This window comes from Acinetobacter beijerinckii CIP 110307 (assembly GCF_000369005.1).
Classification (GTDB): Bacteria; Pseudomonadota; Gammaproteobacteria; order Pseudomonadales; family Moraxellaceae; genus Acinetobacter; species Acinetobacter beijerinckii.
Map to the genome: position 1 here is coordinate 776,458 of NZ_KB849764.1, position 57,628 is coordinate 834,085.

General features: G+C 36.9%; 60 protein-coding genes and 1 riboswitch (1 of these 61 cut by a window edge). Of the genes, 28 read left to right on the forward strand and 32 right to left on the reverse strand.

Features of this window, described 5'->3' with window-relative positions; all coding sequences use genetic code 11:
* The 3 genes from F933_RS05240 to F933_RS05250 all read right to left on the reverse strand — a co-directional run.
* Window positions 1–408: the beginning of a phospholipase A gene (locus F933_RS05240; protein WP_005059062.1), read on the reverse strand. The gene continues 762 nt to the left of window position 1, outside the view; only the first 408 of its 1,170 coding nucleotides appear in the window; the start codon lies at window positions 406–408; the stop codon falls past the left edge of the window.
* A gap of 21 nt (window positions 409–429) precedes the next feature.
* Window positions 430–3,369 (reverse strand): insulinase family protein, encoded by a 2,940-nt coding sequence (locus tag F933_RS05245; protein ID WP_005059063.1) that lies wholly within the window; start codon window positions 3,367–3,369, stop codon window positions 430–432.
* Between the two features lie 127 nt (window positions 3,370–3,496).
* Complete coding sequence (locus F933_RS05250; RefSeq protein ID WP_005059064.1) at window positions 3,497–4,015, reverse strand: GNAT family N-acetyltransferase; 519 nt, start codon at window positions 4,013–4,015, stop codon at window positions 3,497–3,499.
* A 41-nt stretch (window positions 4,016–4,056) separates the two neighbouring features.
* Between F933_RS05250 and F933_RS05255 the strand changes: the two genes are divergently transcribed.
* The 8 genes from F933_RS05255 (at window position 4,057) to F933_RS05290 (ending at window position 9,910) form a co-directional block, all read left to right on the forward strand.
* A complete protein-coding gene (locus tag F933_RS05255; protein WP_005059065.1) occupies window positions 4,057–5,070 on the forward strand; it encodes an adenosine kinase in 1,014 nt (337 codons plus the stop codon).
* A 16-nt stretch (window positions 5,071–5,086) separates the two neighbouring features.
* Entirely contained in the window at window positions 5,087–5,392 is a 306-nt protein-coding gene (locus F933_RS05260; RefSeq protein WP_155757850.1) for a Rieske (2Fe-2S) protein, read from the forward strand.
* A 22-nt stretch (window positions 5,393–5,414) separates the two neighbouring features.
* Window positions 5,415–6,026, forward strand: a complete 612-nt coding sequence (locus F933_RS05265; protein ID WP_167539072.1) for an OB-fold-containig protein — start codon at window positions 5,415–5,417, stop codon at window positions 6,024–6,026.
* Window positions 6,027–6,583: 557 nt separating this feature from the next.
* Window positions 6,584–6,775 (forward strand): cytochrome oxidase putative small subunit CydP, encoded by a 192-nt coding sequence (gene cydP / locus F933_RS05270; RefSeq protein ID WP_005054167.1) that lies wholly within the window; start codon window positions 6,584–6,586, stop codon window positions 6,773–6,775.
* A complete protein-coding gene (locus F933_RS05275; protein WP_005059068.1) occupies window positions 6,775–8,352 on the forward strand; it encodes a cytochrome ubiquinol oxidase subunit I in 1,578 nt (525 codons plus the stop codon). The genes cydP and F933_RS05275 overlap by 1 nt, the downstream gene beginning before the upstream one ends.
* Complete coding sequence (cydB, locus tag F933_RS05280) at window positions 8,349–9,494, forward strand: cytochrome d ubiquinol oxidase subunit II (RefSeq protein ID WP_005059070.1); 1,146 nt, start codon at window positions 8,349–8,351, stop codon at window positions 9,492–9,494. Before F933_RS05275 ends, cydB begins: the two co-directional genes overlap by 4 nt.
* A gap of 14 nt (window positions 9,495–9,508) precedes the next feature.
* Window positions 9,509–9,610 (forward strand): cytochrome bd-I oxidase subunit CydX, encoded by a 102-nt coding sequence (cydX, locus tag F933_RS16985; RefSeq protein WP_004653762.1) that lies wholly within the window; start codon window positions 9,509–9,511, stop codon window positions 9,608–9,610.
* A 3-nt stretch (window positions 9,611–9,613) separates the two neighbouring features.
* The gene (locus tag F933_RS05290) at window positions 9,614–9,910 is read left to right on the forward strand and encodes a cyd operon YbgE family protein (RefSeq protein ID WP_005059072.1); all 297 of its coding nucleotides are present in this window, start codon (window positions 9,614–9,616) and stop codon (window positions 9,908–9,910) included.
* Between the two features lie 328 nt (window positions 9,911–10,238).
* On the opposite strand, the gene F933_RS05295 is transcribed toward F933_RS05290, so the two are convergent.
* The 6 genes from F933_RS05295 to F933_RS05320 form a co-directional block, all read right to left on the reverse strand.
* Window positions 10,239–10,760 (reverse strand): GNAT family N-acetyltransferase, encoded by a 522-nt coding sequence (locus tag F933_RS05295; protein WP_005059074.1) that lies wholly within the window; start codon window positions 10,758–10,760, stop codon window positions 10,239–10,241.
* A 64-nt stretch (window positions 10,761–10,824) separates the two neighbouring features.
* Complete coding sequence (locus F933_RS05300; RefSeq protein WP_005059076.1) at window positions 10,825–11,508, reverse strand: YccT family protein; 684 nt, start codon at window positions 11,506–11,508, stop codon at window positions 10,825–10,827.
* Window positions 11,509–11,728: 220 nt separating this feature from the next.
* A complete protein-coding gene (locus F933_RS05305; protein WP_005059077.1) occupies window positions 11,729–12,325 on the reverse strand; it encodes a nitroreductase family protein in 597 nt (198 codons plus the stop codon).
* A gap of 174 nt (window positions 12,326–12,499) precedes the next feature.
* Window positions 12,500–13,621, reverse strand: coding sequence for a signal recognition particle-docking protein FtsY (gene ftsY, locus F933_RS05310; RefSeq protein ID WP_005059079.1), 1,122 nt, complete (start codon window positions 13,619–13,621; stop codon window positions 12,500–12,502).
* A gap of 117 nt (window positions 13,622–13,738) precedes the next feature.
* Window positions 13,739–14,068: a hypothetical protein gene (locus tag F933_RS05315; RefSeq protein WP_005059080.1), complete on the reverse strand. Its 330-nt coding sequence runs from the start codon at window positions 14,066–14,068 to the stop codon at window positions 13,739–13,741.
* A gap of 108 nt (window positions 14,069–14,176) precedes the next feature.
* Entirely contained in the window at window positions 14,177–14,536 is a 360-nt protein-coding gene (locus tag F933_RS05320) for a hypothetical protein (RefSeq protein ID WP_005054177.1), read from the reverse strand.
* Between the two features lie 226 nt (window positions 14,537–14,762).
* On the opposite strand from F933_RS05320, the gene F933_RS05325 reads away from it, so the two are divergent.
* The 3 genes from F933_RS05325 (at window position 14,763) to F933_RS05335 (ending at window position 16,335) form a co-directional block, all read left to right on the forward strand.
* A complete protein-coding gene (locus F933_RS05325) occupies window positions 14,763–14,996 on the forward strand; it encodes an SEL1-like repeat protein (protein WP_005054178.1) in 234 nt (77 codons plus the stop codon).
* A 389-nt stretch (window positions 14,997–15,385) separates the two neighbouring features.
* Entirely contained in the window at window positions 15,386–15,766 is a 381-nt protein-coding gene (locus tag F933_RS05330; protein WP_005059082.1) for a DUF2750 domain-containing protein, read from the forward strand.
* A 137-nt stretch (window positions 15,767–15,903) separates the two neighbouring features.
* Entirely contained in the window at window positions 15,904–16,335 is a 432-nt protein-coding gene (locus tag F933_RS05335; protein ID WP_005054180.1) for a CBS domain-containing protein, read from the forward strand.
* Between the two features lie 58 nt (window positions 16,336–16,393).
* Here F933_RS05335 and F933_RS05340 read toward each other — a convergent pair whose 3' ends face one another.
* Window positions 16,394–17,608, reverse strand: a complete 1,215-nt coding sequence (locus F933_RS05340; RefSeq protein WP_005059083.1) for an aspartate aminotransferase family protein — start codon at window positions 17,606–17,608, stop codon at window positions 16,394–16,396.
* Between the two features lie 163 nt (window positions 17,609–17,771).
* On the opposite strand from F933_RS05340, the gene grxD reads away from it, so the two are divergent.
* Window positions 17,772–18,113, forward strand: a complete 342-nt coding sequence (grxD, locus tag F933_RS05345; RefSeq protein ID WP_005054182.1) for a Grx4 family monothiol glutaredoxin — start codon at window positions 17,772–17,774, stop codon at window positions 18,111–18,113.
* A 49-nt stretch (window positions 18,114–18,162) separates the two neighbouring features.
* On the opposite strand, the gene F933_RS05350 is transcribed toward grxD, so the two are convergent.
* Window positions 18,163–18,486: a hypothetical protein gene (locus tag F933_RS05350; protein ID WP_005059084.1), complete on the reverse strand. Its 324-nt coding sequence runs from the start codon at window positions 18,484–18,486 to the stop codon at window positions 18,163–18,165.
* A 79-nt stretch (window positions 18,487–18,565) separates the two neighbouring features.
* Between F933_RS05350 and F933_RS05355 the strand changes: the two genes are divergently transcribed.
* Window positions 18,566–18,997: an HD domain-containing protein gene (locus F933_RS05355; RefSeq protein ID WP_005059086.1), complete on the forward strand. Its 432-nt coding sequence runs from the start codon at window positions 18,566–18,568 to the stop codon at window positions 18,995–18,997.
* Window positions 18,998–19,048: 51 nt separating this feature from the next.
* On the forward strand, window positions 19,049–19,972 hold the full coding sequence (locus F933_RS05360; RefSeq protein WP_005054185.1) for a LysR family transcriptional regulator: 924 nt from the start codon (window positions 19,049–19,051) through the stop codon (window positions 19,970–19,972).
* 23 nt (window positions 19,973–19,995) lie between these two features.
* Here the strand turns inward: F933_RS05360 and map are convergent, their stop codons facing one another.
* Window positions 19,996–20,790 carry a type I methionyl aminopeptidase gene (map, locus tag F933_RS05365; protein ID WP_005059088.1) on the reverse strand — a complete coding sequence of 265 codons (795 nt, stop codon included), beginning with the start codon at window positions 20,788–20,790 and terminating at the stop codon, window positions 19,996–19,998.
* Window positions 20,791–21,145: 355 nt separating this feature from the next.
* On the opposite strand from map, the gene brnQ reads away from it, so the two are divergent.
* Window positions 21,146–22,447, forward strand: a complete 1,302-nt coding sequence (gene brnQ / locus F933_RS05370) for a branched-chain amino acid transport system II carrier protein (protein ID WP_034710483.1) — start codon at window positions 21,146–21,148, stop codon at window positions 22,445–22,447.
* Window positions 22,448–22,808: 361 nt separating this feature from the next.
* Entirely contained in the window at window positions 22,809–23,051 is a 243-nt protein-coding gene (locus tag F933_RS05375; protein WP_005054188.1) for a hypothetical protein, read from the forward strand.
* Window positions 23,052–23,080: 29 nt separating this feature from the next.
* Here F933_RS05375 and F933_RS05380 read toward each other — a convergent pair whose 3' ends face one another.
* Window positions 23,081–23,536, reverse strand: coding sequence for a hypothetical protein (locus F933_RS05380; RefSeq protein WP_005059090.1), 456 nt, complete (start codon window positions 23,534–23,536; stop codon window positions 23,081–23,083).
* 131 nt (window positions 23,537–23,667) lie between these two features.
* On the opposite strand from F933_RS05380, the gene F933_RS05385 reads away from it, so the two are divergent.
* Together F933_RS05385 and F933_RS05390 are read left to right on the forward strand one after the other, a co-directional pair.
* On the forward strand, window positions 23,668–24,528 hold the full coding sequence (locus F933_RS05385) for an alpha/beta hydrolase family protein (protein ID WP_005059091.1): 861 nt from the start codon (window positions 23,668–23,670) through the stop codon (window positions 24,526–24,528).
* A gap of 705 nt (window positions 24,529–25,233) precedes the next feature.
* Window positions 25,234–25,698, forward strand: coding sequence for a MarR family winged helix-turn-helix transcriptional regulator (locus F933_RS05390; protein WP_005054191.1), 465 nt, complete (start codon window positions 25,234–25,236; stop codon window positions 25,696–25,698).
* A gap of 47 nt (window positions 25,699–25,745) precedes the next feature.
* On the opposite strand, the gene F933_RS05395 is transcribed toward F933_RS05390, so the two are convergent.
* A complete protein-coding gene (locus tag F933_RS05395; protein ID WP_005059092.1) occupies window positions 25,746–26,414 on the reverse strand; it encodes an SOS response-associated peptidase family protein in 669 nt (222 codons plus the stop codon).
* 170 nt (window positions 26,415–26,584) lie between these two features.
* Here F933_RS05395 and F933_RS05400 point away from each other — a divergent pair, with 170 nt between their 5' ends.
* The 3 genes from F933_RS05400 (at window position 26,585) to F933_RS05410 (ending at window position 28,926) form a co-directional block, all read left to right on the forward strand.
* Window positions 26,585–27,226, forward strand: coding sequence for a TetR/AcrR family transcriptional regulator (locus tag F933_RS05400; RefSeq protein WP_005059093.1), 642 nt, complete (start codon window positions 26,585–26,587; stop codon window positions 27,224–27,226).
* Window positions 27,227–27,339: 113 nt separating this feature from the next.
* On the forward strand, window positions 27,340–28,260 hold the full coding sequence (gene argF / locus F933_RS05405) for an ornithine carbamoyltransferase (RefSeq protein ID WP_005054194.1): 921 nt from the start codon (window positions 27,340–27,342) through the stop codon (window positions 28,258–28,260).
* Between the two features lie 141 nt (window positions 28,261–28,401).
* The gene (locus tag F933_RS05410) at window positions 28,402–28,926 is read left to right on the forward strand and encodes a protein tyrosine phosphatase family protein (RefSeq protein ID WP_005059094.1); all 525 of its coding nucleotides are present in this window, start codon (window positions 28,402–28,404) and stop codon (window positions 28,924–28,926) included.
* On the opposite strand, the gene ispF is transcribed toward F933_RS05410, so the two are convergent.
* Complete coding sequence (gene ispF / locus F933_RS05415) at window positions 28,914–29,405, reverse strand: 2-C-methyl-D-erythritol 2,4-cyclodiphosphate synthase (protein WP_005059095.1); 492 nt, start codon at window positions 29,403–29,405, stop codon at window positions 28,914–28,916. The genes F933_RS05410 and ispF overlap by 13 nt on opposite strands.
* A 99-nt stretch (window positions 29,406–29,504) precedes the next feature.
* Between ispF and F933_RS05420 the strand changes: the two genes are divergently transcribed.
* Window positions 29,505–30,152 (forward strand): A1S_1983 family putative colistin resistance protein, encoded by a 648-nt coding sequence (locus tag F933_RS05420; RefSeq protein ID WP_005059096.1) that lies wholly within the window; start codon window positions 29,505–29,507, stop codon window positions 30,150–30,152.
* A 41-nt stretch (window positions 30,153–30,193) separates the two neighbouring features.
* On the opposite strand, the gene F933_RS05425 is transcribed toward F933_RS05420, so the two are convergent.
* The 4 genes from F933_RS05425 to galE all read right to left on the reverse strand — a co-directional run bounded on the left by F933_RS05425 (window position 30,194) and on the right by galE (window position 34,993).
* The gene (locus F933_RS05425; RefSeq protein ID WP_005059097.1) at window positions 30,194–31,438 is read right to left on the reverse strand and encodes a D-amino acid dehydrogenase; all 1,245 of its coding nucleotides are present in this window, start codon (window positions 31,436–31,438) and stop codon (window positions 30,194–30,196) included.
* 175 nt (window positions 31,439–31,613) lie between these two features.
* A riboswitch (glycine riboswitch) is annotated at window positions 31,614–31,703 on the reverse strand.
* A 136-nt stretch (window positions 31,704–31,839) separates the two neighbouring features.
* A complete protein-coding gene (locus tag F933_RS05430; RefSeq protein WP_034710429.1) occupies window positions 31,840–32,331 on the reverse strand; it encodes a hypothetical protein in 492 nt (163 codons plus the stop codon).
* Window positions 32,332–32,436: 105 nt separating this feature from the next.
* Entirely contained in the window at window positions 32,437–33,831 is a 1,395-nt protein-coding gene (gene fumC / locus F933_RS05435) for a class II fumarate hydratase (RefSeq protein ID WP_005059099.1), read from the reverse strand.
* A gap of 154 nt (window positions 33,832–33,985) precedes the next feature.
* Window positions 33,986–34,993 (reverse strand): UDP-glucose 4-epimerase GalE, encoded by a 1,008-nt coding sequence (galE, locus tag F933_RS05440; RefSeq protein WP_005059100.1) that lies wholly within the window; start codon window positions 34,991–34,993, stop codon window positions 33,986–33,988.
* 67 nt (window positions 34,994–35,060) lie between these two features.
* On the opposite strand from galE, the gene tusD reads away from it, so the two are divergent.
* From tusD to F933_RS05460, 4 genes are read left to right on the forward strand one after another with little or no spacing between them, the layout of a single operon-like run.
* The gene (gene tusD, locus F933_RS05445; protein ID WP_005059101.1) at window positions 35,061–35,429 is read left to right on the forward strand and encodes a sulfurtransferase complex subunit TusD; all 369 of its coding nucleotides are present in this window, start codon (window positions 35,061–35,063) and stop codon (window positions 35,427–35,429) included.
* Window positions 35,430–35,472: 43 nt separating this feature from the next.
* Complete coding sequence (locus F933_RS05450; RefSeq protein WP_005059102.1) at window positions 35,473–35,823, forward strand: hypothetical protein; 351 nt, start codon at window positions 35,473–35,475, stop codon at window positions 35,821–35,823.
* Window positions 35,824–35,873: 50 nt separating this feature from the next.
* Complete coding sequence (locus tag F933_RS05455) at window positions 35,874–36,119, forward strand: hypothetical protein (RefSeq protein ID WP_005059104.1); 246 nt, start codon at window positions 35,874–35,876, stop codon at window positions 36,117–36,119.
* A 29-nt stretch (window positions 36,120–36,148) separates the two neighbouring features.
* The gene (locus F933_RS05460) at window positions 36,149–36,460 is read left to right on the forward strand and encodes a TusE/DsrC/DsvC family sulfur relay protein (RefSeq protein WP_005059106.1); all 312 of its coding nucleotides are present in this window, start codon (window positions 36,149–36,151) and stop codon (window positions 36,458–36,460) included.
* A 10-nt stretch (window positions 36,461–36,470) separates the two neighbouring features.
* Here F933_RS05460 and F933_RS05465 read toward each other — a convergent pair whose 3' ends face one another.
* Window positions 36,471–37,334: a DMT family transporter gene (locus F933_RS05465; RefSeq protein ID WP_005059107.1), complete on the reverse strand. Its 864-nt coding sequence runs from the start codon at window positions 37,332–37,334 to the stop codon at window positions 36,471–36,473.
* 122 nt (window positions 37,335–37,456) lie between these two features.
* Here F933_RS05465 and F933_RS05470 point away from each other — a divergent pair, with 122 nt between their 5' ends.
* Window positions 37,457–38,854, forward strand: coding sequence for an aminotransferase-like domain-containing protein (locus F933_RS05470; protein WP_005059108.1), 1,398 nt, complete (start codon window positions 37,457–37,459; stop codon window positions 38,852–38,854).
* Between the two features lies 1 nt (window position 38,855).
* Here the strand turns inward: F933_RS05470 and F933_RS05475 are convergent, their stop codons facing one another.
* From F933_RS05475 to F933_RS05505, 7 genes are all read right to left on the reverse strand, one after another.
* Entirely contained in the window at window positions 38,856–39,338 is a 483-nt protein-coding gene (locus F933_RS05475; protein WP_005059109.1) for a winged helix-turn-helix transcriptional regulator, read from the reverse strand.
* Window positions 39,339–39,514: 176 nt separating this feature from the next.
* Entirely contained in the window at window positions 39,515–40,747 is a 1,233-nt protein-coding gene (locus tag F933_RS05480; protein ID WP_005059110.1) for a molybdopterin molybdotransferase MoeA, read from the reverse strand.
* On the reverse strand, window positions 40,747–41,670 hold the full coding sequence (gene moaCB / locus F933_RS05485; RefSeq protein WP_005059111.1) for a bifunctional molybdenum cofactor biosynthesis protein MoaC/MoaB: 924 nt from the start codon (window positions 41,668–41,670) through the stop codon (window positions 40,747–40,749). Before moaCB ends, F933_RS05480 begins: the two co-directional genes overlap by 1 nt.
* Before the next feature lie 15 nt (window positions 41,671–41,685).
* Window positions 41,686–42,228, reverse strand: coding sequence for a molybdenum cofactor biosynthesis protein MoaE (locus F933_RS05490; protein WP_005059112.1), 543 nt, complete (start codon window positions 42,226–42,228; stop codon window positions 41,686–41,688).
* A 2-nt stretch (window positions 42,229–42,230) separates the two neighbouring features.
* On the reverse strand, window positions 42,231–42,482 hold the full coding sequence (locus F933_RS05495; RefSeq protein ID WP_005059114.1) for a MoaD/ThiS family protein: 252 nt from the start codon (window positions 42,480–42,482) through the stop codon (window positions 42,231–42,233).
* 21 nt (window positions 42,483–42,503) lie between these two features.
* Window positions 42,504–43,535 carry a GTP 3',8-cyclase MoaA gene (gene moaA, locus F933_RS05500; RefSeq protein ID WP_005059115.1) on the reverse strand — a complete coding sequence of 344 codons (1,032 nt, stop codon included), beginning with the start codon at window positions 43,533–43,535 and terminating at the stop codon, window positions 42,504–42,506.
* A 277-nt stretch (window positions 43,536–43,812) separates the two neighbouring features.
* Entirely contained in the window at window positions 43,813–46,095 is a 2,283-nt protein-coding gene (locus F933_RS05505; RefSeq protein ID WP_005059117.1) for a molybdopterin-dependent oxidoreductase, read from the reverse strand.
* A gap of 409 nt (window positions 46,096–46,504) precedes the next feature.
* Between F933_RS05505 and F933_RS05510 the strand changes: the two genes are divergently transcribed.
* Window positions 46,505–47,836 (forward strand): D-serine ammonia-lyase, encoded by a 1,332-nt coding sequence (locus tag F933_RS05510; protein WP_005059119.1) that lies wholly within the window; start codon window positions 46,505–46,507, stop codon window positions 47,834–47,836.
* Between the two features lie 41 nt (window positions 47,837–47,877).
* On the opposite strand, the gene mobA is transcribed toward F933_RS05510, so the two are convergent.
* The 5 genes from mobA to F933_RS05535 form a co-directional block, all read right to left on the reverse strand.
* Complete coding sequence (gene mobA / locus F933_RS05515) at window positions 47,878–48,507, reverse strand: molybdenum cofactor guanylyltransferase (RefSeq protein WP_005059120.1); 630 nt, start codon at window positions 48,505–48,507, stop codon at window positions 47,878–47,880.
* Complete coding sequence (locus tag F933_RS05520) at window positions 48,504–51,284, reverse strand: nitrate reductase (protein ID WP_005059121.1); 2,781 nt, start codon at window positions 51,282–51,284, stop codon at window positions 48,504–48,506. The genes mobA and F933_RS05520 overlap by 4 nt, the downstream gene beginning before the upstream one ends.
* Window positions 51,285–51,370: 86 nt before the next feature.
* Entirely contained in the window at window positions 51,371–52,990 is a 1,620-nt protein-coding gene (gene nirD / locus F933_RS05525; RefSeq protein ID WP_005059123.1) for a nitrite reductase small subunit NirD, read from the reverse strand.
* 11 nt (window positions 52,991–53,001) lie between these two features.
* On the reverse strand, window positions 53,002–55,548 hold the full coding sequence (gene nirB / locus F933_RS05530) for a nitrite reductase large subunit NirB (protein WP_005059124.1): 2,547 nt from the start codon (window positions 55,546–55,548) through the stop codon (window positions 53,002–53,004).
* A gap of 28 nt (window positions 55,549–55,576) precedes the next feature.
* Entirely contained in the window at window positions 55,577–56,929 is a 1,353-nt protein-coding gene (locus tag F933_RS05535; protein ID WP_005059125.1) for an MFS transporter, read from the reverse strand.
* Between the last annotated feature and the right edge of the window lie 699 nt (window positions 56,930–57,628).

The window sequence follows — 57,628 nt, forward strand, 5'->3', positions numbered from 1 at the left end:
CCCTAATTTACTTTCTTCCGACAGTTCCCAACGTCGATCAAGTAATGAAACATTCGGATCAAACTTAGGCGCGGCACTGAACAAATGCAAATCACTCACCTTTTGAACAACTTTTTCTTTTAAGCTTTCAGGCTGTGATTGCTGATTTTCAATTTTAGCAACTGCTGGAGATGCTGCGATAACGGGTTCAGATACCTGAGGTTGAGCTTGAATAACCGTTGGGGCTTTAAACAGACTGTCATAACAAGCCAAACGATCAGCACTAGATGCTAATGCAACACAAGCTTCAGCAGTTGCAGGGCTTGCAGGTTCAGTAACTTGAGCACTTGCATATGAAGTAGTTAAAGAGCTAAGTATGGCAAGCACACTTAACTCCAAATGACTACGTTCAAAAGATTTGAACGCCATAAATTTCTCCGATGCTTTATTTTAATTCACTTGTTGAATTTTAAATCCAAGTTTTTGCAATTCATCTCGTTTTGCAAATGGTGCTACAACAGCTTTTACTGGTGTTTGCTCCAGCAAATATTGTTTTGCTACACGTTTTAAATCATCTAAATTTACATTTAATAATCTTTCACGCAAAGTTTTTCTGAACTTTGGTGTGCGCGCATGTAACAAAGCATAACAAGCCGTAATGGCTTCACCAGCAGGCGAACCTGGTTTATCCATGCTTGCCACTAATCCTAAAATCGCTTCTTCAAGTTGATGTGCTTGTTGCTCTGTATTTAATAACCATTGAACACTCGCCTCAAAGTCACTAAAAGTCTCTGCTAAACGTGGATCTCGATAACTATAGAAACGGAATGAACAAGCATTTCCATCATAACTTGCCCCACCGCCATAAGCGCCACCTTTTTCACGGATTGCACTATGCAAGAACCCGTTACGCAAATAAGCAGCTAAGACCATAAGCGAAGCAGCATCAGGGTGAGCAACATCTACTGCTTGATATGCCGCACAGCAAAATTGAACATTTGTTTGAATCAACCAAGCTTCATCATGATTTGTGTTGATTTGCTCTAGTTGAGTTAAAGCAACCGCTGTTTTATCAACTGCTAATTTATCCCAAACATTCTGAACCTCTTCAACCAAACGATCAGATTGATGCTCTTCACAAACCAATAAGAATTGTTTAGGTGCTTGCATAAGTTTTCGATGAATCGATTGCAACTCAGCAATCAACGCGTCATAAGCTGCTTCATCTTGATCGATCTTAGCCACAAGCTCACTCAACCAATTTAATGCACCTAAACCAGTATTATGATAATCACGGCGAGCTAATGCACTCATTTGACGAGAAGCTGCCTGCATAGCATAGCTATGACCGGAACCAGATAAACGCGAATGCCAACGTGTTTTCCGTTGCTGTAACAACTCAATAATTCGATCTTTTTCATCAAAACGAAGCTGTTCAAATGCAAGTTTTAACAACTGAATTGCATCGAGTTTTTGTGTAAGCGATTTTGTGGTCAAGGTTAACCAAGCGCTAATTCGATCTTTATCATCAACCTTACTACGTAAAGATGCTCCCATTCCCAAACCACCGCTAACAGCTGTTTGGATTTGCTGAAACTCGAGATAATCATATTCATCTGCACCAACCTCTCCCATTAAAATTGAGAGTAAATTGAAGTAAGGCGATTGTACGATCTCATCAGGAATTTGAATCAAAACTTGTTGATAATAAATACCATTGGTACCTGCATGATATAGGTTTAGAGGTGTGTCTAATCCATTGCAGATAATCTCACGCAGTTGACCTTGTACAATTTGCAATTCAGCGGGTATATCTTCTAAACCTACTTTAGGCAACAATTCTAGGTTGTCAGGTGTGTCTTGACGTTGCTTTAGCGCTTCCGTCTTTTCTCTGATCTCAACTTTTTCAGCATCAGTTAGATTCGCAGTAATTTCTGCAAGTCGATCTTTTTCTTCTTGCTGCTCATTTATAGATTTCGTCGCGTCAGGTATAAGTGTCATTTGCACTCGGTGCTGATTATCTAATAAATGAGTTTGAATTAAATTGGATAACCACATCGGGTCTTTTAATTCTTCTTTGACCTGCTCAATTGCACCATCAACATCCCAAACATGAATTGGGTCATTATGATGAATTGCACTGCCTAAACCATTTAAAATCAAGCTCAAACCATACGGTGTGCCATCACCATTAATTTCACGTTGATGTAATTCAATTTGATGAAGAATTGCTTCAACTAAATCAGTATCAATGGGTTTAGAAGCAACTTCATTTAAAATATTTAACACGCCATTTTTAAATGTTTCAGCATGTTCGGCATCTGAACCTTGTACACCACAATAGAAAGTCATTTCAAAGTTACTATCATCTACACCCATCAAAGGGCCAGTAGACTGCGCATAACCGCATGTTTCTAAATAATGACGTAATGGCGAAGCAGAATTTTCTAATAAAATTCCTTCAACTAAGCGCATACCTAAGCGAAGTTTAATATCACTGGTTTCTGGCAATAGCCATGACATAACATGATACGTTTTATCTTTTAAATCTTCGCTATCGACCGCATAACTTTCAGTCACTTCAATTGGTGCAGTTAGGCGTTGCTCTGGTTGAGAATATAATGTTGTCCCTTTTGAAAATTTGTGCAAAGCCAATTTTTCAAACTGCTCTTGCAACTCATAAGCACTTTGATTACCAAAAGTCATAAATACTGCATTACTTGGATGATAATGCGTTTTATAAAATTCAACCAACTGTTCGTAGCTTAAATCGGGAATGTCTTTAGGATCACCGCCGGAGTTGTAGTGATACGTTGTTTTAGGGAATAAATGATAAGCAAGCTGATGATAGAGTTGATCTGTAGGGGAACTCATTGCTCCTTTCATTTCATTAAAAACAACACCTTTATAAACGGCTTGATCATTTTCAAGCTCGATACGAATACCTTCTTGAGCAAAATCCAATGGATTTAAATTCGCAGCGAAAGCAGCATCTAAATATACAGACAATAAGTTTTGAAAATCTTTTTTATTTTGAGTTGCAAAAGGATAAGCTGTCCAATCTGCAGCAGTGAATGCGTTCATAAAAGTATTAAGCGAACGACGAATCATCAAAAAGAATGGATCTCGTACAGGAAATTTCTCAGAACCACATAAAGCAGTATGTTCTAAGATGTGCGCTGTACCTTTTGAATCCATAGGTTGCGTTCTAAATGCAACCAAAAATACATTTTCATCATTCGTAGTTGCCAAGTGGTAATGTGCCGCACCTGTCACTTTATGCTTATATTCTGAAACTTGAATATCCAGTGCTTCTACATGATGTTGACGTAATAGCTGAAACGCAGGGTGAATCGTTTGAGTTATGCTTTCAGAAACATCGACCGTCATGTGATCTCCAATTTATCTATCTAAGTAATTACAATTGATAATAAAGAGTCTACCTAAGAATAGATATCGATATCCATGTAAATTACTATGTTTTTGTAGAAAAAATCAGCGAGTGCGCTTAATCATATCAGTTGATGATTTTCCTAAAAGTTGTTTTATATAAGGCAACGTATTCATATCCATTCTTAAGATAAAACTGCGCTGCGTCACCTGTATCAGTATATAAATGCAGCTCCAAAAAGTATTTTTGGGCAAAATTTTCGATTTCTTTTAATAAATGACTTCCAATTCCATATTTTCGAAAATTCGGATGAACATAAAAACGACGCAAACGACCGATCATAGTTGAATGATTGTATGGATCTTGATTTAACCCACCTACTGCGACGAGTTCATTGTTCATATAAGCAAAAAATAATCCTTCACCCTGTTTATTAAAACAATTATCTTTGGAAATAAACTCTTGTTTTAATCTTTTGAGAAATCGAAACCCCTCTTGTTCAGAAAAATCAATGAGAATATCAATTTCTTTCAACAGATCTAAAACTCTACAGATAGTGACTTGATTCGACACTTCCAACTTTTTCTCCTTTTTATAAATAATCTCACCTGATTTTTCGCTACAAACTACAGTAAATCTGAGCATTAGTGTAAACTTTGGTTTTTGTTTTTACTGTGATGACTAACATGGCAACTGTTGATCTTTTTGCAATTGGAAATGCACTCATTGACCAAGAATTTAAAGTCTCTAATGAGTTTTTAACACAGCAAGCATTGCAAAAAGGCACAATGCAGTTAACCGATGGTGATACTCAAGCAACCTTATATCAACAATTACAACAAACCCAAGTCTACAAAGGACAAGCCAGTGGCGGTTCTGCTGCAAATACTACTGTGGCATTTAGTGCATTAGGTGGATCAGCTTTTTATGGTTGCCGAGTGGGTAATGATGAACTCGGATCGATTTACCTCAATGGATTAAATGAAGCAGGAATTAAGACTGCTCAACAATCTATTAGTGAGGGTGTTACGGGTACGTGTATGGTACTGATTAGCCCTGACTCAGAACGCACGATGCATACCTACCTTGGCATTACGGCAGAACTTAGTGATGAGCAAATTGATTTTGAACCACTTAAAACAGCTAAATGGCTCTATATTGAAGGATATTTATCGACCAGTGATACTGCACGTACCGCGGTAAAGCAAGCTCGTGAAATTGCAAAAGCAAATGGGGTTAAAATTGCGCTTTCATTATCAGATCCAGCGATGGTGCAATATGCTCGCCAAGGATTAGAAGAGTTAATGGATGATGGTGTTGATCTACTCTTCTGTAATGAACAAGAAGCTTTAATGTTTACCAATACAGAAAGTCTGACTGCTGCAATTGAAGCTTTAAAAATCAATAATCAACATATCGTGATTACTCAAGGTGCAAATGGAGCGACAATTGTTGATCCAACACAACAATTCCATGTTGCTGGTCGTGAAGTAAATGCTGTAGATACCAATGGTGCTGGTGATGCATTTGCGGGTGCTTTTCTCTATGCAATTAATACAGGTTTAAACTTAGTTGCTGCCGCACAGCTAGCTATTCTTATTTCAAGTGAAGTCGTCGCTCAGTTCGGTCCGCGTTTAGAAGTAACGAACTATGCCAAACTTTTTGAACAATTTAAAAATGCTCAACAGGAATGTGCTTAAAATGGAAAAAATTTGCATGACTGAAGAAGTACCTGAGCGTGAGTCTCGTACATACGACACCATGAAAGGTACAACAATTTTCATTACCCAAAAAGATGGCAGTTTTTATGCCTATCAGAATGTTTGTCCGCATTTACAAACAGAACTTGAGTATCTTGAGAATCAATTTTTAGACCAAGACCGTGAATATATTCAATGCTCTACTCATGGGGCTTTATTTTCTGTAGAAACAGGTGAATGTATATCTGGACCATGTCTCGGTGACTTCCTAGAAAAAGTTAAGTTGGAAGTTCATTCTGATGGTGGTATTTATATTGATTAATGTTCAGTAAATGAATTCTGCAATGACTGAGTTTTTTCTTAATTACTATCTAATGCCATTTCATATGAGCGTAGTCGCTTTGATTATGCTGAGCATTGCAGAAACCATTGGAATATTTATCGGCTTACGTCCGAGCCATCTTGTCAAAAGGCTGACTCCCGACTGGCTATTGAACTCTCCGTTGTTAGATGTAAAATTTTCTAAATACCTCATTTTTGTTTTTTTACTGATTAATTTTAGCTTTGCAGGCTATTTTTTAGAATTATCATTTTTTGCTCTACAGCACTATTTCATTTCACCTTATTATCTTTTTATTCCTGCATTAATTATTGATATTTTCTTTACTGTATTTATGATCCACTGTTTAGATCAGGTCATAAAACCTAAAGTCACACATACTCATACCAATCTAGTGGGGCGATTAGCTACGATCTCTACAGGAAATGCTCGCCCTGGGTTTTCAGCACAAGCTAGAGTTAGGAATGAATTCGGACAATTGTATTATGTTCAAGTAGAACCCGAGTACGGAGAACTTGAACTCCAATCACAAGTACTTTTAATTAGTCAAAAGTCAAATTCACATTATTTGGCAAAAAAAATATCCACATCTAATAAATTATTTACTGCAGATTAAGTCATTTAGACAATACAAATAAGAAAAATTCCTATTCAAAAACCAAAATTTACAAATTTTTACAAAAATCCATCTCTATCATTAAGTTTTATTATTCTTTTTTTTAACAACACTTTTTGAAAGCTTTCATAGCAATTACTCGCCTTCATCAAATTCAAATTTTAGGTGAAAACTTTACTAATATAGTAGGAATTCATCACCTAATGCAGTGTAAATGATGGCTTTATGTAATTAAAATATTAACCTATTGTAAATATTGATATTTTTATAATCAGACTATTTTAATAGGTTTTAATTAAAATTAATTATTTTTAAATCCAAGCTTTTTAATCAACTTAAATAGAATAAATACAAGTGTTTTAATCAGAATTAATAATGATACCCTATCATTTTAGTTGGATAAAAATAAAAACACTTTAAATAATAATATATTAAAAATATGATATTGTTTTTAATTGATTTTTAATTTAAATAATCAAATAATGCTGTAAAAGTTTATTTTTATTCAATTATATTTAATAATGTTTCACATGATTTTAAAATATGAGATCGGTTCTATGAGCACAAGTTCTCAAGATCCAAATCGGCGATTAATTCGAGAGATTACAATTATTCTTATTATTAAAATTGTATTACTCCTCGTAATTAAAAATATCTGGTTTGATGCTCCCACCATTCCAAAAGATTTTAATAATGAAGTTGCCGAGCGTATTGCTGGTGACATGTCCAAAACTCAGGAGACACGTTGATGATTTCTGAAAGCGTGGTCGATCTCTCGCGGTTTCAATTTGCTATGACCGCGATGTATCACTTTCTTTTCGTCCCTTTAACTTTAGGTTTAGCTTTTATTCTTGCCATTATGGAAACCACTTATGTGATTTCTGGTAAAGAAATTTATAAAGATATGACCAAATTTTGGGGGAAACTCTTTGGGATTAACTTTGCCTTAGGTGTTACCACTGGTCTAACAATGGAATTCCAGTTTGGTACGAATTGGGCTTATTACTCTCACTATGTAGGCGATATCTTTGGAGCTCCGCTTGCTATTGAAGGCTTAATGGCTTTCTTCCTTGAATCGACTTTTATTGGTCTATTCTTCTTTGGTTGGGATCGCCTATCCAAAGTTCAACATTTAGGGGTCACGTGGTTAGTTGCAATTGGTTCTAACATGTCCGCATTATGGATCTTGATCGCTAATGGCTGGATGCAAAATCCTGTCGGTGCAGCATTTAACTACGAAACGATGCGTATGGAATTGGTAGATTTCGGTGCATTGATTTTTAACCCTGTTGCGCAAGTCAAATTTGTTCATACAGTTTCTGCTGGTTATGTAACAGGTGCAATCTTCGTCCTCGCTATTTCAAGCTATTACCTATTAAAGAAACGTGATTTACCGTTTGCACGCCGCTCTTTTGCAATTGCTGCGATTTTTGGTTTAGCTTCAACATTATCTGTGATTCTACTTGGCGATGAATCAGGCTATGAGTTAGGTGATGTTCAAAAAACCAAACTCGCTGCAATTGAGGCTGAATGGCACACAGAGCCTGCACCCGCTGCATTTACTTTATTTGGTCTCCCGAATCAAAAAGAAATGCGCACTGATTATGCAATCAAAATTCCTTATGTGATGGGAATTATTGCAACGCGCTCGACAGATACTCAAGTCACGGGTATCAGAGACTTAATGAAAGAGCATGAAGTTCGTATTCGTAATGGTATGGTTGCATATAGTGAATTAGAAAAACTTCGTGCTGGAGATCGTTCACCTGAGTTACTTGCTTCATTTGAGAAAAATCAAAAAGACTTAGGTTATGGTCTGTTATTGAAAAAATATTCTCCAAATGTGGTTGATGCCACTGAAGCGCATATCCAAGCTGCGACCAAAGATACCATTCCAAATGTAGCCGCATTATTCTTCTCTTTCCGTGCAATGGTCGCTTCTGGCTTTCTTATGCTCTTGTTATTCCTGTTAGCGACATGGGCTGTAGCAAAACGCAATGCCGAAGATAAACCTTGGTTACTCAAGTTTGCTTTGTTTGCCCTTCCACTTCCTTGGATCGCAGCACAAACAGGCTGGTATGTCGCAGAAGGTGGACGTCAACCTTGGTCTATCGGTGAAATTCTACCAACACATTTATCGGCTTCAAGTATTAGTAGCGCTGATGTATGGGGATCAATCATCGCGTTAGCAGCATTCTATACCGTACTTCTTATTATTGAGATGTACTTGATGATCAAATTTGCTCGTTTAGGTCCAAGTTCTTTGCATACTGGTAAATATCATTTTGAAAAACTAGAAGCAAAAACTGGGGAGGCTCAATCATGATCGAATATGAACTCCTAAAAATTATCTGGTGGGTCTTAGTTGGTGTTTTACTGATAGGTTTTGCCCTCACCGATGGTTTCGATATGGGATCAATGGCTCTCATGCCATTTGTAGGTAAAACGGATTCAGAACGCCGAGCAGCAATCAATACGATTGCTCCTCACTGGGACGGCAATCAGGTTTGGTTCATTACTGCTGGCGGTGCGCTCTTTGCAGCATGGCCTATGGTTTACGCTGTTGCCTTTTCAGGTATGTATTGGGCGCTCTTATTAGTCTTATTCGCCCTATTCCTTCGCCCTGTCGGTTTTGACTATCGCTCGAAGTTAGAAAATACACAGTGGCGTACATCTTGGGACTGGGGATTATGTATCGGTGGTGCAGTGCCAGCATTGGTCTTCGGTGTAGCCTTTGGCAACCTGTTTTTAGGTGTACCCTTTAGTTTAGATGACACACTACGTTCACAATATACGGGTAGTTTCTTCGCATTGTTAAATCCATTTGCGCTGATTTGCGGTATCGTTAGCTTATCCATGTTGTGTGCTCATGGTGGAGCATGGTTAATGCTTCGTACTGATGGAAACTTGCATAACCGTTCTGCCAAAGCAACACAAATTATGGCAATTGTATTTCTTGTGTGCTTTTTAGCTGCTGGTGCATGGTTATTGTTTGGCAATATTTCTGGTTATAGCTATGCTACTACTGTAAATACTAATGCTGCATTAAATCCACTTGCTAAAGACGTTGTGACCAATGCAAATCATGGTTGGTTAAATAACTATGCAACGTACCCAATCACTATGGCTGCACCAATCTTTGCGATCATGGGTGCGTTATTGGTGATTATCAGTGCAGCGAAATATAAAGCAGCTTTGAGTTTCACGGGCACTAGCCTGATGATTGTTGGAGCAATTTTAACAGCTGGCTTCTCCTTGTTCCCGTTCTTATTGCCTTCAAGTATTGATCCAACATCTAGCCTAACAATGTGGGATGCTGTTTCTAGTCATAAAACACTTGGCGTGATGACCGTTGCTGCCTGTATTTTTGTTCCACTCATTTTGATTTATACCTCTTGGTCGTATTACAAAATGTGGGGAATCATCTCAAACAAGCACATTGAAGAAAACTCTCATAGTTTGTACTAATCAGGAGATGTGGTATGTGGTATTTTGCATGGATTCTAGGTGTTTTGATGGCATGTTTCGCTGGAGTGCTTAGTGCACTTTATATCGAGCACCACCAAGACTTAGATGAGGAATAATAAATGGCTGAAGTCGTGTCAACATCGAAGAATAGTAAAGCGCAAGTCATTGCAATGATCATCTCGTTTTTGTTGGCATTGCCTCTCGCAGCGATTTTATTAGTACATCCTGCACTGATGCTAGATGAAAATGGTCACTACAATCATAGTTTGCTTATGTTGGTGATGATTGGAATTTCAGGTGGTTTCATTCATGGTGTTGGATTTATAGCAAGGTTTTGGTTATGGAAATGGTTATTTAGCCCATATATTGCGTGGCCTTTAATGATCTTAGGTTATTACACTTGGTTAGGTAATTAATTTCAATCCGAACAAAAAAGAGGAAGTCTTACTTCCTCTTTTTATTTGAACTACGCCATTTCAATGTCATTACAAATCAATTGCGTGAAATCAAATATAACAAATACTTAAACTCTTTATCAATTTGAATTTTCAGTTTTTTTGATATAAAGCCTTAAAAACTCCATATGGTCTTCCACTTATCCCAATCTAATTTTTGTAATTGATGTGCCCAACAAACCTATTCATTAAATGACAAAAAGTCCTAGACTGTGATTACATTATCAAAAAACTTGTCGAATACGATCAAAGCCACCACAAAAGAAAAACAGCATTAAAACAATTTGTTTTATGCAATCAATTTCTTCATTTCAATCAGTTGAATCGGAACTAATGGTTGACCAACATCAGCATCTATAGGATAAGGCTCTGTATGACCAGTAATCTCATAACCACGACGTTGATAATATGCAATTAACTCAGAACGAACATCTAATACATACATAATTAAATGTCGAATTTTCGAATAATTCTGTGCAATATAAGCTTCAACATAATCAAGTAGTTCTCTGCCGTAACCTAAATTTTGAATTGTTGGATCAATCGCAAAAGTCCCTATTTCAATGGTACGATGATCAAAAGTTAGCCCTATACAACCAACCAAAGAACCTTGTTGATTTTCACCAACAAGTAATTCAAAATTTGATTGATTTAGGTCTCTACTTAATTGTTCTGCGCTAATCCGTTTTCCTTCTACAAATGATTTTTCTGTAGTCCAACTTCGATCAGACTGAGCCCGATAAGCCAAATTAATTAACTTAACTAATTGCTCTATATCATCAACTTTTGCAGTTCTAATATTTAAAGACATTTCTATTTTATACGGTCAATAAAAAACCGATGATAACATCGGCTTTTATTAAATAGAGTATTTATTAATTCGTTTCACCAGCCAACCAAGCCATAAATTTTTGACGCTCTGATTTAGACGCTTTTTGCCATAAATCAACCAATTGCTGATCAGTTGTTTTAATAGTACCTGTTGGCGCAGCTGTTGTAACTGCAACAGGCGCTGTAGTGACAACTTGAGAAGTATTGCCAGCATAAACAGGCGCAGGCTGATTAACTGTGTTATTTTTATTTTTTTGTGTCAAATCTAATGTACGACTCAATAAATTACTGCCTGTGAACCAAGGTTGGGCTTCGTTATTTGCGCCTGTTTGTTGCACTACAAGTTTTTTATTTTGATCATATAAAGCCACTGTGGGTTGATCAGCATATTTTTTTGCAGAATCAAAATCTTTTGGAGCATTCACAAGCGCTAAATTATAAGCTTGATTATCCTTTAAATCAGTTGCTTGAATCGTGACTACACTAGATTTAACGATATCATGCTCACCGTTTAAATGTTCAAAATATTCACGATAGCGTACATTGACTGTTAAATTACCAGCATCAACTTGATAGTTATTTTTTTTTGAAGGAATCAAACCATTATTCACTTCTTGACCATTTACAGCAAGAATCACGATTTCTTCAGGTGCAGTGATTGTGACAGCTGAAAAAACAGAACTACTTAATAATAACCCGAAAGCAGCAACACCAACTCTTAAAGACATTAGACTCTTCTCGATAAAAACAATTTATGAAACCGTATGCACTATGCTATGCGATTGTGACCATTTTATGACATAAAACCAAACTGTCTATTCCATCGATTTGGCTTTTTTTAGATATATACATCATTTCTTATGCTAAGCACTATAGTTCTTTTGGCGAATATTCTGTGCAAATAAAAAAAAGAGCACTTGATAGTGCCCTTTTAAATATTGAATTAACTTAGTTAAAAGTTTTAAAACGTGCAGCATCATCCATATAGGTTTTTTCACCAGCTGGAGCTTCAATAGAACCAAATACTAGCTGAGCACGTAGTTTCCAATTTGATGGAATACCAAATGTTTCAGCCACTTCAGCGTCAACGATTGGATTATAATGCTGTAAAGAAGCACCTATACCAATTTCAGATAATGCAGTCCAAGTTGCAAACTGTGCTATTGCAGTCGAATGTTCAGACCAAACTGGGAAATTATCAGCATATAATGCAAATTGCTCTTGTAAAGCTTTTACGACATCTTGATCTTCATAGAATAATGCTGTACCAAAACCTGCTGAGAAACTATCAATTTTTGCATTTGTACCTTCAAAGGCTTCAGCAGGTACAATTTTACGCAAAGTTTCACGTACAATATTCCAAAAATTGGTGTGAGATTCACCAAATAAAGTCACAACACGTGATGTTTGAGAGTTAAATGATGATGGGCTTTGTTTAACCGCCTCACGAATCGTTTCTTCGATTATTGCCTGATCAACCGATACATTTTTACCAATTGCATAAATTGTACGACGTGCTTTGATGCTATTTAGAAAGTTACTCATCTTGTTATGCCTCTTTTACCCTTAGGGTGTTATCTTGGATTGAATGTAGTTTATAACGGCTCATTTTAATGAAACAGCCCAATAAATATGACAGATCGTTTTATTTTTGAAACAATACAATTTTTCTAGTCATAAAAAAACCCACACGATGTGGGTTTTTTTAATATATATTAATCACTTATCAGTTTCAAACAATGCAGCGACAAATGATTTTGCTGAGAATGGACGTAAATCATCAATCTTTTCACCGACACCAATATAACGAATTGGCACATGGGTACGGCTTGCAATATTGAATAACACACCACCTTTGGCAGTGCCATCCAACTTCGTAATCGTAATCCCCGTTAAGCCAACAGCTTCGTCGAATAATTGCACTTGGTTAATTGCATTTTGACCTGTACCCGCATCTACAATCAGCATAATTTCATGCGGAGCAGTTGCATCAATTTTTTGCATAACACGCTTAACTTTTTTGAGTTCTTCCATTAAGTTAGCTTTATTTTGTAAACGACCTGCTGTATCTGCGATTAATACATCAATTCCTTTCGCTCTAGCACTTTCAAAAGCATCAAAAATCACAGATGCGCTATCAGCACCATGCCCTTGAGCAACCACAGGAATATCATTACGGTCTCCCCAAATTTGAAGTTGTTCGGTCGCTGCTGCACGGAAAGTATCGCCCGCTGCAAGCATGACTTTTTTACCTTCACCTTGTAAGCGTTTTGCTAATTTACCAATGGTAGTGGTTTTACCGACACCATTTACACCGACCATCAAAATCACATATGGCGATTTGTTTGGATCTATATGCAAAGGTTTTACACGTGGAGCAAGCAAGGCAACCAGCTCTTCTTGCAAAGCTTTATAAAGTGCATGTGAATAAATTAAATCGCCACGTGCAGTTCGTTCGGTCAAATTGGTGATGATTGTTTTTGTCGCGTCCACACCAATATCAGCAATAAGTAATTGCTCTTCAACCTCTTCTAGAAGCTCATCATCAATTTCTTTACCGCCAATCAAAATATTGACCATACCATCAGTGAAGCTACGACGCGTTTTAGTCAAACCATCTTTCATTCGACCAAAAAAACCACCTGTTTTAGCTTCTTCAGTAACTTGTGTTTCAACTGGCTCACTAACTGGAGTCGTAATTGGCGTCTCAGTTGAGCTTTTTACCGCTGGTTCATCAATAATTGGAACATCGACTGCAGGTAAATTCGGTAATGTGACATCGTCATCACCGATGTCAGCATCTATCAAGAATTTGTTTTGCATATTCGATTGCTGTTGCATGTCGATTCCTTGAAAAAAGCAGCTTTATAAAAAGATCGCTAGTCTAGCACAATTCGATTTCTTTTTCCCGACCGAGGCAAACCATTCATTTATAAATAAAAATAAACTGACTAAAACTCACTCATCTTCTTGTGCCATTGCTGGATATTGCTTAATACCATTTGATTCAAATTGATAAGCATTGAGAAGTTTCAGATAATCCATGCGATGCAACTGCGTCTGCTCCAGTATATCTTTTGCCATTTTTTGTGTTTTAGGATGACTTGCTTGAGCAGAAAACTGAACAATTTGTTTATATTGAACTTTGCTAATAGGACGTTGCAACGCGGAGTAAGCAAGTATAAAAATGGACAAAATAATAATGGCGACCAAAATATTATAAAATTGGTCTAATCTGAATCCTAATTTGGATTGCATTAGTTTCTGTTTAGAAAGTATTGAAAACATGAGCTACCTCGAATTAGAAGTAGTGTATGTTTCTGATTCGCCAAGAACAAGTCCAACGTCCAATAAGTCACAATTACACAACTTATTGAACGTGAAGCTTATCTCTGATTAACTCATTATTGTGCGAACAAAAGCAAAATACAAAATGAACGCAATGATAACGAGAGTTAAAAAAATAGCGAACATCCCGACGCCACTTTCCGCATCAGCAGGATGTAAATCATCCTCATCCGCAATTCGCTGCAATTCACCATTATAAATTTCATAAAAGCGATCTTTTTGATCCGCTGGAAGATGACTTGCGAAATCGTATACCCTTTTACGTTGGGCTAGACAATAATCACCTAGGTGAATTTCTTGATGAAATATTGCTTCATCAAGTAACTTACGATGATGGTGAGCTAAAGCAATGATTTGATTTTCTGATGGTGGAACATCAAAGTTTACTCCATCGATTACATTTGACATGTTATTCTCCTTTTCTATTATTCTCATTTTGATTCTACTTAAAAATATTTGCTGTAAATGTTTAATCGTGTAAGATTTTAATTACACAACGCTACGTAATATATTTGACAATTCAAGCATTATTGTCATAATAAGTTCATAATTCGAAGTTAAAGTAGCTTAAATTCAAAGAAAAGTATCTTTGAATAGAATTTGAAGTAATCATAATTAAAATAAGGAGTTATATATGATTCAGCATTTTACACAGCATGAACTAGAGCATGTATATGCAAACGCAGTAAATACAATTCAATCTCAAAAAAACTTCCAAGATGCAGTGAAAGAATTGGAAGAAGTTGCACAAGCAGGTCACGGTAAAGCAGCATTATTTTTAGCAGAATTGTATTATCAAGGTTTTCGAGTTGAACGCGATTCACTCAAAGCACAATATTGGCAAAAGATGGCAACAATGCAAGCATAATGAAACGTCACTTAGGTGGCGTTTTTTTATACCTACTTAAAATGAATTAACATGGTTCACTTACGCTGCATCACAGCTTTAGTCGCTTTGGCTTGCTCAGGTGGTTTTTATAGCTATCAATTATTTCCTAGATTAAAAAGAAGATTAATCCTCCTTTACCACACCCTATGTATATTATTTAAATTTATAACCTTTACTTAACTTAGAGGCTTTTTTCATATCTTGATCAATTAAACATGTAATTTCTTATATGAATGTTTTTTTAGTAAAATTGCCAATTTAATCACACATACAATATTTGCTTACGATTTAGATCAATTGTTTAAACATTAATGACATCTAAAGTTCTTATAATAAATCATAATTTTTAATAATATCAGTTAACTCACATGTATCGGTTTAACGATTTTCAGCCAGTATCAAAAGAATTGATGATTAAAATCTCAATTTTAAAAACGATGATGTATTGCGGCGTACTTTGGGGTCTTTATGATCAAGGTTGGGCTATTAAGTCTGATGTTGATGGGCCAGTATTCCCTTTTTGGTTAAATGGTGTTCAAGCACATCGCTATGCAAAATCAAATTGGAAAAACTACAAACCTCGTAAAATCACACCTAAAGACTTTCACGAGTCGTTGCTACCGACTTTAACTCGATTACAAGTTCAACCTGCTTTGTTCAATTCTTCACATCGCAAATTTAAACTTTCTACTCAGCAAATGCAGCATTTCTTTTTTATGCAGCATCAGCAGTTAGCAATCCCTGCTTAAATAGATATTTATAACAATGATGACTTTTTAGACAATCATTAAAGAAAGTTATCATTGTTCGTAAATTAGGGCTTTGCATTTAAAATAAATACAGTTAAGTTAAATGAAAATGACAATACAACACAGGTGGATAAACAATGACAATCGTTGCTCAAGTCATCAAGAATAAAGCTGTTCAATCAATTTTTACGATTTCTCCAAATGCTACTGTACTTGAAGCAATTAAAATTATGGCTGAAAAAGGTGTAGGTGCTTTGGTTGTTGCTGAAGACGAAAAAGTTGTAGGAATTTTCTCTGAACGTGACTACACACGTAAAATTGCACTGATGGAACGTTCATCAAATAACACACCTGTTTCAGATATTATGACTTCAAAAGTTATTTCTGTGAGTCTAAATAATACTGTCGAAGAATGTTTAAACTTAATGACAGATCGTCATTTACGTCATTTACCTGTATTAGAAAATGAAAAATTAGTCGGATTTATTTCAATTGGTGATTTAGTTAAAGCAGCTATGGATGATCAACGTGTTCTGATTGAGCAGCTTCAACAATATATTTCTGGTTAAATCATTATCTCGAAAAAAAAGGGCAATTGATTGCCCTTTTTATTTCTCAAAGTTTAGATCATGCTTTCAAAAAATCCTGAATTGCAGCAACAAGACGCTTTAATAATTCATCAGCTTGTTCATGTGTCATATTTAATGGTGGAAGTAAACGAACAACCGACCCAGCCGTCACATTGATAATTAACTGATATTCATCACGTGCAATCGCAACCAGTTCAGCACAGTCTTTAGGGAGTTGAATACCAATCATCATACCGAAACCGCGTACTTGTACATTATATTCAGCTAATTGCGCTCTCAACTGATCAACAATATATTTACCAACAGTTGCAGCGTTTTCTACTGCTTTTTCTTGCTGTAATGTATCAATCACAGTATATACAACACGTGAACCAAGCACCGTTCCGCCATAAGTTGAGCCATGACTACCTGCACCTAAAATTCCTACAGCTTTGCCTTGTGTCATGACTGCACCCACAGGAAAACCATTACCCAAACCCTTCGCAGTCGTCATAACATCAGGAATGATATTGGTATGTTGATAAGCAAAATATTTACCAGTACGCCCATTACCTGTTTGAATTTCATCAAGCATCATTAACCAATTATGTTGGTTACATAGCGCGCGAACTTCTTCTAAATAGCTAAAACCTTGTGGTGCAGTATTCACCCCACCTTCCCCTTGGATCGGTTCAATCAGGATTGCAACTATATCAGGATGATTAATCGCTGCTTCTTGAATTGCTTCAATGTCACCAAATGGAACACGTACAAATCCATCCACCAATGGTGCAAAACCTTCTTGAACTTTCTTATTTCCTGTCGCTGATAAGGTTGCTAGAGTACGACCATGAAACGACTGTTCCGCCACGATAATTTTTGGATTATTGATCCCTTGTTGCGAACCAAATTTACGTGCAATTTTAATTGCTCCTTCATTTGATTCAGCCCCACTATTTGAAAAGAAGATTTCTTCCATTCCAGACACTTCTGCAAGTTTTTGCGCCGCTGCAGTTTGCCAAGGAATTTCAAATAAATTACTGGTATGGACTAATGTTGCAGCTTGTTCAGCAATTGCTTCAGCAATCACAGGATGGGCATGACCTAAACCACATACAGCAATTCCTGTTAAAGCATCTAAATATTCAGTGCCATCTGCTGTATATAAGTATGCCCCTCGTCCTCGTACAAAACTGATCGCTTGGCGACCATAGGTAGCCATAAGGTGTGATGGTTGATCAGGTTGCACTGGAGCAAGAGTAATATTAGTCATATCAAACTCAATCTATCATTAGTTGTGGTGAAAAAAGTTATATAAGCAAAAACTTGAACAGATTGAAAGCTCAAACTCACATTTATATAAGAAAAAACTTTAGCAATAGCTCAACAACGACTTTTCAGTATATAATTTGCCGAGATTAGTTGAGGATCTATCTATGACGGAACAAGCGCGTGATACAGTAGCGTTAATTCGTGATCAAATTGCGAAACACCCTGTTTTACTTTACATGAAAGGCACTCCACAATTTCCGCAATGTGGTTTTTCTGCTCGTGCAGTAGAAGCACTTAGCCAAATTGGTCGTCCATTTGCCTATGTAAATATCTTAGAAAATCAAGATATTCGTGCAACTTTACCTCAAATTGCAAACTGGCCTACGTTTCCACAGTTATGGATCAATGGCGAGCTTATTGGTGGTAGCGATATCATGCTTGAAATGTTCCAAAATGGCGAATTGAAACCATTAGTTGAACAATATAGCGCTGCTCCAGAAGCATAAGTTTTAAAATAAAAGCCAATCAAATGATTGGCTTTTATTGAATCTAAGTTTAATCTTTACTAAATCCTATATAACGAAACAAACCCTCAACACCTAAATCAGTCTTATAAATCTGCATTGATGGATAACTCGCCTGAGTTACGGTCGCAAAAATATTCATATTCGGATCTTCATGAATTTCTTCAACGGATTGCGTTAAAACCTCATCGAAGCGATCTGCAATAAATTCAAAACCCAAATCCATCGCGATAAATATAGTATGTTCGCAAGGCTGAATATATTGTTCTTGATCCCAATCTAAAACAGCGCTGTTACAGTATGGACATGGAACATTTTGAGTTGAATCGGTGATCTCAATGAGTTGATATGACATAGTAATGATGCATAAAAAATTTGAATCATTTTAAAAGAATATGACACGCTAATCTATCTTAAATAGGAGCTTTTAGCAGATGGCAACACTTGAAATCGCTATTGAATTTGCTGCTAAGCAACATGCTGGTCAAGTTGACAAAGCCAATGCACCTTATATTTTACATCCGCTCAGGGTGATGTTGAATGTCCCTACCATTGACCATAAGATTATTGCTGTTTTACATGACATATTAGAAGACACCGAAACCACTAGCAGTGATTTGCGTAGTTTAGGCTTTCAATCCCATATCATTGAGGCAATCGAGTCTCTAACAAAACATGATGGTGAAACAAGAATCGAAGCAGCAAAACGAACGGTACAAAATTCTCTAGCACGTGTTGTTAAATTGGCAGATATCAATGACAATATGGACATATCTCGAATTCCATCACCAACCGTTAAAGATTTCGAACGTTTGAAAGAATATCAACGAGTTCAAGAGATTCTACTAATGAAAAATACCTATTAAACTTACTTAAAATGATTTTACTGGGTTATACAAGCTGGAGTTTATAGCGTAATGCTAACGGATTTAGATGATTTTTATTGCTTTGCACTTGTTGTAGAGCATGGTGGGTTTAGTGCTGCTGAACGTGCCACTGACATTCCAAAATCAAAACTGAGCCGTCGTGTTTATAACCTCGAAGAGCAATTAGGCGTCCGTCTTATTCAACGTAGTTCACGTCACTTTGCTGTCACAGATATTGGTATGGATGTTTATCGTCATGCTCAAGTGATGATGAATGCAGCTCAAGCCGCACATGATGTCGTCAATCATTTAAGTAGCGAGCCTCGTGGTGTAATAAAAGTCAGCGTTCCAGTGGATATTGCACAAAATCAAATGGCAAAAATTCTACCTGCTTTTTTGAAAAAATATCCTGAAGTGCGTGTTCAAATGATGGTGACGAACCGTCGAGTCGATGTAATTAATGAAGGAATTGATCTTGCTTTACGAGTGCGCTCAAAACTTGATGAAGATCCAAACCTAATACTTAGACAATTTGAAGCGATTGAACAAAGACTATTTGCGAGCCAAGCATATCTAAATGAATTTGGTCATCTAAAAGATCCCGAACAACTTAACGACCACCGTATTATTAGTATGGCTGAAGATCACCTTGATCAAAACTTTTTACTTAGTGGTCCCGATCAACAGCAGAAGAAAATTAAAGTTAATCCAGTGATCATGGGATCTAATCTACTCATGTTAGCTGAATTAGCAACTCAAAACTGTGGTATCGCTTTACTACCAGACAGTATTGCACAAGACTTTGTAAAATCAGGTCAATTAGTCAAAGTCTTACCAGAGTGGACTGCTCCACATGGTATTTTCCATGCTGTTTATCCATCACGAAGAGGTTTATTACCCGCGGTTCGTGTATTTATTGACTATTTAGTAGAAAAGTTAACGCTATGCTCCACAATAAAAAAGCCTGATTTCTAATCAAGCTTTTTTATTCAATCAAATTAAATTGGAGAGTAAGTACCCGTACCATTTGGCCAAGGGGTTAATAACTCAAATCCATCGTCAGTTACAGCAACCATATGCTCCCACTGTGCAGATAGAGATTTGTCTTTAGTAACAACTGTCCAACCATCACTTAATTCTTTAACATGCGGTTTCCCGGCATTCACCATTGGTTCGATTGTGAAAACCATACCTTTCTTTAAAGTCATGCCCTGACCTTTTTGCCCATAATGCAGAATATTAGGTTGTTCATGATAAATTCGACCAATACCATGACCACAATACTCTCGAACGATACTAAAACCTTCAGCTTGAGCAACAGATTGAATTGCATAACCAATATCACCTAAAGTGGCTCCTGGTTTTACAGTACGAATACCTGCAAGCATTGCTTCATACGTTGTAATAACCAATTTTTTCGCTTCGGACGTTGGCTCTCCTACAAAATACATACGGCTGGTATCACCAAAATATCCATCTTTAATAACAGCAACATCAATATTTAGAATATCACCTTCTTGAAGAATCTTTTTTGGTGATGGAATAGCGTGACAAACCTCTTCATTAACTGATATACATGTCGTTTTCGTGAAACCGTGATAACCCACATTTGCAGGAATAACTTGTAATGTATTAACAATATAATCATTACAAATGTCATCTAAGTATTCAGTTGAAATACCCGGCTTAATATAGGCTCCTATCATTTCTAAAACTTGTGCCGCCAAACGACCTGAGATACGTAATTTCTCAATATCTTCTTCAGATTTAATGGTCACAGTAGAAGCTCTCATCCGAGTTTCCTTATTCAACAATAAAAATTAATTTCTAAATGCAGATCAATTGCTTGTGTTGCAATTGTTAAGTCAATACTTTTACGCCTTCGTACGAAATTCTTCAATCACTTTAAGACTAAAAGATATTTATTATTTTACATTTAATTTCAACTCTTAGCACAACTACTAATAGCTAAATTCGTATTTTTAAAGTTTTATTAGCATTTCAACCAATTAAATTTACCATTGTTAATTATATGATTTTAATAAGTTCTTTTTAGTCAAAAATGAATCAAATTCACATAAAATTAGTTTCAAATGAATGCAATTTTGGTCTAGAATTCGCACTTTTATTTTATTCCTCCCTCTTTTTATGAACCATCTTCGTACAGGAGATATTATTGCTCTTGGTTTTATGACCTTTGCCCTTTTCATAGGCGCAGGCAATATTATTTTCCCACCAATTGTTGCTCAACAAGCTGGTGAACACGTATGGCTAGCTGCTTTTGGATTTCTCATCACCGCAGTTGGCTTACCTGTGATTACCATTATGGCTTTATCTCGCATGCAAGGCTCTATTGAAGTCATTAGTTCACCTTTAGGACGATTTTTTAGTTTACTGCTTACTATCGTCTGCTATTTATCAGTAGGTCCACTATTTGCAACACCAAGAACGGCAACCGTTTCTTATGAAATAGGATTTGCACCCTACTTTGGTACATCTAGTAGCAGCCTTTTTATTTACAGTGTGATTTACTTTGTCTTAGTGACAGCAGTTTCTCTATATCCAAACAAACTTTTAGACACTGTTGGTCATGTCTTAGCGCCGTTAAAAATTATTGCATTAGCCATTTTGGGCATCGCAGCAATTTTAATTCCAACTGGTTATATTTCACCGCCAGTACATAAGTATGTGACAAGTCCAGTCTCTGAAGGTTTTGTAAATGGTTATTTAACCATGGATACTTTAGGTGCTTTGGTTTTTGGTATTGTGATTATTCAAGCCATTCAATCTCGCGGTGTTACAGACTCAAAACTCATTACCAAGTATGCAATTATCGCAAGCTTAATTGCGGGTGTCGGATTGACTCTGGTTTATATCAGTTTATTTAAACTGGGTTTAGGTAGCCATGAAGTTGCTGCAAATGCGGATAATGGTGCAGTTATTCTACATGCATATGTACAACACGCTTTCGGCGATCTAGGCTCTTTGTTTTTAACAGGTTTGATTTTTCTAGCATGTATGGTGACAGCAATTGGCTTAACGTGCGCTTGTGCAGAATATTTTACAGAGCTCACTGGTCTACCGTATAAATTATTGGTTTTCATTCTTATTGGTTTCTCATTAATCATTTCTAACCTTGGATTAACCAAATTAATTGCTTTTTCTGTACCTGTTTTAAGTGCAATCTACCCTCCAGCGATTGTGGTTATCATGCTAAGTTTCTTTTGGAAACACTGGAATAAACCATCTATTATCGTCGGTTCAGTTACTAGTATCGCATTTCTATTTGGGATAATTGAAGCAATTAAAGCCGCGGGATTCAGCAATAAACTACCTAGTTTCATCAATCATTTGCCATTGAATGAACAAAATCTAGCATGGTTACTCCCATCGATGATTGTTCTTGTTATTGCGATTATCATTGATCGATTGATTGTTATTAAAAATTAAAATGATTTGTCGTTAAAATCGTGTTTTACCCAAACATTATTTTAGCTATACAAAAAATGTTGTTTTATCAAATCTGCATTTTTTGTTTACGACAAATCTTTTTATCAAACAATCATTACTCACATTTCTCAAATTGATAAGTTTTTCAAAATGTAAAAATAACCAAGAATATTTTACAAATAAATAGTATAAATACATACAGAAAATATTCAAACATCATATAAATCAATACATTCATAAATTTATTTTAAAAATAGTCAGATTAGCTCTTGTAATACCTAAAGATTAGCAGTACAACTTTAATATTAATTCCGACAAAAACGATTTGTTTTTTGTCACTACGACACAAGGAGGGATGGAGATGTTATCAATACATTTCAATAAGCAAGTCTTCATTAATTCTCTGAAGGCTAATGATTCAATGGTATATGCAATCACCACAATTGCACTAATGGCAACACTGTTGCTACAAGGTACAATTAAGGGCAATTTAAAGCCTGAATATTTTGTATATGCTTTAGTTGTCTCAGTCGCCTTTTGTACGTGGGGGATTATCGATCGAAAGTTTCGAAAGATGAGCGCTGAGCGCCAAAAGAATTTTTAAATAAAAAAAGGATGAGCAATCATCCTTTTTTAATGCATAAATTTAACTATTGTTCCTACCACTAAAACTGCTGTTGCACCCAATTCCACGATAATAAGACTTAACATAATCAATGTCATACACCATGTGGGTAATGTCCATTTGCCGAGTTGATGAGGCTGCTTAAATTGATTACTGGTATCTTTTAAAAAACCATGAATAATGTAGGTAATAATCGACATCGAAAAAAAGAACAAATTAGCAATTACACAGAATAAAGCCAAAGTATCTGTTAATACTGTAAAAAAACTCAGCGCAGCTAAAATCAGACTTGCAGCCGCGTAAAGCAAACTACTTCGATGAGCAATATCTACATAGTAATGAGCTCTCGCCTGCGTGTTTTTTCTAATCTCATAATATTTCCAAACGCCAGTTAACATACCCACCCAAAGAAATATACCGCTAAATACTATAGCTAACTGTGTCGCTTGAGTTAAATAGATCATCCCTATCTCATAAATTTTCATTTTAAAAATGATATCTTACCTAAAATTTGACTTTAAAGTCATTCTTTGATCAAGTTTCTTTTTGGAACTTATGTACAGTAGAACAAAGCATCACAAATGAGTATTTAATAATGAACAGCTTTGAATCATTTTGGATAAGTTGTAAAGATGGTTATCAACTTGCTGCACAATATTATTCTGCACCTTTACAAGAAGATAAGCCTTATCCAATTCTTATTTGTCCAGCAACAGGAATTACTAAGACATTTTATAATTCATTTGCCGAATGGTTAAATCAGCAAGGTTATGCTGTCCTTAGCTTTGATTTTAGAGGTATTGGGAAGTCTCTACATGGCAAACTTAAAGATTCTAATGCAAGCATTAATGATTGGGGTCTATTAGATATCCCCGCTGCAATTGAAAGTTTAATCAATCTTACACATGCTGAGAAAGTGATTATTATCGGTCACAGTGCAGGTGGACAATTATTAGGAATTAACCCCAATTATCATAAAGTTGCAAAAGTATTGGCGATTGCTGGTTCAACAGGACATGTAAAAGGCTTAAAGGGTAAAACAAAATTACTTGCCCCTGTCATGTTTAATGTGATTTTTCCAGTTTCAAGCTTTTTAAAAGGTTATGGTGCAACTCAGTTCATCGGTATGGGTGAAAATTTACCAAAGAATGTCGCAAAACAATGGGCTGAGTTTTGTAGTCAACCTGGCTATGTAATGAATGCGATCGGTAAAAGTATTTTTGATGATTTTCATAATGAAATTCAATGTCCAATTACTTCGTTCTGGGCGACAGATGATGAGATTGCAACACAGGTAAATGTAAAAGATCTTTTAAGACTGTATCCCAATGCACAAACAAACTTTATTGAATTAAATCCAAAACAACATGGCTATCAAAAAATTGGTCATATGTTGATGTTTAAAAAATCACATCAAAAACTCTGGCCAGTTTTAGCAAAAGAATTGCAAGTATAATCTCTCTTACGAGTAACCAACTTTTCGTTTTAACGCATCTAAATCTGTAATCCTGTTTAGATGCGTCTTTTTAAATTTATCCCCAATATTCATGATTAGTGATATCAGAAAAATCAATAAATTGATAATCTTATCTAAATAACTTCCCTTTTTTTTAATCTAAACTACATTTACCCTGTTAGAAATAGAGCTAAAAATGTAAAAATACAGAAAAAATGTGATAAAGAATGTATTTATTCATCTTTTTCAACTATAAAAATATGCTATTTTTTAACCAACCGATAAATCCAAATAATTGTATTAGTTATCTTATTGACTCTTATTTATTTTATAAATATATTGATTTCGTATTTTTATGACATTTAAGACATAACTTTTTATCAAAAAAGTCACGTCATATTTTGTATTTATTTTCTACAATACGATTGTTCTACAAATACGTTAGAATGCAAAATTGAAGATAGACTCTTGGGGTTAAATGAATAGCTAAAATCATCATTATTAACATTTTTAAATGGACTTATGATGTTTTCAATTATTCAAAATATATTTAGTCTAAAAGCAATTTTTAAGAAGATTTGCTATAAAGAGATTGTTGGAAAATTCAAGTTTCTAATTTTCTAGCAATAAACTGTTTGTAGTCATTTCATAGGATCTGAGAGTTGTTTTTTGCAACTCCGTGCAACAAGCATAGGAAATAAGTAAATGCCTAAAAAATATGCGCGTTTTTTACCTACAGCCGAATCATTTAACTTAGAAGACTTCCCATATTACTGGATTTCTCAAGTAAATGCTCAGTACGTTCAAAACATCGATAACGTGCTAAAAAAATATGGTTTAGACAATTCTCGCCGTCGTATTTTAATTGCTTTGAATGTAAAACCCCATGCAAGTGTTTCTGAACTCTCAGACATGGTCATTTCAAAAATGTCGACTACAACTAAAATTGTTTATCGTTTAAAAGACGAAGGATATATTGAAACCTATTCATGTAAAGAAGATGGTCGTATTACTCGCGTTTTTCTTACCGACAAAGGTACAGAAATGATTACCAAAATCAACGATCTTACTTCTGTCATTTTAGAGCAATCATTTGATGGCTTGACCCCTTTGCAAATTGAAAAAACCATGGAAATTTTACGACATATGTTTAAAAACTTAGCGCGTTAATTTCAGTTGAAAATGCTCCAAAAAATGGAGCTTTTTCATATAAACTTTCAAAAATCCTCAAAGATATTTAATTGTGGTGTGTCTTTTTTTAATTTGATTTTCGGTACATGCGAACACTCATATTCGTCCACAGGAAAACCTTGCATAAATTTTTTCAACTGTTCAGGTTGACTTATACTGAGCCATTCATCTAAACGGTCATGTGGAATAATTACAACAGATCGCTTCACATCGCCAGGTTCATGGAAATCTTTCATCATTGCATGATCAATTGCATCGAGTGTTAGCATTGCAGCAGAACGAATAATTTGATTATCTAGTTTTCTAATTTCATATAGCGCAGCGATATAAAAAGCATGCTGATCTTGTCTTCTCACTCCCCATCTTTGTGGTTTAAGGTCAATATACTTACTCTCATAAAACTCAGAAACTGGAATAACACCAAATTTACATTTATAAGCTGCTTCTTGAAAACTTGGTTTCTGAAAAATAGTTTCATGCCTAGCATTGTAAGTATGTTTTGCAATACTCGTATCTTCCGCCCATTTAGGGATTAGACCAAAAAGCACTACACGCCACTCTAAGCCAAATTCAGATTTAAATAACAGCGGTGCTTTATAACCAGGATATATTTCATCCACATATTCAAACGGAATATCTGGTAGTCCAAGTTGTTTCACTTGCTCACTCGTGATTGGTTTGAAATTGGCACACATTTATGATTTAACTTTTATCTTCAGAAAAAGACGATTGAACATAAGTTTAACAACCTACGCTCAATAAATAAAACATGTAAGCTTTCTGCTACATTCAATGCACTTTATAGCCATACAAAATATATGGTTTTTGCTATAATAAATCATTACCAACACACCAATTGAATGTAATGACTGATATTTGTTATCCATCCTGTGAACAACCCATAACCCGTCGTGGTCAAGAAAGAAGACTTGCACTATTACTCTGTGCAACTGACTTGTTTCTTGAGAAAGGTTATGATGCTGTTTCACTAGACGATATTGTCAATCATGCTGGTGGTTCCAAGACTTCAATTTACAAATATTTTGGAAATAAAGAAGGTTTATTTACAGCGATTTGTGATTATCGAAGAGAGGTCTTTTTTAACGGTGTTTGCGTACCCTATGATCCTGAGTCTGTGAGTTTAAAACATTATTTAAGCAATACACTTCAACGTTTTTATCAACACATTATCAAAGCAGATAATATTGCATTCATGCGCATGTTTACTGAACAAACCCAAAAAGATGTTCAGTTAGCAAATTATTTTTACGATAAATGTGCTTTGAATATTCAAAACACCATTTCATCTGCGCTTGAGCAAGCACATGTAAATAATCAAATTTTTTGCACTCAGCCGCTTTTTTCTGCCACCATGTATTTTGGAATATTAAGGGATGTTGAATGGCGCATTCTGATGGGACTTAACGTTTGTGAGAATGATAAAGAAGTATATGATTATATTGATTATTGCGTAGAGTTGTTTTTAAAAGCTCATCAAAAAGTCTAATTCTTTTGCTTTTTCTTAGTCGTGTAGTATAGTACTCAATTCGTTTTTTCTTCACCACCCATTATACAGCAGTTAATTATTGTTTTTATTCAATAATTATTGTGGGAGTAATTATGGCGCTTCGTCATTTCCTAACTTTACGTGACCTTTCATCTCTAGAATTGCAACGCATTCTTGACCGCGCTCAAGAACTTAAACGTATGCAACATAGCAATACGGTATATCAACCTTTTGTTGGTAAAGTCTTAGGAATGATCTTTGAAAAATCGAGTACCCGTACTCGTATTTCTTTTGAAGCTGGGATTTGTCAATTTGGTGGTAGTGCTATCTTTTTATCTCCACGTGACACTCAATTAGGTCGTGGAGAACCCATCGAAGATTCAGCACGTGTTATATCAAGTATGCTTGATATAGTCATGATTCGTACCTTTGGCCATGACATCGTTGAACGTTTTGCATCGTACTCAAAAGTTCCGCTTATTAATGGGCTTACAGACGATCATCATCCTTGCCAACTACTTGCAGACCTACAAACATTCCAAGAACATCGTGGCAGTATTGCAGGTAAGACGGTTGCATGGATTGGTGACGGCAACAATATGTGTAATTCATATATTGAAGCAGCTCATATGATGGGTTTCAAACTTAAAATTGGCTCTCCTGAAGGTTATGAACCTAAACCTGAATTTCTAGCTGAATTTGCTGACTGTGTAGAAGTCTTTAACAATGCTGAAGATGCAGCTGTAAATGCTGATTTAATTGTCACTGATGTCTGGGCAAGCATGGGACAAGAAGAAGAACAGAAATTACGTGAAAAAGCTTTTGCAGATTTCCAAGTAAATGAAAAATTAATGGATTTAGCACATCCTGATTGTCTATTTATGCATTGTTTACCTGCACATCGTGGTGAAGAAATTTCTGAACACATGCTTGACCACAAAAATGCGGTCGTATGGGATGAAGCTGAAAATCGTCTGCATGCACAAAAAGCATTGATGGAATTCCTACTCAATGAAAATATGAAAAAAGATTAATCCATATCAACAGCATCTTCGGATGCTGTTTTTTTACCTCTTATAAATTGAACGCTTTAATAAAAACACTTATAGTAAGTTAAGCCTTTTAGAATAAGTTTCTCATTATACGAGAACCTCACTCATTGAACAGCGGACGTTATGACTACACTTGAACAAGTTTTATCTCAAATACCAAGCTTTTCTTTAGTACATGAACATTTGTTTAGTTCAGCTCAACCAAATGCTGAGCAGTTAAAACAGATTAAAGAATATGGTTGCAGTACTGTTATTAACTTAGCGACTAGTAAATCGGAAAACTATTTAAATAACCAAGATCAAATTTGTTTAGATTTAGGATTAAATTACATTCATATCCCGATAGATTGGGATGTTCCATGTTCTGAACAGTGTTTATTGGTTTTAGATTTAATTGATCATATTGTTCAAAATGAAATTGTTTGGTTACATTGTGCTAAAAACATGCGTGTTAGTAGTTTGATGTATTTATATCGACAGTTTTATATGAATATTGATATGCCAACCGCCCAAGAAATTTTACATCAAATTTGGGAACCGAATGAGACTTGGACTGGTTTAATTCACAGCATTACTTTACAACTTCAAGGTCGCAAAGCAACGCAAGAATTACAATTATCGCTTATAAATGCCGATCATTTTGCATGATGAGAGATTAAAACCGTCGCTGTTGCCAAGATACCTTCTTGACGACCAGTAAAACCTAATTTTTCTGTCGTTGTCGCTTTGATACTGATTTGAGTGACATCAACATCTAGAACATCAGCAATACTTTGACGCATTTCTAGATTATGTTTAGCAAGTTTAGGACGCTCACAAGCTACGGTAATATCGGCATTATTCAGTTGATAACCTCGATCTATAATAAGCTGATATACATGTTTAAGTAATAGACGACTATCTGCACCTTTATATTCTGGGTCAGTATCGGGGAAATGTTGTCCAATATCCCCCAACGCGAGCGCACCAAGCAATGCATCACACAATGCATGCAACACTACATCACCGTCTGAATGTGCTTTGAGACCTTGTGTGTGAGGAATTTGAACACCTGCTAAAGTAACAAAATTTCCTTCTTCAAAAGCATGTACATCGATCCCTTGTCCAACACGAATTTGAGCAACCATATAATTTTTCCTTTTACAATATACTGAACAAATCTTGTATTCTGGCTTTCAATTTCGCTATAGTACGTTGAGCAAATTTGACTGAAAGTATAAGTGATTATGCTGTTTAACACTGTAAAAAATCAATTAAAGAAATCTAGTTACATCATTACATTGGGTTGTATTTGCTCAACATTTACCTACGCAGAATCTATTGACTGTGTAAGTAACAATGTTGATCTAAATAAAATATGCTCAAAACAATATAGTGAACAACGCCAGAAGTTGAACACTAAGTTTTTAACAGCCTATCTTGTGACAGATGCGCCTACACAATTACTGCATGACACTCAAAAGCTTTGGATAAAACAAATTTCACAATGCAAAAGTAAAGCATGTTTTCAGCAGCAATTTGATGTTCGTTTAGATGATTTAAACTTTTATACATCCATGAATCAAACATTGACCCAACATTATTTAAAATATGAACAAGGAAAAATTGCGAAACAGCCTGTTCATTTAAAAATCCATCAACTTGATAAAGATAAGCTCAAGATTGAAGGTGTGGCATATCGCAATACAAACAATCGCCTAGAAACTCAGATACTCTCATTACTTGCTTATAGTACGCCCGATCAAAAGAATCAAATCGTAGATAACGAAAAAAAATGCCAATATCAATTTGACTATCAAAAGGCATTATTAATCGTCAGAAGCGAACAGAAAGGTTGTAATCGTTTTACGGGTATTTATCGTTTGTATGATTAGTCTGTTAAAAGAAGCCGATTTAAACATCGGCTTCTTTTAATTTAAGTCGGGAATTTTTGAGAAATTTCTTGGCTAATAACAACTGCTGTTGCGGCAGATAAAGTCCAGCCTAAATGCCCATGACCTGTATTGTAAAATACTCGTGAATGTTTACCTTGCTTCACTACTGGTAACATATTTGGCATCATTGGACGTAAGCCAGCCCAAGGCACGACATGCTCAGTAGAAATATCAAAGTTTTGATTAACCCAATTAACAAGAGGCTGAATTCGATCTGCACGGATATCACGGTTATAACCATTAAACTCAGCCGTACCCGCCACGCGAAATCGATCTGCTCCAAGTCTAGAAGTTACAATTTTTGCACTCTCATCTAGCAAACTAACCCAAGGTGCATTTTTTACACTTTGTTCATCTTTGAGTTGTACTGTAATCGAATAGCCTTTAACTGGATAAACATTAACGCTATCACCCAACATATCAGCTAATTGATAACTCCCCACGCCACCACATACTAAAATTAGGTCGGCTTCAATAATAGTTTGCTCTTGAGATTCAGAATGCATATTTTCAGAACTGTTTTTGCATTGAATGATGACTTTATCTTGTTCACATTTCACATCAACAACATCCAGCCCGAAACGATATTTAACCCCATAAGCCTCGGTTCTTTCTGCTAAACCAACAGAATATTTGTGAATATCTCCTGTGGCATCGCCAGCAGTGTAGTAGCCACCGTAATACTCCCCTGTTAAATTGGGCTCTATCGCTTTCATTTCCTCAGGTGTTATAGCATTACGTTCAAGTTTCCCTTCAACCAGAACATCATTAACTTTTTTAGCAATTTCAAAGTCTTCTTTAGTGTGATACATATGCAAAATACCACGCTTTTCTAGATCAAAAGAAATACCTTCTTTATCTGCAACTTCAAACAATCGCTGTCTTGCTAATAAAGCCAAACGAACTGTTTCAATAGTGTTGGCTTTGTAGTTTTTAATATGGGTCAAAAACTCAACGAGCCAACGATATTTGTGCATACTAAAAGATGGATTGAGCAATAATGGTGCATCTTTTTTGCCCATCCATTTCATACCTTTTAGCACAGTCGCTTTTTGATTCCAGACTTCAGCATTACAGGCAGATAATTGACCACCATTTGCAAATGATGTTTCCATTGCTGGAAATAAATGGCGATCAATAACGGTGACTTGATAACCCAATTTAATTAATTCATACGCAGATGTTACACCTGTAATCCCCGCACCAATAACAACAACATGTGGCATAGCAACTCCCTGAAATGCATAACATTTCATAAGCATAGCCCCATCTGTCATGGTACCTGAGAGTTTCGGCAGATGATTACCAATTAATCATTTAGCCTTCCCCTTCGGTGAGTGTTTCATGTAGAAAAAATATTGTATATTTCTACAAATTAAGCACTGCTCTCCAGATTGTATTTCTATTATTACAGTCCTTCTGCCTGAGAGTTTCCGGGGTCGTTGCTCCTTCGGCGAGTTCATTGAAGAACTTCTCTCCCGCAATAATAATTATATCCCTACAAGCAATATATATGCCGCCTAATATTACGAACACTAAATTCTTGTAACTGTTTGTAGAGCAAGACGCATCTAACTTTAACACTAATCAGCCAATAAAAAGCAGACTTCATGTCTGCTTTTAAAAATTAAAATTTACATTGCAAAATTTGTTCTGAAAGTTTGCCTTTCCATAATTCTCTCAGTGTTGGTAAATAGAACTTTTCTCCTATCATCACCAACTCAGCATCTATTAGGGCATGGATCTCATGCATTAAGATATAATCCAACGCAATTAACGAAAATTGAGGATGTTTTTGCGAAACTTGCTTACGTTTAATTTGAGCTTTTTTCACCAATTCATTTGCAAAGTTTTTATCTTTATACGTGGTGATTGCACTTAGACGTAGCTCAATGATCCCCCAACCTTCTAATAACTTTTTAAAAACGTCAAAGTCTTTAGAAGTTGCTTCCCAAGTCACATTTTCCAAATTATTGTCATCAGGTAATACTGGCAATAAGAGATCTGCTGTACTAGGAAATATTTTCTTTAAATTCAATAAAAATTTAACAGGATTTTCATTTGGAAGATCAGCAAACTGGATATTGGTTTTGGTGTCTGTCAAATAAATATTGAGCATAATGAAACAACAATCAGGTAAATCAAAAGCGTATTGTACGCAGTTCACTTTATAAAAACTACTTATAAAATCCCTCTTATTAAAGAAGGATTTTTACATTTATATTTACTTACTATTTGGAGAGACCATATTTTCTGGTTTAACAACTTCATCAAATTTTTCAGCCGTAACTAAACCAAGCTCTACAGCAACCTGCTTCAATGTTTTATTTTCCTTATATGCTGTTTTCGCAACTTTGGCAGAATTTTCATAGCCAATCACTGGATTGAGTGCTGTCACCAACATCAAAGAATTATGTAAGAAATAATCAATTTTCTCACGATTTGGCTCGATCCCAACCGCGCAATGATCATTGAAGCTATTGCATGCATCTCCCAAAAGCTGAATAGATTGTAATAAGTTATATGCAATCACTGGCATAAATACATTTAATTCAAAATTGCCTGAAGCTCCAGCAATGTTAATCGTTGTATCATTTCCTAAAACCTGAGCAACCACCATTGTCATTGCTTCACTTTGGGTTGGATTGACTTTACCCGGCATAATACTCGAACCAGGTTCATTTTCAGGAATACGAATTTCGCCAAAACCACAACGTGGACCACTCGCCAACCAACGAATGTCATTGGCTATTTTATTTAAACTTGCAGCTAATGTTTTTAAAGCACCTGATGCAAATACCGCAGCATCGCGCCCTGCCAAAGCTTCGAATTTATTTGGAGCCGTCACAAATGGCAAACCAGTTAGTTCAGCCAATTGTTCAGCAGCTTTTACAGCATAATCTGGGTGAGCATTCAACCCAGTGCCAACTGCCGTTCCACCTAAAGGCAGTTCATACAATCCCAAAAGAGCTTGATGTAAGCGTTTCAAACCATGTTCTAATTGCGAAACATAACCACTAAATTCTTGCCCTAAAGTCAGTGGTGTCGCATCTTGTAAGTGTGTACGACCAATTTTAACAATATCATCAAATTCTTCTGACTTGCTCTGTAAGGTCGCTTTTAACCTTTCAATAGCAGGAATCAGTAATTCATTAATTTGAAGGCTTGCAGCAACATGGATTGCCGTTGGGAAAGAGTCATTCGTTGATTGAGCACGATTAACATGGTCATTTGGATGAACTGGCTTTTGCTCACCTAAGGCATGTCCTAGATTTTGATTAGCAATATTTGCAATGACTTCGTTACAGTTCATGTTACTTTGAGTACCAGAACCTGTTTGCCAAACAACTAAAGGAAATTGAGAATCCCAATCCCCGGCAATTACTTCATCCGCGGCATTTACAATATATTGGCTAAGGTCTTCTGGTAGTTGTTTTAATTCAGTATTAGTTATTGCAGCCGCTTTTTTTACCAATCCCATTGCACGAATCATTGCACGCGGTAAACGTTCTTGACCAATTTTAAAATTCTGTAAACTTCTTTGGGTTTGCGCACCCCATAAAGCTTCATTTGGAACTTCAACCTCACCCATCGTATCGTGTTCAATTCGCATTTGCATAAACAACCTCTGCTCTATTTGATTAAAATTATCACGGGCTTAAGCTGAAAAATGCTTTGGCTGGCGGAGACCTAAATATTAAATTTATAATATCTATGAAGTCTCGAAATTATCCTAAACAAAGCAAGTCGAAATGTAAATAATAATCATTATCTCAATTACCATTTAAGGTGTTTTGATAAAATCGCCACTGATCTTCGATCATTTGCTTCAATGTTCGTTTAGGCGACCAATGAAGTATCTTCTGTGCCTTATCAATATTTGCACCCAATTGAGCTAATTCATCATGTTGGTATATTGCAGGCTGAACTTTTATTTCTAACTGAGTTATTTGTGCAATTTCATCTATTAACGATTGAATAGAAGTTAGCTCAGCACTAGCGACATTAAATGCTTCTAAACAACTGGATTGTGTTTTCAACCAACTTAAAGCATGTATTACAACATCACATGCATCTAAGACATGTAGGAAACTACGTTCAACCGTTCCATCTTTGGTCTGTGCTTGATTCTGAATCTCGATACAATCTCGCTGCATCGCTGCGACTTGTAGAGCTAGAGGAACAATGTTTTTTGGTAGTTGTGTTACATATTCACCTAACACACCATGTTCAAAGGCGCCGACAATATTGGATAAACGCAAATTTACAATTTTCCATTCATGATCTGCTTTATACGTATCTGTAATAATATCTTCAACCATTTGTTGCGAGCGAATGTATGGATTCGCATAGCGATAATTAAACTCAGTCTCTTCACTTAGTTCTGGATTTGATTGTCCGTAAACAGCTAAGCTAGAGATATTAATGAATTCTCTCACGCCCATGCGTTGCATGGCTCTTAATAAACTCATGATACTACTGACATTATCATTATAGTATTCTAATGGTTTTAACACCGATTCTTCGAGCGATTTAAAACTTGCAGTATGAATCACAGTTTCAATAGAGTATTGTTCAAAAACTTTATTTAGAGCAGGTGTATTTCTTACATCAACCTTTACAAATGGGATATACATTCCAGAGATATACTCTAAACGCTCCAAAATTTGCAAAGTTGAATTGGCTAAATTATCAACAATAACGATCTCTTGCCCACGAGCCAATAAACTCAAAGCAATGTGTGAACCGATAAAGCCCAAACCACCTGTCACCAAAATCATTGTATACTTACCTTCTTTTTAATCTGTCCATCATCATTTTGCCTACGATGACCATAGTGAATGTTCAATGAGTACACTACTGCTAATCACTTCTTCGCCTACTTCAGTAATTGCTTGGCATGCTTTTGGTTTAGCACAAGCATTACATAGTAAACAGTCAGAATTTCGTGTGTTCTTTTACCAAGACGGTGTTCATGTTGCAAACGATTTACAGTGGTTTCCTGATGATCAACGCAATCTGAAACAAGAATGGCAAAAGCTCGGCATTCGACTCCCTGTCTGTGTCAGTGCTGCCCTTGCTCGGGGAATTACTGATGCGAGCAATGCGCAACGTCATTCACTTCAACATCACAACTTAGCGCAAGGTTTTGAGCTTGTCGGACTTGGAGAGCTTGCTGATGCTGTGCAAAGCTGTTCTCGTATACTTCAATTTTAATTTAAGTACATAAATAGAGTGTTGCTTTTAAAAGGTATATTGTGTGAAATCTGTACTCGTCATCCTAACGCAGTCTAATTTAACTAGTTTGCAGATCAATGAAAGCTTATCTGCAACTATGGTTTTAGCAACCTTTGGTATCTCTGTCAAAGTTTTATTCAAAGATGCTGCACTCAGCCTGTTAGACAATAATTTAGAGTTCAATCAATTTAAGCAAGCATTTAAAATTGCTGCCAATATGGTCGAAAGTTTCGAATTTTATGATCTAACACCCATTTTAGTTGAGAAAAAAAATCAGCAGCTTGATAGTATTTTAAAATCTGAGCAAGAAATTGAATTTATTCAAGTCAGTCCTGAATTTATTCAATCATTTGATCATGTTCTCTATTGGTAAGTGTGCTCATCATGAAAAACCGAACTCTATTTATAATTCAGTCTAATTACATGAACACCGATAAAATCTTGGTCGAATTAGCGCAAATGGCTCAAATAGAAGATTCTATAGTTGTACTAGGTGATGCGTTATTAAAACTCACAAATCCGATTGTTGATATTTATCCAAATCTTTATTGCTTAAGTAACGAACAAACACTACTTAACAAGGAATTCAAACCACAATTTAAAGTAATCGAGTATTCAGAATTCGCTGATTTAGTCTTAAAATCTGAGAATTGTGTTTCTTTAAAGTAATTTTTTTTTAAATCTGCTTAGGCTATTTTATGCATTTAGAATTAGATCAGGACGGTCATTTGGTCGATTATACAATTTGGAATCAAGAGGTTGCTACAGAACTCGCAAAATCTTTAGATTTAGAACTAACCGATTGGCATTTTGATATTCTTCATGCTGTACGCCAATTTTATCAACAATTTGGACATTCACCTGCAACACGCCCTTTGATTAAATTCTTGATGAAAACAGTGAGCCCTGAAATCAACAACGCGGAATTACAGGAGAGGTTTAAAACAGGTTTAGTAGCTCGACATTTAAGTCGCTTAGCTGGTGTTCCTAAACCTGCAAATTGTTTGTAATCATCTTAACCTAAGCAAACTTTTTAGCAAAAGCTACGCAGATAATTACCGCTATCGTTACTGCAAACATACTAATACTCACATGCTCATGTAATATCACGGCAGCTATAAGCAAACCAATGATTGGTTGTAACAGTTGTAACTGACCGACGGCTGCAATTCCGCCTTGTGCTAAACCTTTGTACCAAAAAAAGAATCCAATCAACATACTAAAAAATGAAACATACGCTAAACCCAACTTAGCGGACAACGAAATTTCTGCCATATTAATAGGTAAATATAGATATGCGATAAGTAACATTATAGGCAATGTCAAAATAAGAGCCCAACAAATAACCTGCCAACTGCCTAACTGCTTAGATAAAGTTCCACCCTCTGCATAGCCAAAACCGCAAAGCAATATAGCAATTAGCATGAAAATATCACCATAATTAAATGCCCATGATCCAGTTTGAAACAGCATATATCCAAAAACAAAAAGACCGCCCAATACAGCAAAAACCCAAAACATTAAGTTTGGTTTTTCACCTCCACGTAATACACCAAATATTGCTGTTGATAACGGTAATAAACCTACAAAAACTATGGTGTGTGCTGCACTAACAAATTGAAGTGCCAAAGCTGTAAATAAAGGAAATCCAATGACGACACCAATTGCCACATAAAATAGTGGTAACCAATCTTTTTTTTCAGGCATTTTTTGCTTTGATAATAAAATCAAAGCTAAAGCGATTACCCCTGCAATCGCAGCCCTAGCAGCAGTTAAAAAGGTCGGACTTAGCTCTAAAATTGCAACACGTGTTGCTGGTAATGAACCTGCAAAAATTACAATCCCGATTAGTCCATTCAACCAACCACTATTTAAAGATTTCATTTGTCAACTCCCCATCTATATAGGGAATTTAATCTGTGATAAGGTGGATTCACCACATACAGATAAATACAATTTCAAATAACTGTACTGGTATTATTTGCAATACAGTTTGAGAGAAATAGATGAAAGCAACTAAAATTGATCTGGTTATGCAACACATCAACCAACAAATTAATAATCGTTCATTAATGCCTGGTTCTCGTCTCCCATCTGTACGCGCATTGGCTGAACGTTTGACTTTATCTGTCTCAACAGTGGTCGAAGCTTATGAGAGACTTGCTTCTCAAGGCCTAATTGAATCAAAAACTGGCTCAGGTTTTTTTGTAGCAGGTCCTCTTGCACCACTTTCAATGTCACAATTTACAGCTAAAATTGATCGTAACATTGACCCCTTATGGATTTCCAGACAATCGTTGGAAGCTCAACCCAATGTTTTAAAACCAGGCTGTGGATGGTTACCTGATGATTGGATGCCATATGAGAATATTCGAAAAGTGCTGAGGAAGGTTTCTAAAGCAAATAGCGAAATTTTATCAAATTACTCAACCCCGCTTGGACTTCTAGCATTAAGAGAATTGCTATCCCGTAGAATTTTAGTAAGAGGTGTAGAAGCAAATCCAAACCAAATATTGCTTACTGATTCAGGAACTCAAGCAATTGATTTAATCTGCCGCTATTTTTTAAAGCCGAACGATGTCGTTCTTGTAGATGATCCTTGTTATTTTAATTTTCATGCTTTACTTAAAGTTCATCAAGTTCAAGTCATAGCTGTACCTTACACACTAAATGGACCAGATTTACCTGCTTTTGCAGATGCAATTCAAACGTATAATCCACGTTTATACATTACCAATGCCGGAATTCACAATCCTACAGGTGCGGTATTAAATGCATCAACAGCTTATCAAGTTCTGAAACTTGTAGAGCAATCTAATTTAATCGTGATTGAAGATGACATTTTTGCTGATTTAGAATTGCATACTGCTCCAAGACTTGCTGCGATGGATGGTTTATCTCGAGTGATCTATATCGGTAGTTTCTCTAAAACGTTATCAGGTTCAGTTCGAACGGGATATATTGCCAGTAAAACTGAGTGGATTGAAGATTTAGCTGATATTAAGATCGCAACAAATTTTGGAGGAAACAATCTATCTGCTGAAATTTTGCATGCTGCATTAACAGATGGGAATTATCGCAAATACTTAGATGAATTAAAAATTCGCTTGGCTAAAGCAATGGATGTAACGATAAAACAATTAAACCAACTCAGTATTAAACCTTGGCTAAAACCACAGGCAGGACTATTTTTATGGTGTGAATTACCCACGCATCTTGACAGTGCTCGCATTGCTCAAAAATGTCTAGAATATGACGTTATTTTAGCGCCGGGTAATTCGTTTAGCCAAAGTAAAAATTTTAAAAACTTTATCCGTTTTAATGTTGCACAATGTTTAGATCCCAAAATTTTTGAAGTTCTATCTCTTGCTATTCAACATGAGATAGACCAACAAAAATTATAAATCAAGCACTTTTTTGCTTTTGCTCAACAAATGCAAAATAGCCAGGACCAGCTGTTACACGTACATCTTTAACATTGATTGGTTCATCGCATTCAGAACAAACTACTTTAGGATTTATTTTCTGACCACAGGTTTTATGAGTAAATTCTATTGGTTTTCCAAGACCCATATCCATCCATTTATCAGCCCACTGTACCATTGATAAAATAATTGGATACAAATCTAAACCCTTATCTGTAAGTTGATATTCAAAACGTTCTTGACGTTCAACATAAGGAACTTTAACCAAAATCCCATGCTCCACTAAACGCTTTAAACGCTCTGAAAGCACATGACGTGTAAGTCCTAAGCTTCGTTGAAAATCATCAAAACGACGTATTCCCATAAAGGCATTACGTAAAATTAGCATTGTCCAACGATCACCAAGCACAGAAAGCGTTCTCGCCACTGAACATGGCTGATCGCCAATTTCTTCCCATTTCATTATTATCACCTGATCATTTTTTAAAGCTATAAGATATGTTATGCATATCTTGAACCGTATGTTTAGAAACTAAACAATATAAAATATACACTAAACCACCTAATCTATAAGATGCAATATAAAGGCTTGGCTAAATCTACCAAAAACAATGAATTTTACATAAATGTATCAATCATTTAGTTTTTAATAAAGATACCTGAAACCTTTTGTCCTGCATTGAGTGGGGTGTTTGCAGGAATACGCACCAAACAATTTGCTTGCATCAAATTAGTCAACATATGTGATTGTTGCTTAGCAAGGCTTTTTAATTTGAGTTGACCTTGATCAAAGTAGGCGTGCATTCTCAAGAATCGTTCACGTGCATCAGATTTAAGCTCATGCGTGAGCGTGGCGCTAAACCATTCAACTGATTCATGTTGATTCTGCAAAGCATCCAATAGCACTTTGCCATAAATTTGCATACAAACATAAACTGCTGCTGGATTACCTGGCAAACCAAGGATATAACAATTATGCTTGTCTTTTGACTGATACTCAGCAAAAAATAATGGTTTTCCCGGTTTTTGCTTCACTTTCCAAAAGATTTGTTCAAAGCCAGTTTCAAAGGCACATGGTCGAACAAAGTCATAGTCGCCTACAGATACACCACCCGTGGTAATGATGACATTATATTGATGTTTTAATTTTTCAAAGCATGCTGTGACTTGTTCAGCCTCATCTGCAACATGTAGAATCTCGACTTCAATTCCATAATCTTTGAACCATGCCCTTAATAAAGGTCCATTTGCATCAAAGACTTTGCCTGCTTGTAGATCTTCAGGATTTCGAGCAACCTCATCACCCGTAATAACAACTGCAACTTTAGGCTGTTGAAAGACCTGAATATTTTTTACTCCCGCCATACTTAAAGCAGCAAGAGCACCTATATTAATTTTCTGACCAATCTCAGCAAGCTGTTGACCTTGTTTGACTTCTTCACCAGTAAAACGAATATCAGCCTGTTGTTTAATATGCTCACTTAAGCGGATTTGATCAGCATTTTCAAGGATTACGATTTCTTGGCGAGCGACATGAGTTGTTCCCTCAGGAATTTTTCCACCTGTAAAAATCCTAATCGCGTGATTTTGCTGCAAAGGCAACTCGGAAAAAGTACCTGCTTTGATTTCCCCATTCAGCTTGAAGCTAGCATTTTGAAGATCATCAAGCGAGCAGTTGATTGCATAACCATCAACTGCACTTTGAGAGAAGCTCGGTAAGTTAACCTCAGAATACACCTCCTTTGCCAGATAACGATTTAAACAGTCTCCTAAAGCCAGCGTCTCTGTTGTTAGCGTTTTAGGTTGGGCTTGAATCAAAGCTAAAGCTTCATCAATACTGATTAAACCTTTTTCAGCGCCGCATCCAGACATTATTCATAGCCTCCCGGATGAGGCAAATCACGGCATACATCAAAGATATGTACTAGAGCTGGCAAAATAGCAGCCATTGATTCACTCGCACCACCACGACTACCAGGTAAAGTCACTACTAACGAACGATCAATAAAACCAGCCACACCGCGTGACATCGCTGCATATGGTGTACGTTTTTGTCCAAAAGAACGTGCTGCTTCCATTAAACCATCTAATTTACGTTCCAATAGCGGCTCAAGCGTATCGACTGTAATGTCACGCTTACCTATACCTGTTCCACCAACAGTCATAATACATGCATAAGATTTGCTTAGCTCTAACACTAGGTCTTTTAACTGATCAGATTCATCTGGCAGAATCTGATAATGAATTGGATCAAAACCAGCTTCTGTCAAAGTATCAACAACTGACTTTCCTGCCGTATCAGGTTTGCGACCGGCAGCAACCGTATCAGACAACACGATCACAGCAGCGGAAACAGGCTGACGTAAAGTACGTTTGAAATGTGATTTTCCGCCTTTTTTCTTGAGCAATTTACATTGATCTAAACAAAGCTCTTCTGGCTCACAATGCGGTTTTAACATATCATATATCGTTAAACCTGCAAGACTAGCAGCTGTTAAAGCCTCCATCTCAACACCTGTAGGTCCAATCGTTTCTACAGTGGTTAAAATCACGACATGATCATCATTTAATTCATATTCAACATCGGCACGATAAATCGGTAATGGATGGCAAAGTGGAATCAGCTCATCCGTTCGTTTCGCTGCCAATATACCTGCAATACGCGCAGTTTTCAGTGCATCGCCCTTTTCAGTATTTCCGTCACGTAGCAGTTGAATACAATGTGCAGGTGCATGTAAGACAGCTTGTGCTTCAGCTACACGATAACTTTCGGGTTTCATCCCAACATTTTTCATTTTTACGTCCTAAATTTAATCGTGTGTATGGTCATGTGCACAATGTTCATGGTGCTGATGCGTTGTTGACTCTGATTTTGATAAACAAGAACTCAATGGTGTTTTCGTTTGAACATTATCAGTAGTATCTTTTCGAATACAACAGCCTTCAACATAATGACTCGTTCCATCGGTGAAAAATTCTTCTTTCCAAATTGGAACTTCATGCTTCACTCGTTCAACAGCTTCCTCGCAAGCTTGAAATGCTTCACGGCGATGCGCAGCATACGCAATTGCAATAATTGCGGTGTCACTCACATCCAAATAACCAATACGATGAATCACTCGAACATAAGAAACTTGATATTTATCTTTAATTTCCTGTTCTATCTCACGAATCATCTTTTCTGCGACAGGCGTGTAAGAGGTATATTTAAGTGCTTTTACAGATTTTCCTTCATGATGGTTTCGCACAGTTCCTATAAAAACATCAATCCCGCCACATTCAGGAAATGACTGAATAGGATCAAAAATATCTAAACTTAATGCTTGATCTTGAACTCTTGAAAACTCACGCATTTCTAACCTCCAGCAACAGGTGACAAAAGCACCACTGTGCATGATGAATTTAGTACGGTCTGACGTGTCACAATATCTTCACCTATCGCACAAGCACATTTATCCATCGCCTTGGTAGCATCTGGATAACGATCTACAATATGATTTAAGACATCTAAAATTAAACTTTCTTTAGCAAACTCAAATTGGAGTGGTTTGGGTAGTAATCTTTCTATCGCTCCAAAAGCTTCTATTTTAACTTCTATGGTTTGCATACCCTCTCCATACTTTTCAATCTATCCTCCAAGCATGTGCATACTAATTTTACGTACTTGTTGGTTTTGTATCGCGTGATAACCTTTAGCTTTATGCCAAATATACGGTTTAATTTTTTGATCTAACATTTGATATGACGGTTCAGACAAACCAACATGCTGTTTAATGGTATCCAACAAATCGTGTTTGATATTCAAACCTTGTTGAGCAAATAAACAATTGAATAGTTCACCTTGCGCAGTTAGACGAATACGATCGCACTCACCACAAAATGAATGGGTAATCGTCGAAATGATACCAATTCGATAATCACCATCTAATTGATATTGACGTGCTGGTTCATGATTTTGTTGAAGCAGCTCAATAGCATAATGAGGTTTTAATCGCGCTAATATTTCTGCTTCACTCACAACAGCATTTTTAGTCCAATGTTGATCACCGTCTAGAGGCATAAACTCAATAAAACGTAATGGGATATTTTTATCTTTTGCCCATCTCACCATCGGTAGAATTTGATCATCATTTTGACCTTTCATCAACACACAATTAATTTTAAAAGGGATTTCAGCTTTTTGAGCGGCTTTTATTCCTTCTATAACAGGATTAAGTTCTTTCTTGGTAAGCGCTTTGAATTGTTTTGCATCAAGACTATCAAGGCTGATATTTAAATCATCCAAACTAGCAGCTTTTAATTGATCAGCGTACTTCACTAGGTAATGACCATTCGTCGTCATTGAAATACGTTTTAAACCAATTTTTTTTAGTTGTTGTAAGTCACGAATGAAATGAATAACTCCTTGACGCATTAAAGGTTCCCCACCTGTAATACGAATATTCTCAATGCCTTGTTTCACCATATAAGTACAAAAGACCAATAGGGATTCGAAACTTAATAAGTCTTGCTTTCTCATCCATTCAGGATGTTCAGGCATACAATATACACATTTAAAATTGCAACGATCCGTCACCGAAATACGTAACTTACGCTTAATACGACCATACTGATCTTGTAAGATCGGTAAATTCGTTTCAGGTATTTCATGCTTCATCATATGCACTCATATTGTGAATTTTCTCATCTTGTTCAGCACAAGTTGCGTGCGTTTCTATTTTCCTGAACATATGAGAATTTTACTTAAGCAATTATTATTCCAATTTCTAAAATTCATCAATCATATAGTATGTGTTTAGTTGAATGAAGTTATCATTTTAACACTAGAGCAAAACCTGATGATTTATAGCAGATTATGGTTAAATGAAATTGCACTATTTCAAAACATATATAAATTTAAACGCAATAAAATAGTGCAAATAAACTCAATCCATCAACTATGCCGCAGGTTTCTCTAGTCGTACAGGCACATATTTATGATATGGGGTTTTCGATAAAGGATCGCAATGCTTTAACGAAGTTAATCGATTCAATTCAGGTCCGATCGCCTGACCTCCGTTATAACGTAAACCATAGCCATGCGGCAGCGAAACGACCCCTTTTCGCATTCCCTCATCAATCTCCACAACCACTGCAATCTGCCCATGTTCCGAAATACACTGTAATGAGTGACCTGTCTCTAAGCCAAAATGAATTGCATCTTCAGGATTCATTCTCAAGCGACCTTCTGCATCAACCTTACGCCATGCTGGATCACGGTAGATTTGGTTTGCGTTATAGCTACGGCGCTCACCTGCCAATAAGACAAATGGAAACTGATCACTTGTACCTTGAGTTTGTTGATTCAATTGTGCTAATTCAACCAACATTTCAGGGATTGCTAAATGAATCTTTTTATCTTTATAAGCAACCAAATTCCAGACATCATCATAGTTGTGTTTAGAGAGAATCACGCCTGAACGTTTTTGCAATATCGCTTGGAATAAGTTTACGCCTAGTGTTAAACGATTCCCTTTATAACCCGCTTGTTTGACAGCTTTATAATACTGAGCAGAATACTGCATACACAAAGGCAATAATAAAGCCGTTGATGCGGCATCATTTGGTAATGTCTGCCCAAGTGTTCGATAAACAATAGATGCCGCAAATGGGACTAACTTTTTATTTTTCACAAAACTGGCAGCAAGTGCAGCAAAATAACCTAGATATGCTGTCTTCGCAGAATCCTTTTGCGCGATCTTATTCAGTAAAGGAAACTGTTTTGGAATAGCACCCATTGCTTCAAGTAGGAGAGTATAGATTTCCGCTTCAGGCAGCGTATTGCCTTGAGCTTTAAAAAGCGGATGACGTAAATGGAAACCATTTTGTGGGAATTCCAAATTAAAGCCCGTAAATTCCCACTTTTCAAATTGACTATGCGCAGGCAATACATAATGGGCTAATCGTGCTGTTTCTGTCATCGCAACATCAACCACAACTAGCAACTCCAATGACTGGAATGCTTGTTCGTAAACTGCGGTATCTGGATAGGTGAGCAATGGATTGCAACTATCTACAAAGACTGCACGTACTCGCTTCTCGCCTGCTTTTAAAATTTCGTCAGGTAAAATATTTGGTGGAAAAAAACCTGATATTGGGAACATCTTATGATGAACCGTACGACGATATTTAGGATTACGCTCATCAGTATTGGTCAATATCGGAATAAACATAGTATGTAAGTTATTCGTTCCCTGTTTACCAAAATGCCCTGCGAGTAAATAAAGTAGTTTTTCCAAATATCCGTTTAATGTTGTGTTTAAAGTATGCTGAATCCCTAAATCAATACGAACACAACCACGCTTAGCTTTGGCAAAATCACGCACAATTTGATAGATCAATTCTACTGAAATATCTGCCTTCTCAATATATTGTTCAATTGGGATGGCTAAAAATGCTTGTTTAACTTGCTCAAATCCATGCGTATGCTTTTGAATAAATGCTTGATCATACAAATCTTCGCGCAACATGATCGCAATCATTGCAGACATTAAATAGGAATCTGTACCAGGTTTTAATTGCACATGGATATCAGCTTGCTTAGCCGTTTCAGTAACACGTGGATCAAAAACTACCATTGTTCGGTTTGGATCTTTCTTGATATGTTTTAAAGTATCACGAGCATTTGGAATACCATGTGCTTGAAACGGATTGGTTCCAATAAATAAAACATAATCCGCATATTCCACATCTTCAGTGGTATGACAGGATTGACTGCCAAACAAACGTCCATTTACCCAGAAATCACCAGTTTTCTCTTGAGCAAGTGAGTTATAGGCATAAAAGCTTTTCATTGCATACAAAAGTTGACGACCATAAGCCGCCCCTAGATGATTGCCTTGTCCACCACCTCCAACCGATGCAAATGCAGTTCCGCCATGTGCATCACGAATTTTAACCAATTGATCTGCGATTTCTTGGATCGCTTGATCCCAAGAAATTTCTTGAAATGAACCATCAGCTTGTCGCTTCAAGGGATGAGTTAAACGATCTGCATGTTGTTGATAATGCTGTAAACGCGCTGCTTTTTGACAAATGTAACCTTGTGAAAATGGATGCTGCTCATCACCTTTAATTTTCTTAAATTGATTGTTTTCAACTTCAACACTTAAACCACAGTTTCTCGAACATAAAATACAAGCAGTCACATCCTGTCTTGCAGCGTTAGTCGACATTGGCATTTTACTCTCCCTATGATTTGCGATCTCATCCACTAAAGGCCTTTTTGATTTTTAAAAAGCAAACAAGGTTCAACCTACAAATGATGAAAAAAGCACAACAAGCACTTATTTCGATTATTTTTCTGACTTTTTACTTATCCAAACATGATGTTCAATCCTAACAAATCATTTGGACAATGGCTTAAAATCGATCAAGTTCCAAAATAGAACTTATTTGAGTAAAGATCAAGTACAATGATCCGAAATAAAATTAAGAATCGATTAAACAGAGTTTTTATAAATGAATAAGGTTGTTGGTATAAAAATATAATTTTTATTGATCTAATCGCGGTAATACATGAATATCTAAAAAGAATGAAATTTCCACAATTACTCCTCTCTATAATAGAAAGATTTTATGAGCAGTCCAATGAATTCAAACCAAATTGAAACCCTTGTTGCACAACATCCGATTGTCGATGATCTGATCCAACTTAAAGAATCCATTTGGTTGAATCCAAATTTTACGACGCTAGAAAAGGGTTTACCTTTTGTTGGTCTTAATCAAAATGATATTGATGATGCACGTGATCGTTTAGCTCGCTTCGCTCCTTATTTGATGTCCGTATTTCCTGAAACTGAAATAAGTAAAGGAATTATTGAGTCCGAACTGGTTGCGATTCCAAAGATGCAACAAGCACTCGAAACTCAATTTAAACAAGATATCACTGGAAAATTATGGTTGAAAAAAGACAGTCATTTGCCAATCTCAGGATCAATTAAAGCACGTGGCGGTATTTACGAGGTGCTCTATCAGGCCGAAAAACTTGCCATTCAAGCAGGCTTATTAACAGTTGAAGATGATTATTCAAAATTAGATAGTCCAGAATTTAGAGATTTTTTTAGTCAATACAGTATTGCCGTTGGCTCTACAGGAAATTTAGGACTTTCGATTGGCATCATGAGTGCAAAACTTGGCTTCGATGTCACTGTGCATATGTCAGCAGATGCGCGTCAATGGAAAAAAGATAAATTAAGATCACATGGTGTGAGCGTAATTGAATATGCACAAGATTACGGTGTTGCAGTTGAACAAGGTCGTAAAGCCGCATTAAAAAATCCAAATTGCTTTTTTATTGATGACGAAAATTCAAAAACTTTATTTTTAGGATATGCCGTTGCAGGTGAACGCTTAAAAGCACAATTAAAATCTGAAAATATTACGGTTGATCAAGACCATCCTTTATTTGTTTATTTACCTTGTGGTGTTGGTGGTGGCCCTGGCGGTGTCGCATTTGGACTAAAAATGGCTTTGGGAGATCACGTACATTGTATCTTTGCAGAGCCAACTCATTCACCATGCATGTTGCTAGGTGTAGCAACAGGCTTACATGATCAAATATCTGTACAAGACCTTGGAATAGATAACATTACCGCAGCAGATGGCTTAGCAGTAGGACGTGCATCTGGGTTTGTAGGTCGAGCGATGGAAAGACTACTCGATGCTTTCTACACTCTGGATGATCAAAGCATGTATAAATTATTAGGGCTACTCAATCAATCAGAAGATTTAAAACTGGAACCATCTGCCTTGGCTGGAATGTTGGGTCCAATCTTAATCAGTCAGCACCAAGAATATGCTGCTATACATCAACTGACTGAACAACAAATGAATAATGCTAATCACATTGTTTGGGCAACTGGTGGTGGTATGGTTCCAGTCGAAGAAATGGAAATTTATTTGCAAAAATCCATAATCTAAACATCCATATCAACATCTAAATAAGAAAGCTTTTTAACCGATCAGTTTGAAACAAACATCTGTTTAAAAGCTTTCATCTGTTTGTATTGTTGAAGTTCGTCCAATGAATTGATGCTATGACAAAATAGACTTTGCTTTTGAAAGACTACGTGTTGAGCGTGTAGTTGTCTAAAAGTTTCTCTTAAACTTAATTTATTTGCAGCGAGCTGGTTTTCTAATATCGATAAACTCGCTCTTTTTAACAAGCAAAATGGATACAACGCATCGCCATTGATATTTACATACGCCACGGATGCTTGCGGATTTTTCTCTAAAGCACGATGCAGTTTTGCAAGCACTTGATTAGGGATATAAGTCACATCACAAGGAATAAATAATGCATATTCTGCTTGTACTCGTGACCATGCACTTTTCATTCCCATCAACGGTCCTAAAAAGCCTTGTTGATCATCAGAAAAACATTCAACATTCGGCTCTATGCTTTTATAGATCGAGCTATCACGATGGCTATTAACCCAAATCTGTTGCACTTCCAATTTAAAGTGCTGGCAAATTTTTGACAATTGAATCTGATCATCAAACTGTTGCAATAGTTTGTTCATCCCATTCATTCGTCGTGCCTGTCCTCCCGCCATGATCACAAGATCTGTAGCGGGAAAATCTGTATTCATGCTTCCACCTCCAACTGGCAGGTTTTAATCAAACCTCTGATCTCAGGTAAACAAGAACCACAATTACCACCCGCTTTTAGACAAGCTGTCACTTGTTTCTCATGGGTGATATTCTGCGTTTTAATCGCTTCAATGATCTTATTTTTACCTACTTTAAAGCAGCTACATACCAATGGTCCATCATTATTCGCGGCTGACATCGGCATACCCGCAAGCAGTGCTTTACGATGTAATGCACTTAAACGCTCACGTTTGAATAAACTCGCAACCCAATCACGGTCAGGCAACATATCCGATGGCGCAATATAAAGACTGGCAATCAAAATCCCATCTTTCAGAATGATGCTATGACTCATTTGTGCTGAAACATCTTCAATACTCAACCATTCATAGGTTTCATCTACAAAAGGCAAGAAACTTTTTAAATTCTTCTGCGTTTGATCAAAGTTGTGACGATCTGCAATTTCGAAACGAACTGCTTTGGCAATTTTAACTTTTGCCCACCATGCAAATGTTTGCAATGAGGTTTTGATTTGTTGTTCAAACCCATCTCGGACATACAAAACACCTTGCCATGTCGTATGGAATGGCTGAATCGCAACAGGTGTATGTTTAAACTCAGGTTCGCCTGATATTGCATCTACAACTGGATTAACTACTTTTCCGACACGGGCATCAGAGGCAACTTGCTCCGTCCAATGAATCGGTGCAAAAATTTGACCACGGCGCACGCCTTGAGCCAAAGTGACACGCAGGACACAACTGCCCCATTGCGACTTCACCTCAACCAATGCTTTATCACGAATACCAAATTTTAAAGCATCATTCGGGTGAATTTCACAGAAAGGTTCAGCTCGGTGAGTGGTCAGATTTGCTGATAAACCTGTTCGCGTCATGGTGTGCCATTGATCACGAATACGTCCTGTATTTAACACCAATGGATAATCTTCAGAAACTGCATGAACTGGATCAATTGCCACTGTCGGGATCAGTTTTGCTTTTTTGTTTCTATGGCTAAAACTGCCTCGATCAAATAATTGCTCAACTGCAACACTTTGACCTTTTTCCCACACAGGCCATTGCGTTGGGCGTAAATGATCGTATTCATCCAAAGACAAATTCATTAGCCCTTTTAAGTTGAAATAACGAAAGTTTTCAACTTGATCACGTTGATCTACACTGGCATTTTGATGCGCAGATAAGGCGGCGTGTTCATTAAAGATGTCACATGCGTTATTAAAATCAAAACCAGAAAAACCTAATTTTTTAGCAACTTCAGCAACAGCCCACCAGTCTGCTTTTGCTTGCTTTGGAGCAGGTAAAAAAGCTCTTTGACGTGAAATACGGCGCTCTGAGTTGGTTACCGTTCCATCTTTTTCACCCCAACCTAACGCAGGAAGCAACACATCCGCATAAGAGGTGGTATCTGTATCAGCACAAATATCTGAAACCACGACAAACTCACATTTGTTCAATGCGCGTTTTACTTGATCCGCATCAGGTAAACTCACCACTGGATTGGTTGCCATAATCCATATGGCTTTAATTTTCCCAGACTCTACGGCTTGGAATAAGTCAACTGCTTTTAGTCCCGCTTGATTGGCGATCACAGGACTGTTCCAAAAGTTTTGTACAAGTGTTTGGTGTGATGGATTATCGATGTCCATATGTGCTGCTAACATATTGGCTAAACCACCCACTTCACGGCCACCCATGGCATTCGGTTGACCTGTCATTGAGAATGGCGCAGCACCTAACTTACCAATTTTCCCTGTCAAAAGATGGCAATTGATAATGCTGTTAGCTTTATTAACCCCTTGAGAAGATTGATTCACACCCATAGAAAATAAGCTCACAACTTTTTCAGTGGTGGCAAATTTTTCGAAGAAGAATTTTAGCTTTTCTGCTGAAATTCCCGTACGTTTCACGACTGAGTCAAAATCAGCTTCAGTCTGAGTAGATTCGAGTAAAGTGTCTAAACCTTCTGTATGTGTATCGACAAAATGTTGATCAATAAAGTTATTCTTATATAAAAACTGTAATAAACCATTGAACAATGCGACATCTTGTCCAGGTAAAATTGGAAGGTGCAAATCTGCTTGTTCGCATGTACTGGTAAAACGGGGATCAACCACAACAACGAATAAATCTGGATTTTTACTTTTCGCCTGCATGATGCGTTGGTAAAGTACAGGATGACACCATGCAGTATTTGAACCCACCAACACCACCATATCGGTAAATTCAAAGTCTTCGTAACTTGCTGGCACGATATCTTCACCAAAAGCACGCTTATGCGCTGCAACTGCTGAAGACATGCACAGACGTGAATTGGTGTCGATATTAGCTGTACCTAGATAGCCTTTCACAAACTTATTGACGAGGTAATAATCCTCAGTCAATAGCTGCCCTGATACATAAAATGCCACACTGTCACGACCGTATTGATCGATACAAGCTTGGAATTGATCTGCGATTTTTTCTATGGCTGCATCCCATGTCGTTACCTTACGATGGTTCTTACGACCAAACATCGGATGCAAAACGCGAGTCTCTAATCCTAGAGTATCCGCCAAATTACTGCCTTTAATACAAAGGCGTCCAAAATTAGATGGATGTTCAAAATCACCAGCAACCTGAACCGTTGTTCCTTGTACTTTATGATTTACCGTTACATCAACACCACATCCAACCCCACAATAGGGACACGTTGTTTTTGTAATGATTGTTTCTGCTTGATCGGAGCGACTGTGTTCTAAATTTTGAATACTGTTCATGACTGCCCCTTCACCTATTTCATCTATGCCTGAATTTCACGTTCTGTTTGGGTTTAGGCACCGAAGAACCTAAACCCCAAAGATGATTAACCTGCTTTCTTCATTGCAAAATCCTTACCAAATAACAATTTATTTCTAAATGTTGAAATTGGTGTTTGATCTGCAATCAATTCCGCATACCACATGCCATCTTCAGTATCACCGAACAGTACCGCACCGATGACTTTATCTTTCTGAATAATGATACGTTTGTAAATTTGTCGTTTTTCATCATTCAGGATAATGTCTTCGTAATCTTCTTTCGGTTCAAAATTTCCAGCCGAGAATACATCAACACCACTAACTTTAAGCTGAGTCGGAACGGTTGGTGATTTGAAAGTCAAACTACCGTGTTCTGCCAAGTGTGTTGCACAGATAAATGCTTGTCCCCACAATGGTTCGACAAGGCCAAAAGTCTGATTACGATGCTCAATACATTCACCCACCGCATAGATACTTGGGTCAAATGTTTGCATCGTGTCATTAACCAAAATACCACGATTGCAACGTAAACCAGCACTTTGAGCCAAAGCAATATTTGGACGAATACCTACAGCAAATACGACAAGATCAGCATCCAACACTGTGCCATCTTTCAGACGTACTTGGTTAACATGGCCATCTTGACCAATCAAGGCTTCAGTATTTGCCTCAGTAATAATATTAATCCCTTTTTCTTCGATGCTTTGACGCAACATGCGACTCGCACGACCATCAAGCTGACGCTCCATGATACGATCCATCAGATGAAGAACCGTAACATTCATACCGCGTTGCTTGAGACCGTAAGCTGCTTCTAAGCCGAGCAGACCACCACCAATCACCACAGCATTTTTCTTCGTTTCGCAATATTTAATCATGGTATTAACATCATAAATATCACGGAAGCTGATCACACCTTTCAAATCCACGCCTTGTACAGGTGGGACAAACGGTGAAGAGCCTGTTGCAATAATCAGACGATCGTAATCGACACTTTCGCCATTTTGCGTATGCACTACTTTACGTGTACGATCGATTTTTATAGCAGGATCGTCAGCAATAAATTTAATGCCCTTATCGCTGTACCATGCATGTGGATGCAACATAATGTCATCAATGGTTTTTTCACCAGAAAGTACTGGTGAAAGCATGATACGGTTATAGTTACCCCAAGGCTCTTCGCCAATCACCGTCACATCATAACGATCAGGTGCCATGTCGAGTAAATCCTCTAGACAGCGCATTCCAGCCAAACCATTACCGATCAAAACGAGCTTCAATTTTTCTTGAAAAACACCATTATTGGTAATATAAGTTTTTTGTGGAATAGTACCTACCCAAACTCGACTATTTTCGATTTTGGTTGGAAACACAGAAAGCTTTTGATCTTTATCTTCTAGACATCGACCTGTTGCTAAACTGAAGTGTTGTTTGTAAATCGGTGAGGCAATAACACGCTCACCTTGCAAATCACCAATAATACCGCGCGCCATCACATTTGCTTGGCTAAACGGATCTTGATTACTTAATGCATAAATACGTTTTTCGTTCCCTACACGGAATAAAGCAACGGATTGACCTGCAATCAGTGCACCTACACCTGTATTGGGTGTGATGTCATCAAGATGACACACATCAATCCATTGATTTTCTGGAAGCATATTCATGTCTTTTAGATTTGTCATTTTGATTCTCCTTATGCTTCTACCATCGGGATACGATCAACTGAACGTTCAGCTTCATTTAATGGACGGATCTGATCACGCACTTCGGTAAATTGAATATATGGATCAGCTTGCTCTTCAGCGCTTGCGTTAATGTAAGTTTGGAAGCGTTTACGAATCTCAGGATTCTCTACCGCAGTACGCCATTCATCTTGATAAGTTCCAATGACATGTGCCATGCGATTTTCAAGTTCTTCTGCAAGACCAAGCGAATCATCGACAATCACAGCTTTGAGATAATCTAAACCACCTTCCATGTTGTCACGCCATACACTCGTACGTTGTAAACGATCAGCAGTTTGGATATAGAACATAAAGAAGCGGTCGATATAACGAATCAAAGTTTCAGTATCTAGATCAGAAGCTAAAAGCTCTGCATGGCGTGGTTTCATTCCACCATTACCACACACATATAAGTTCCAGCCTTTTTCTGTCGCAATGACACCGACATCTTTACCTTGTGCTTCAGCACACTCACGCGTACAACCTGACACAGCCATTTTTAGTTTGTGCGGTGAGCGTAAGCCTTTGTAGCGGTTTTCTAATTCAATCGCTAAACCAACAGAATCATCTACGCCATAACGGCACCAAGTACTACCTACACATGATTTCACTGTACGCAATGATTTACCGTAAGCATGACCTGACTCGAAGCCTGCTGCATTCAACTCTTCCCAAATAAATGGTAGCTCGTGCAGTTGAGCACCAAATAAGTCAACGCGTTGACCGCCTGTGATTTTGGTATAAAGGTTATATTTTTTAGCAATTTGACCTACAGCAATCAAACCATCTGGAGTGACTTCACCACCTGCCATACGTGGTACAACTGAGTATGAACCATCCTTTTGGATATTCCCTAAGTAGTAGTCATTACTGTCTTGTAGACCCGCGTGTGTTGGTTCCAATACAAAGTCATTCCAGCACGATGCTAAAATGTTTGCTGTCATTGGTTTACAAATATCACAACCGAGGCCATGACCATGTTGTTGGATCAAATCATCAAATGTTTTGATTTCATTGACACGCACCAAGTGATAGATCTCTTGACGTGAGTATGGGAAGTGTTCGCATACATGGTTATTAACCGTTACACCTTGACGTTGTAACTCAGACTTTAAAACTTGAGTAACTAATGGCGCACAACCACCACATGCCGTTGCTGCTTTAGTACATTTCTTTAAAGCACCTAAAGAGGTGGAACCATCACAAATCGCTTGGCAAATATCTGCTTTCGATACGTTGTTACATGAACAAATCGTTGCGCTGTCTGGAAGTAAATCAACACCACTACCACCCGCTTTCGCACCGAAATCAGCAAATCCTGGCATGATTAAGCTTTCAGGTGTTTCTGGTAATGCAATACCATTCAACATCATTTGTAAAAGATCATTATATTCTTTTGCATCACCAACAAGTACTGCACCCAGTAATTTGGTTTTGTCTGCATCGACAACGATTTTCTTATAAACCAAAGTATCTTCATCAGCATAGAAATAGCTAAGCGAATTCGGTGTCATGCCATGTGCATCACCAACCGATGCCACATCTACACCCATCAATTTCAACTTAGTGCTCATATCAGCACCAGCGAAACAATGTGTTTCTTCAGCTAAAATATGCTTGGCTGCAATACGTGCCATGTCATAGCCCGGCGCAACGAGACCAAAGATTTTATTGTCCCAAAGCGCACATTCACCAATTGCGTAAATATTTTCATCAGAAGTTTGGCAATAATCATTGATCTTGATACCACCACGCTCCCCAAGTGTTAAACCGCTTGAACGTGCTAATTCATCACGTGGGCGAATCCCAGCAGAGAATAAAATAATATCTGTTTCAAGTTCGCTACCATCGGCAAACTTCATTACATGCGTAGCGTCATTACCAGCTTCGATACATTGTGTCGCTTTTTGCGTGTGAACTTTTACACCTAAGTTTTCGATTTTACGGCGTAATACTTTACCGCCTAAATCATCAATCTGAACCGCCATCAAACGTGGAGCAAATTCAACCACATGGGTTTCTAAATTTAAATCACGTAAAGCTTTAGCCGCTTCCAAACCTAATAGACCACCACCGATCACCACACCAGATGTTGCATTTAAGCTTGCAGCACGGATCGCATCTAAATCTTCGATGGTACGATAAACAAAGCAATTTTCACGATCATTCCCCGCAATTGGCGGAACAAAAGCATAAGAACCTGTTGCGAGTACAAGTTTGTCATAACTGATGACATCACCCATGCTTGTTGTCACAGTTTGTTCTTTTGTATCAATTGCGATGGCTTTGGTATTTAGTCTTAAATCGATACCATGAGCATCGGCAAAATCGAAACGAGCAAGTGATAAATCTTTCGCTGATTTACCTGAAAAGTATTCAGTCAAATGTACACGGTCATATGCAATACGTGGTTCTTCAGCAAGAATTGTTATCTCTAATTCATCATCAGCTTTCTCTAAGATGGCTTCGACGAATTTATGACCCACCATACCGTGACCAATCATCACTAATTTCATTGTGTTTCTCCTAAAATCTAATCTGAGATTAAGCTGCGCTGTTTTGTTCTGAGCCACGTTCTAAAATCGCTTGTTCAAACAAGCGTTGTTCTTTTTCTTTATGCTCTACCGAAAATCGGATCAACATGACCGAACTCGCAGCAATGACCACCAAACCACCTAAAACCATTAAACAAGTTTGAATATCCAACATACCTTTCAGTAAGAAACCCGCTGCCACTGCACCAACGTTTCCACCAGCACCAATGATGCCTGCCACACCACCTAAAGCTTCACGATCAATGAATGGAACAAGCGCATAAGTCGCACCACATGCCATATGAGTAAATAATGCGAACACAGTCATCACTAGAATGGCCGACACAGCACCATTCATTTGTGAGAACAACATTAAGAAAAGCCCTTCGCCAAGGATTAATCCAAACAGTACTTTAGTACGACCATCCAAGCCTTTTTTAAGTGCAACTTTGTCTGAAAGAATCCCACCCAATGCACGTGCAAATAATGCGAGCAAACCAAAGATACCTGCTGCTAAACCAGCCTCTTTTAATCCGAAACTAAAGTGTTCGACGTAGTACATCGCAATGATGTTATGGATAAAGATTTCGATACCGAAACATGCTGCATAAGAGAAGAAGAGAATCCATACACGATAATTACGTGCAGCATGCATTAAGATTGCAAGGCCACCTTTTTTATCACTACCAACCACTACACCTTGTTCACGGAGCTCTCTAAAATCGCCTTGAGGACAATCCTGTGTCAACTTCCAGTAAAGGAAACCTACGATCACCATCATGACACCCGGTACAATCAGTGCAATTCTCCATCCCATTGTTTGCTCAACACCAAACATAACTAAAGCAGCAAGCAGTAATGGCATGAGTGCTTGAGTTGCTCCACCACCTGCATTTCCCCAACCTGCTGAAGCAGCATTTGCAGTACCTACGACATTTGGAGCAAACATGATGCTGGTGTGGTATTGAGTGATCACAAAACTCGCACCAATCGCACCGATAAGGAGGCGAAAGAAAAGGAACGATTCATAGCTATTTGCTGAAGCCACACCAAATACAGGAATGCTGCCAATAATTAACAAGGCGGTATATGTCTTGCGTGGCCCGTATTTATCGCACAAAGGACCAACAATCAAACGAACTAAGATGGTGATTGCGACTGCGGCAATATTGATATTTGCGATTTGATCTTTTGTGAGATGAAATTCACCTGCAATGACAGGCATTAAAGGTGCGCATGCAAACCATGCAAAGAAACAAACGAAGAATGCGAGCCAACTCATGTGGAATGCGCGCATGGTAGGTTCAGAAAAGTTAAATAACTTTATTGAAGTCGCTTTTTTAGCTGATAAATCTAAAGACATTGCCATCTCCCATACTGAACGTATACAGCTTTGTTGACACATCACTTTGTGCAAACAAATCGATCAGATCGGACATCGTTGGCCGTCTTGTAAACTTAAAAAGTCTTCTTTGACTCAATAATATTTAAGCAATTAGCATGCCATAAATTAAAAAATAAAATAGATAAAGTTATAAGTTTTTGATAATTATTAATTTATAGTGATTTATACATTTTACTAATATTATAGTTATTTGTTTTTTTCCAAGAAGATTTAGTCATGGTCTGTTTTAAAGCACAATTGATGCTGCATCAAAACAACACTTTTTTTGCACCACAAAAATACATTTTTAAGCGATTGAAACTCTATCTCTTCAATCTTCTGTTTATTTTATGGCTTCATAAGCACTTAAAAGGATGCTTTCTGCATTTGAAAGTCGTGCTAAGATTAAATATGTCCTGTTATGGCACTAATATTGCTTCAAAAAAACACCTACAGCACTTTATTCTATACGTGCATAAACTCATAGTTTGACTTATATCATTATGCCGAAACTCAAGATCGCACTTATTGACGAAAGGAAGTATTAAATTATATATGCATCTAAATGGGTCTAAATCAAACATTAAAGAGCATAAATATCATTAGTTTACACTATGTAAAGGCACTCTTCGATCTGTTTCAATCTGACAATAAAACGGGTAACATAACGGGTATCTT

Excerpts from the sequence above, each read along its gene's own strand:
- F933_RS05495 (WP_005059114.1), bottom strand. The coding sequence starts at position 42,482 with ATGCAAACCATAGAAGTTAAAATAGAAGCTTTTGGAGCGATAGAAAGA.
- F933_RS05480 (WP_005059110.1), bottom strand. The coding sequence starts at position 40,747 with ATGTCTGGATGCGGCGCTGAAAAAGGTTTAATCAGTATTGATGAAGCT.
- F933_RS05420 (WP_005059096.1), top strand. The coding sequence starts at position 29,505 with ATGCTGTTTAACACTGTAAAAAATCAATTAAAGAAATCTAGTTACATC.
- F933_RS05255 (WP_005059065.1), top strand. The coding sequence starts at position 4,057 with ATGGCAACTGTTGATCTTTTTGCAATTGGAAATGCACTCATTGACCAA.
- map (WP_005059088.1), bottom strand. The coding sequence starts at position 20,790 with ATGAGAGCTTCTACTGTGACCATTAAATCTGAAGAAGATATTGAGAAA.
- F933_RS05460 (WP_005059106.1), top strand. The coding sequence starts at position 36,149 with ATGCATTTAGAATTAGATCAGGACGGTCATTTGGTCGATTATACAATT.
- ftsY (WP_005059079.1), bottom strand. The coding sequence starts at position 13,621 with ATGCAACAGCAATCGAATATGCAAAACAAATTCTTGATAGATGCTGAC.
- mobA (WP_005059120.1), bottom strand. The coding sequence starts at position 48,507 with ATGAATACAGATTTTCCCGCTACAGATCTTGTGATCATGGCGGGAGGA.
- moaCB (WP_005059111.1), bottom strand. The coding sequence starts at position 41,670 with ATGAAAAATGTTGGGATGAAACCCGAAAGTTATCGTGTAGCTGAAGCA.
- F933_RS05330 (WP_005059082.1), top strand. The coding sequence starts at position 15,386 with ATGTATCGGTTTAACGATTTTCAGCCAGTATCAAAAGAATTGATGATT.
- cydB (WP_005059070.1), top strand. The coding sequence starts at position 8,349 with ATGATCGAATATGAACTCCTAAAAATTATCTGGTGGGTCTTAGTTGGT.
- F933_RS05465 (WP_005059107.1), bottom strand. The coding sequence starts at position 37,334 with ATGAAATCTTTAAATAGTGGTTGGTTGAATGGACTAATCGGGATTGTA.
- F933_RS05410 (WP_005059094.1), top strand. The coding sequence starts at position 28,402 with ATGACTACACTTGAACAAGTTTTATCTCAAATACCAAGCTTTTCTTTA.
- F933_RS05290 (WP_005059072.1), top strand. The coding sequence starts at position 9,614 with ATGGCTGAAGTCGTGTCAACATCGAAGAATAGTAAAGCGCAAGTCATT.
- F933_RS05335 (WP_005054180.1), top strand. The coding sequence starts at position 15,904 with ATGACAATCGTTGCTCAAGTCATCAAGAATAAAGCTGTTCAATCAATT.
- F933_RS05355 (WP_005059086.1), top strand. The coding sequence starts at position 18,566 with ATGGCAACACTTGAAATCGCTATTGAATTTGCTGCTAAGCAACATGCT.
- F933_RS05385 (WP_005059091.1), top strand. The coding sequence starts at position 23,668 with ATGAACAGCTTTGAATCATTTTGGATAAGTTGTAAAGATGGTTATCAA.
- tusD (WP_005059101.1), top strand. The coding sequence starts at position 35,061 with ATGAGTACACTACTGCTAATCACTTCTTCGCCTACTTCAGTAATTGCT.
- F933_RS05490 (WP_005059112.1), bottom strand. The coding sequence starts at position 42,228 with ATGCGTGAGTTTTCAAGAGTTCAAGATCAAGCATTAAGTTTAGATATT.
- cydP (WP_005054167.1), top strand. The coding sequence starts at position 6,584 with ATGAGCACAAGTTCTCAAGATCCAAATCGGCGATTAATTCGAGAGATT.
- F933_RS05475 (WP_005059109.1), bottom strand. The coding sequence starts at position 39,338 with ATGAAATGGGAAGAAATTGGCGATCAGCCATGTTCAGTGGCGAGAACG.
- F933_RS05535 (WP_005059125.1), bottom strand. The coding sequence starts at position 56,929 with ATGTCTTTAGATTTATCAGCTAAAAAAGCGACTTCAATAAAGTTATTT.
- nirD (WP_005059123.1), bottom strand. The coding sequence starts at position 52,990 with ATGACAAATCTAAAAGACATGAATATGCTTCCAGAAAATCAATGGATT.
- F933_RS05295 (WP_005059074.1), bottom strand. The coding sequence starts at position 10,760 with ATGTCTTTAAATATTAGAACTGCAAAAGTTGATGATATAGAGCAATTA.
- F933_RS05510 (WP_005059119.1), top strand. The coding sequence starts at position 46,505 with ATGAATTCAAACCAAATTGAAACCCTTGTTGCACAACATCCGATTGTC.
- F933_RS05360 (WP_005054185.1), top strand. The coding sequence starts at position 19,049 with ATGCTAACGGATTTAGATGATTTTTATTGCTTTGCACTTGTTGTAGAG.
- F933_RS05400 (WP_005059093.1), top strand. The coding sequence starts at position 26,585 with ATGACTGATATTTGTTATCCATCCTGTGAACAACCCATAACCCGTCGT.
- F933_RS05520 (WP_005059121.1), bottom strand. The coding sequence starts at position 51,284 with ATGAACAGTATTCAAAATTTAGAACACAGTCGCTCCGATCAAGCAGAA.
- F933_RS05305 (WP_005059077.1), bottom strand. The coding sequence starts at position 12,325 with ATGAGTAACTTTCTAAATAGCATCAAAGCACGTCGTACAATTTATGCA.
- F933_RS05375 (WP_005054188.1), top strand. The coding sequence starts at position 22,809 with ATGTTATCAATACATTTCAATAAGCAAGTCTTCATTAATTCTCTGAAG.
- F933_RS05380 (WP_005059090.1), bottom strand. The coding sequence starts at position 23,536 with ATGATCTATTTAACTCAAGCGACACAGTTAGCTATAGTATTTAGCGGT.
- F933_RS05390 (WP_005054191.1), top strand. The coding sequence starts at position 25,234 with ATGCCTAAAAAATATGCGCGTTTTTTACCTACAGCCGAATCATTTAAC.
- F933_RS05275 (WP_005059068.1), top strand. The coding sequence starts at position 6,775 with ATGATTTCTGAAAGCGTGGTCGATCTCTCGCGGTTTCAATTTGCTATG.
- F933_RS05430 (WP_034710429.1), bottom strand. The coding sequence starts at position 32,331 with ATGCTCAATATTTATTTGACAGACACCAAAACCAATATCCAGTTTGCT.
- F933_RS05505 (WP_005059117.1), bottom strand. The coding sequence starts at position 46,095 with ATGCCAATGTCGACTAACGCTGCAAGACAGGATGTGACTGCTTGTATT.
- nirB (WP_005059124.1), bottom strand. The coding sequence starts at position 55,548 with ATGAAATTAGTGATGATTGGTCACGGTATGGTGGGTCATAAATTCGTC.
- F933_RS05325 (WP_005054178.1), top strand. The coding sequence starts at position 14,763 with ATGATTCAGCATTTTACACAGCATGAACTAGAGCATGTATATGCAAAC.
- cydX (WP_004653762.1), top strand. The coding sequence starts at position 9,509 with ATGTGGTATTTTGCATGGATTCTAGGTGTTTTGATGGCATGTTTCGCT.
- grxD (WP_005054182.1), top strand. The coding sequence starts at position 17,772 with ATGACGGAACAAGCGCGTGATACAGTAGCGTTAATTCGTGATCAAATT.
- F933_RS05395 (WP_005059092.1), bottom strand. The coding sequence starts at position 26,414 with ATGTGTGCCAATTTCAAACCAATCACGAGTGAGCAAGTGAAACAACTT.
- F933_RS05455 (WP_005059104.1), top strand. The coding sequence starts at position 35,874 with ATGAACACCGATAAAATCTTGGTCGAATTAGCGCAAATGGCTCAAATA.
- F933_RS05250 (WP_005059064.1), bottom strand. The coding sequence starts at position 4,015 with ATGCTCAGATTTACTGTAGTTTGTAGCGAAAAATCAGGTGAGATTATT.
- F933_RS05245 (WP_005059063.1), bottom strand. The coding sequence starts at position 3,369 with ATGACGGTCGATGTTTCTGAAAGCATAACTCAAACGATTCACCCTGCG.
- argF (WP_005054194.1), top strand. The coding sequence starts at position 27,340 with ATGGCGCTTCGTCATTTCCTAACTTTACGTGACCTTTCATCTCTAGAA.
- F933_RS05260 (WP_155757850.1), top strand. The coding sequence starts at position 5,087 with ATGACTGAAGAAGTACCTGAGCGTGAGTCTCGTACATACGACACCATG.
- F933_RS05320 (WP_005054177.1), bottom strand. The coding sequence starts at position 14,536 with ATGTCAAATGTAATCGATGGAGTAAACTTTGATGTTCCACCATCAGAA.
- F933_RS05470 (WP_005059108.1), top strand. The coding sequence starts at position 37,457 with ATGAAAGCAACTAAAATTGATCTGGTTATGCAACACATCAACCAACAA.
- F933_RS05340 (WP_005059083.1), bottom strand. The coding sequence starts at position 17,608 with ATGACTAATATTACTCTTGCTCCAGTGCAACCTGATCAACCATCACAC.
- F933_RS05315 (WP_005059080.1), bottom strand. The coding sequence starts at position 14,068 with ATGTTTTCAATACTTTCTAAACAGAAACTAATGCAATCCAAATTAGGA.
- F933_RS05300 (WP_005059076.1), bottom strand. The coding sequence starts at position 11,508 with ATGTCTTTAAGAGTTGGTGTTGCTGCTTTCGGGTTATTATTAAGTAGT.
- fumC (WP_005059099.1), bottom strand. The coding sequence starts at position 33,831 with ATGCAAATGCGAATTGAACACGATACGATGGGTGAGGTTGAAGTTCCA.
- F933_RS05350 (WP_005059084.1), bottom strand. The coding sequence starts at position 18,486 with ATGTCATATCAACTCATTGAGATCACCGATTCAACTCAAAATGTTCCA.
- brnQ (WP_034710483.1), top strand. The coding sequence starts at position 21,146 with ATGAACCATCTTCGTACAGGAGATATTATTGCTCTTGGTTTTATGACC.
- moaA (WP_005059115.1), bottom strand. The coding sequence starts at position 43,535 with ATGATGAAGCATGAAATACCTGAAACGAATTTACCGATCTTACAAGAT.
- F933_RS05265 (WP_167539072.1), top strand. The coding sequence starts at position 5,415 with ATGACTGAGTTTTTTCTTAATTACTATCTAATGCCATTTCATATGAGC.
- F933_RS05425 (WP_005059097.1), bottom strand. The coding sequence starts at position 31,438 with ATGCCACATGTTGTTGTTATTGGTGCGGGGATTACAGGTGTAACATCT.
- galE (WP_005059100.1), bottom strand. The coding sequence starts at position 34,993 with ATGATTTTGGTGACAGGTGGTTTGGGCTTTATCGGTTCACACATTGCT.
- ispF (WP_005059095.1), bottom strand. The coding sequence starts at position 29,405 with ATGGTTGCTCAAATTCGTGTTGGACAAGGGATCGATGTACATGCTTTT.